Consider the following 57671-nt stretch of genomic DNA (forward strand, 5'->3'; position numbering starts at 1 on the left):
ATGAAGGACCCGAGAGCCCGAGCCCACGAGAGGTACTGGCGGTAGACACGCTGCACCCGACGGAGATCCTCCAATGCCTCGCCGAGGTTCGAGCTCCGGGCAGCCACGAGATCCGCTTGGTACTCAAGATCCTGCAACCTAGAAAAGAGGGCCTGCTGATTGCGATGAAAGATAAAGGTCCCTGAACCGATCCACGTCAGGATGAGAACCACCAGGAGCGCGACTGCTACATCCCAATCGAGGTAGTCCCTCACAGCCAACACAGCGACCAGCACGGCCACCAGGACGAATCCCACCGCGTGCAGAACCAGCGTCTTGGCGAGCCGTTGCTGAGCTGTGTAGAACTCCGGGGCAAGCTGCGAATGAGATCCGACCCCTTTGAGCGCCGAGACGTACTCCCTGACCTCGTGGCGCAGTTTGCCCATCTCAACTGCGAGCTTGACGCCGATCACCCCCACATAGGAGCGCTCGTAATCCTGAGACCACGCGGCGAGGTCCGTCCTTGCCCGGCCCAGGGCCGCCGCCCGCTCGCGCTGCTCGTCCGCCTTCTCCGCGAGCAGTTCATCGGTGCGCTGAACTGCGTCGGCGTCGTAGGGCAACAGTTGCTCGATCTTGGCCACGGCGCGCACCTCGGGCGCGACGTGGAAGACGGCCGACGGCGGCGCCACTACGCGCCGGGGGTTGGTGATCACCGCCGTCCCGGCACCGATCTGCTCGGCATCGAGCCCCTTGGCGCGGCCCCCACCGTCAAGCAGCGTGAACGCACCGTTGACGAGGTCCTTCCAGAGCCTCGAATGGTCGTGATGTTCGCTGATTCGATTGGTCGCGCCTGGCACCTGCACCATGAATGCCTTGAGCTGGGCGTCGTACTCCTCTGGCGTCGCCAGCGTGCCGTCTTCCTTGATGCCCCGGATCCCCTTGACCGACACGACGTGGGTCGTCGGCCCCGAGCCCAAGAACACCGCCTGAGCGGCTGAGGCTAGTCTGCTCTGGGCGTCGGCGAGCATCCATTGGGCGAACTCCCTGGGCGCTCGTCTCAGCGCGGCGCCCAAGAACCTGAAGAACAAGCCGAAGAGCTGGAAGAACCCGACCCCCTGACGAGCTGGAGGCGCCGGGAGCGATCGCCTGCGCGCGCCAACCACATCGGCATGCTGCTCAAGCAGTCTGTGCGCCATGGTCGAGGCAACTCCCACTTCATCCTCCACACGCTGGACAGGTCGACCGTCGAGCGTAGGAAGGGGATACCTGTCTGACACGTCGATGACATTCTCCACCAGGGGGAGCAACACTGCCTCGGTATCAAGATGGCGGGTGAAGGTGCGCAGCGCCGTCACGTTGCCGCCACCGGCGTCCGGCTCACCGTTGAACGGCGTACGCCGGTCGGCGACCCATAACCCCGCCGCAGAGCACAGAGCGCCGGCCTGATGAGTCAATCGAACCGAGGTCACAGGCGAAGCCTCGACCTGCGCTACGCCTGCTGTAGGCGCTCGTGAATCCTCGGGCACCAACACCACGTTGTGACAACCCCTCCACCCCACTTTGTCCGGGGCGACACTCGGCCACGCTGAGGGCTGGGCCACGGCAATGACGTGCAGCCACGTCACCTCAACCGATGGAAGAGCGTCGCGAACCTCTCGGAACACCGCCCCACCTCGCTCGAGCCCTGCGCTGGAGAATTCATCGTCGACCTGGCTCAGGCAAACCACATGAGCTGAGAAGACTCGCGAGTGGTCGGCCAACCGTGCCTGGAGCGACGTGGATGCGACGCGCCCCGCGCTGACCGTCATGCATTGTGCGCCAGCTGGACCGGACTCGGAGTCCGCATCGACGAAGATGAAGTCAGCGACAAGGCCTAGCGCGGACCAGTCGCGCAGGACGTCGAGGAAGGGAGCAGACTCTCGCGACCTCGCGACAAGGACGACCAGCTCAGACTTGTGGAGCTGCACCGCCAACTCCTCCCGTCAGCGCCCTTGCCTTTGCCTTCTCGCCCACTCTGATGAGCTCTCCGAGTGCGTCATAGGTCGGAAGCGCGATCTCTGCGAACAGTGGCAACGTGTGGAGATGTTCGCGAGAGTCGACACGCAGTCGATATGTGGCGTTTGCGTCAAAGCTGCTGGTTCGCTCCAGCCACTGCTCCTCGATCCACTCTCGGACACTCGCGACCCAACCAACAAACGCCTCGGCCCTCGACTCGATGTCAGGGTCTGCCTCGGTCAGTCGTGTGATCTCTGATGGTTGACCTGAGGGCCACGCACCGGTCGTGAACCACGCCTCGAGAAGGTTCACGGCAGCGGACGGACCCGAACCGCCCGAATGGTCAGCACCGCCATCGGCAATGCGTCGCAAGGCTTCGTAGGGTCGCAGGCTGCTCAACTCGGGATCATCCACCGTGTTGGCGAGCGCCAGGGTGTGACCCTCGAGGACGCCAGCCAGCCAATCGAACCCGTGAGGGTTCCGATAGTTGGCGCGTGGAGTCAGCAGTCGTGACTCGAACTTGAGCCAGCTGTTCGTGTCAACGTTCCAGACGTTGACCGGATCATCCGAGCCGTGACTGACCGGTGGGTGAACCAGCCCGAGTGCACGACCGAGGTACCAGCCCGTGATCAGCGCCGCCTGCTCGTGGGGGCTCATGGCGAGCGCTGAGGGGAGAGGGCGAGCTCGCTTGTGCTTCCACAACTCGGTCTTGCCATGCTCGGACTCCCCGAGCCATCGAGCTTGGAGTTGACGCAAGAAGGATGTGAAAACCAAGGGGCTGTAGACGGGGTACCCCGAGAACACTGCGATGCGTGACACGCGAGCGGTTGGCTTCAGCGCTCGATCGAAGCGCTTGGCCGCCTCCTCGTCCAGCAACTGTCGGGCTCGTTGGGCCACAGCTGTCCCCGGGTGCAACGGGATGTCACCGAACGTCAGGTCGATCGACAGCTCGGCCCCGTGGATCGCAGAGATCATCGGCCGACTCACACCTACCAGCGGGCGAGCTTGCTTGGTGGCCTCCTCGAACTTCTGGACAAATGTGTCGCGGCGTCCCTCAAGCTCGACGTCCGACTTCCCGCGTTCGTGCAGATAGTCCTCGAAGGATTGCGAGCTGAACTTCTCGAACGGGTACCCCTTACGAGCCTGATACGCATGTGCACGCTCGAGCAGCTCCTCTGTCGAGAGTGCCAGCGTGTAGATCGGCTTGCTGGGGGGCGTGGGTTTCCCGGACTGATCCAGCCTGAGGGCGGGCGCTCGCCAACTGCGCTCTGCCCCGATGACCGGAAAGTCCGAACGCTCGGCCCCAGCGCTTTCCCAGCGGCCTAGAACCACCTCGTTAACCATGGCTGACAGGTTGTCCTGAAACGCCCCACCGGACCCCGGCTCCATCACGTGCTCAGTGAACTTCGCTGGGAACTCCCCGGATGAGGTGAGCAGCACCTCGTTGACGGCGTGGTCAAACCTCTGGGGCACCACATCGGAGTTCTTCGGCCACTCGCTGTAAACGGTGGTGCGCAGCATGGCCAACCCTGCCTGGTGAGCGGTCGACCCCCGAGCGTGTTCCAGCGCCTCCAATGCTTGGGACACCGCCTTGTGCAGGGCCTCCAGCACGTCGCGCGAGTAGGACGAGAGGACCTCGCCGATCAGTCGCGCCGCTCCGGCACGAAGTCGACGGTCGGCACTGGCCTGCACATCACGGGTCACACGCTGGACCAGTTCCTGGGATGCCGACGCCGTGGCCTTCAACGCTGTCGCCGCGGCTTCGGTCTCTTCTGAGACGAGGAGCGTCGTCAGGTTCGTCGGAGCCCCACGCAGCCCCTCGACCAGCGTGTCGACCTCACCCTGCAGCCGCTCAAGAACCCTGCGTGCGTAGGGCAACCCTTGACGTGGGTGCGACAGCAAGCGCACGACCTCGCTCTTCGTCTTCCCTTCCAACGCACCGGCGTAATCCTCCGCCCAGCGATACGCCTGCGCGTCCAATGTTGCAGCGGCCGCAGCCTCGTGCTTCGCCGCACCATTGCGGACCTCGGTGATCCACTCCGAAGCCGGCATCGCTTCAAGACCTTCGGCCCAGGAGACGAAAGGCGAGGTCGCTGGGGAGACCATGTCCCGGCGACTGGTCGCTGGCAGGGTTGACTCGGAAAGCCAGTCACCGGCCCTCTCACCGGGTCGGGCGAGCCCAATCCCTTCCACGATGCTCAGCCACTGGTTGTCGATCAGTTGGTCAAGTTGCTCGACCGGGAGCAGTTGGCTCGTCGGGTCATGGAAGCCCTCGACGAGTTGATCGACGGCCGTGCGGGCCAGCCGTTGCGCCACGTACTCGGCGTACCGGTCACGCCCTAAACTGAGGCTTGCGTAGCCGAACGAAGCCCAGCCGATGTTCTTGCTCTCGGCTCCCCAGCCGAATCGGGTCCGGTCAACGTCCAGCGGCGCAGGGTTCTCAAAGCGGGTCTTGAGGTAGTCGGTCGACGCAACCTCCGACCTGATGGTTGCGGCCAGGGCGCGCCCGATCCCGCGATAGACGTCCTCGTGTGTCTCGCCGAAGCGCGCACCGTCGCCGCCAATGAACGATCCGATCGGAAACACGCGACCGAACGGAGGCGTCGCAGCCCGGTCTGCGGTGAGCCCGAGCGACTCCAAGAGGTCGCCATCCGCACCAGCCGACGCCCCTACCTGGGCGGCGATCAACTCTCCCAATGCCGCCATGGCATTTCCGTCGATGCCCTTGCGTTTGTCCGGCAACAGCGCCTGGAACACATCTGGGGTGAACAAGAAGGCTCCGAGCAGCGAGCGATCGATCCCGCCGATTCGGCCCATGATGCGGCAGACGTCGAGGAACATCGACGCCCCCGACCCGCCGGCCAGCGACCCGACCACGATCGGCACCACAGAGCCCGAGTGTTCGTAGGGCGCCTGGTCGGGCATCGCCTGAGCCAGGCCACCCCAGGAGGTAGGGCGCTGAAGCGCCTGCCACGCCTGATTGAGCGCGGCTTCGATGTCCTTCACACGGGTGAGGGTGAGCATTCTCCCGATGGCGCGATACTGCCCCGCCCCCGTGCCAACCGGAACGGTGTCAGCGGCCGAGCCCGGCACCCAGGTCGCCAATGAGGCGAGGCCGTTGGAGCCATCGAGGCGTGCCTCCACCGTCCGGCGTACATCAGGGAAGGAGTTCCCCGCTGACCCCACTGCCACATAACGACCGCCGAGCTTTGTGATGTCGCCGAGACCCTCGGTCGTCTCAGGCGTGGTGTTCACGTCGATGTGAAGGAACTGCCACGCGTCGGGTAACTGCTGAACCCCCTGCTCCCGAAGATCGGCGCGAAGCTGGTCCATGAGGTAACGAAGCGTGGCTCCTCCAGAGCCTCCAACACCGACGACGAGAAACTTCTTCACTGCGGTTCTCCTACTTCCCTATCACCACTCATCGTCATCGCCGGACTGCGCATGCGAGCCAGTTCCCTGTCCGCGCGGTGCGCCCCATTCGTCAGACCCTGCTGGCTGGAGAACGGGCGTTCCCAACCGTCGTCGAAGCTCGGCCACTTCCTTGGGGATCCTTGCACGAGCATCCGACACCAACTCGTCAAGGCGTCGCGCACCCGATGACAGGATGAACACGACTTCTACCGGCCCACCGTGTGGGTCAGCCCCGTCCAGAACCGCGATCCAGTGGTCCTGGACAGCCAGCGGCAACCGCGCACCACTCGAGGCCGCGAAATTCGCGTTCTCGACCACGACATCCCCGGGCTCGGTCAACTTGAGCAGGTTCGGGCGCGCCCGCAGAACCGTTCGACCGCCGACGGGAACGCGACGACGATCCGTGGAGCTGAGGGAACGTGGGGTGAGCATTCCAGGTTCGGGTCTCCAGCCATCCAGGAAGGAAGCATTCTCAGAGACCTCCCCGGAGGCAGTCACCGTCGTCAGTGAGACCCCGGGGATCCTCGAGGTCAGCCACTTGACGGCGAGGAGGATGGCCAGCGGGATCAGCAGCCCGAGAAGCATCAGGCCCACCAGCACCAGCCATCGCACCTGCTCGTTGGCCGGTCGCTGCATCTCGTAGGTGTATCCAACCGTGGCAGGCACAGGTTCGGCCGAGGCGTTGTCTGGGAGGGTCATCAAACGTAGGGACCCACTGGCAAGACCAGAGCCAATGTCATCGGGGGTGAGGGTCAGAGTGAGCTCCTCACTACACGAGGCCGCGTCCGACCCGTCGGCGGTGACAGAGGTCTTTGTGACCTGGTCTGGCAACGTCGCCACGTCTGCGCTCTCCAACCAAACACATCCCGGACCGGTAGTGCCGAGCGTCGCTGTCGCCGGATCAGCGCTCTCGCCCGAACCGAAGTCGACCACGGCGGGAACGCTCGGGTAGTCGGGAGGTGCTGCCACGACCACCGGGTAGTCCACAACACTGGGTTCGAGGGGTGTCCCCGGCACGTCACCTGCCGACGCCGTGGTCTGGCGAAGGGTCAGCCTGAGCGTCGACTTCCCGGGCGGAGACTTCGTGAGGTCGAGCTCTACCGGCTCGATGAGCTCGGTCGCGTCCAATGACTCGGCGACCCGAAGGTCGCTTCCATCCGCTTGGACCAGTTCCGCATCCACCTCGACGACACCCCGAAGTGTGTCGGGCCGGACAACGGTGCCGCCCTTCCGGACGAGACCGAGTCGCATTGGCCCGACCTGGCCGGAGGTGAGGACCGCCAGATCCTGGTCGAGCCACGCCGGCCTCAGGTCGCCGTACAAGCGGAGGTTCGTACGGGCGACGCCCTCTCCTGTCGACGCAGGATCGACGAAAATGAGCTTCCAGACACCGGTCCAGCCTCGATCCGCCTGTCGATCGAGCGTCAGGCTGAAGACCGTGTCGGTGACCCACCTCCCCGATGCCCCGTAGCCTCGTCCCGAACTTCGCAGCGAAGCACCCTGATCCAGCCGGGTCTGCTTGCCGTCTGGCGAAACCAGCACCGCGTAGTAGTCCTCCAAGCCGGAGGCGCCTCCAAGGACACGGACGGAGGAGATGGAGGGGTCAAGGACGAACTGGTGAGTGCCCTCGGGACACACGGCGCCTTGGCACAGCGGTGTGCTTCGTTGACTCGGCGCGTTCTCGGGGTCGGAGATGAGATCGAGCCCGAAGATGAGATCGCCAATCGCTTGTGCAAGCACGAAGGTCCCGGCGTGACTGCCGTCCCTCTCTCCGCATGCTGCACCACTAACGTTGCTCCCGGTGGCAATGCCTTTCATCAGGTCGAATGCACCAGCGGGCTGATTGCCCTGCAGTCCGATGGCCAACGTGGTCACGCCTTGCACGCGGAGAGCATCGGCGACGCCACCCTTTCGGCACAGCGCCGCCACGCCAGCTCGTTCGAGACGCTCGGCCGCGTCGTCTGATGTGAGCTCCACCGCCGGGCCGTAGGGCTTGGCTGTCCCGTATGCATCGACTTCCGCGTCGCTGTCCCGCTTGTCGAGGTCGTTCATGCCGTCGCTGAGCCAGACCAGCGCCGAGCAGTCCCCCTCCTCGGCATGGGCCGCGAGTGCACGACGGGCGCCATCCACGCCCATCCAGTAGTCCGTCTCGAACCCGTCGTCCTCGGATCGGTATGCCTCTACTGAGTCGAGGACTTTCTCGACGGTGCGCTCGGAGAGCGCAGTCCAGTCCATCGTCTGACGGTAGTTGTCTGAGAAGCCCGCCACCGCGACATCGAGACCGGCTCCGTACTCGGCGAACGAGCCGAGTTCACGAAGCAAGTAGTTGGCGGCCTCGACTCGACGACCTTGAGCATCGGTACCCCGCAGTGAAGCCGAGGTGTCAAGGAGCAGAACGAGGTTTCCCTGCCCACCGGCGGCCAAGCATGCGCCGAAGCGTTGGATCGCGTCCGAGGACTCTGCCGGCGAAGCCGGCGCGGTCAGCGCTGCGGCACTCGATGGCAACACGAAGGGCAGGAGGGCAAGTGAGGCCCACGCGCGAGTCAGCTTCACCAGTTTCCTCTCGCGACGGCATCCGCGATGGTCCACGAGTTGGCCGCGACGGCAGCGGCGGCGAGCACGACCAAGAGACGGCGGAGCCAAGGCACCAGATCGCTGTCACGAGCCAGCCCTGCACTGCGCCTCTTGAGGTCTACGTGCACAAAGACCGCGAGGAACAAGATCGCGACGGTTCCGCCGAGAAGCCAACCGAGTGCAGCCAAGCCGAGCCCATCTGTTGCGGCCGGGATGAGTACCCCCAGGAGTGCTGCCGCGATGCCCGCGAGGAGCCAGTGGACAGGTGCGTTGGAGACGACCGGGAACGCAGATGCTCTGACGCCCTGACGGGGCTGAGACGGATCACCCCAGCCATCGTCGGGTGAACCCGAGTTAGATCCTGCATCCCACGATCCCGACATCTGTCCTCACCCGTGCTGAAACCATCAACAACCGGGAGTCAGGCTATCGGCGGGGCCGTCAACCTGTGGACGATTGTGGAATCCGGGCTGCCGAGGCTCGTGCCTCCATGGAAAGCCTGGGTCTATCTCTCGAGTGAGCCCCTTGTCCCTCCACGTCGCGAGGCTGTTGTGAGGGGGTAAACAAGAGCGAGGGATCCGGTGGAGGCTCGCACCGCTGCGTCTGCTGGCGGTCAATCTTTGTCCCAGCTTCGCTGGAACTCGGCTAGCTCGAATGCGGCCCTGCCTTCTTCTGCGCTGATGAAATACCTACAGATCACGCACATGCCGCTGTTGGCCTCTTCCTCGGCGACTCCGTCCGGAATGAACGATTCCCGCCAACAGGAGTCGCATTCCTCGACCATCGGCATCAATAGGGCGTCCCCGATCGATGTCATCTCTCGACTCGGGTGCTCTTCGACCCGCTGCTTGAACAGCGTGAGCGCCAGGTGTGTGTCGGGGGATGTGGAGGATGCCTCGTCTGCGACGACTAGGTCGGCCACGTCCAAGACGCCGAGTCCTTCGACGTCGTCGAGTGCTCGGAGCGCTTCCAGGTGGGCCCTTGGCAAGATGACCCACTCATCATCGGCGCGACCGTGTCGCAGTGGCTGGGTCAGCTCCAACGCGTCCCGCAGCACCGGCACGTCGATTATGAGCGGTGCCATCCCGTCTTCTACCGCCGCAGCCTGCATTCCCTCGATCACGCGCAGCAGGGCGCTGGCCGGCAGGGTGCGCGAACCTCGCACGGTCATGTGCGGATCGGCGTGCCCGACGATGGCCAACAGTGCGTTGGTTAGCGCCACATCGAACGGCCCCTCTGGGGGTACGCCCGGGATCCGTAGGGCCCGATAGTTGAGCGCGTACCGGGTTTGGCGCAGCACATGGAGGCGGGTGTTGAGCGGCGTCCACTGCGGTCCGTAGTCCCGGTCGGGAAGCACCTCAAACATCTCCTCGACGCCCCGGGGCCGCTCGGTGGGGTCGACGATGAAGATGTCGTCCTCGTCGTCCTGCGCGCTCACGGGGGCCACGGTACTGGCCCAGCGGCGCAGCACGGGCACCACTTTCCTGGGCTCGTCTCGACGAGCCGGGTGGCTGGTTGCCGCTGCCCCAGGCATGTACCTCGACGCCAGTGGGTGCTGCGGCGGCTTCGTCTAGCTAGGCGCTCGAGGTCGCCTTGATCGTCACGTTCCCCACGGCGGTACCGACCGGAGACCTGGGGGGATAGCGGCGTCCTCGCGAAGATGCCCCTGACCTGCGGAGACCTGCAGTCCGGGGCGGGGAGTCCCCGCGCTAAGGGTGCGGCGCACCAGAATCCCAGGCCATTTCTGGGGGTGAGGTGAGGTCTCGAGGACGAAGCAGTGCGTAGACGCCGAGCTCGTAGTGCCGGCTGGTCGACGGAATGCTCGAAGCCCTCGGTCGGGCGCTCAGGGCTGACTCACCGACGCCCATCCGGTTCCTGTGCTGCCAGCCGACACGCTGGTGTGGATGTTACGCGGCGCAAAGACAGGCTTGGTGGACGGCGTAGCCGCCGGTTAGCCAGTCCAGATCGAGGGCAGCGGCCAACTCGAGCAAGCGCAAGGTCAGAGCGGCTCCCCGCAGCTGGCGCAGGTGTCCTCGCCCTGCTCGTAAATGCCCCCGCAGCAGTATGTGGGGAATCCATCAGCACAGTTGGTGCAGCCAAAGTCGACTGAAATCTCGTCGCTGTCAMCCACCCACCCGCAGAACGGACAGGTCGCGGTGTCGTCGGCGCTTCCGCCGCCGAGGCCCGCCACGGCGCCTAACACCTTGTCGAAGAGTCCCATCGCCAACCTTTCAGCCCGTCACTGCCAAAGCCGACCCTACGGCAGGGAGTCGAGACGCGCGGGGCGAACCTGTGGGTCTCTCAAGACGCTTTCGGCCGATCCGCAGCCGCGACCAAAACACGGCACGAATCAGAGTCAGTAGCGGCAACGACGTGACGCAGATCGGCCGTTCTGGTTGCTGATGGTCTTCCAGGGTGGAGACCCAACTTTCTCCGATCGAGCTGATCCTCTTTGACGAACTCTCGGGCAACGACTCGGCCAGAATCGAGGAGGATCGATGCCGACAGGCCCAAAGCACCAGCGTTTCGTTGATCAAATTGACCAAAAGGGAAACGAGGTCTCCTACGCAGAGGACTGCCGCTGCACGATCGGCGAGGACCACAATGCAGACCCGGACGATCTCTGGGGTGAGTCGTTGAGCTGATGGTCGTACGCGGAAGACATCTGGATGTCGTCTGGCCAAGATGAGGACTACGACCTCCGCTGATATCCACTCCGCGCGCAAGGGCCGCCACCACTGAGAGTCGAGGAGGTCATCGATGGCAATCGAGCATGACGAGCACTACTACCTCTGCCATGTATGCGAGGGCGAGGGCATGGCCGACGTACAAATGTCCGAAGACGGAGACACCGAATGGTCGTGGTGCGCCGAGTGCGGTGATGGCATGAGCAAGGGTACGGGGTACATCGAAGGAGATGACGACGACTGCGAGACCAACCCATGCGACGTGGCATCCGGAGCGATGACGCTTTGACGCTGGGCAGTCCTCAACTAGTTCAGTCGGTCCAAGAGCGGGGCGAATGGGATCGTCGACTGCCGTGGCGTGAGGCTCAGGCGCGGAGCTCATCGGCCCGTGCGGCCCAGACGCGCCTGGCTTCATCACGACGTTGAGTTAGCGCATCATCAACCCGCGCAGCACACGGCTGGAACCCCGGCCCAGGACAACCCACTGAGTAGCGCACGCGAGAGCTATTCGGTCGTCGCGCCAGATCGAATCGGTAACGACGAGTACGGGCGGATGGCAGCACTTGCACTGGAGATCGGGGCAGTGCTGAATGACGCTTGGAGCGGCCTGTTCTCCGCCGCTATCCGCCCCACGCCCTCTGTTCGAGCGAGTCAAGCGCGGCCAACACATCGGCAACCCCTCGGAGATGCAGCACGCCGATGGGCCGAGCACCCTCGAGGTAGGAGTCGTGACCAAACAGCCATTCGTTCACGATCTCCGGGACGTAGATCAGCGACCCGCGCGCCACCACGTGGTCGAGATCGACGAGCAGCTTCGCTTGTGCCGGCGTCGGCATCACCGTGCCAACCCGCCACTTGGACAGCAGTGGACGGGTAACGCCGAGGCACTCCGCCACTCGCGTAGCCGTGCCGAGGGCGTCGATGAGGAGCTCAACGCGAGTTGCCACCGGCGATTCGAAGGTCTGATTGCTCCGTGCCATGGCGCCATCCTCGCCCTCGCGACTGACAGTCCCGGGAGGATGGGTCGACGGTCGCGGGCAGCCCCCTCGCGGACCTGGGTCTGAGGGTGACTTCCACCGGCTGGGCGATCGTCGATCGGGTGCGGAAACGGTTGCAGAAACCGCTCCAGAAGCCTGTTTGATAACGATTTGCCGCACGACCCACCACCAGCCCTCAGACGGCTCTCAATAGGCCTCTGACCTGCGCAAACGCCGAACTGCAGCGTGCAAAGAAGACGGAGCTCGCATTGGCCGGAAGAAGGTTACGCGCCGCTACGGATCAGAGCGTTCGGGTTTGGAAACCCTCGTGGCGCACAGATGGACCCCGACTGACCGCAGGGTCGCTGGGTCCTTGTCACTTCTGGGACGAAGATTCGATGGCATGGACATTTACGAGTCATGTTGGCCCGGCCCGCGCGGGTCGATTCTGGTTGCCTCGGACTGGCGCGGAGCGGTGCAGAACGTCGACATCACAGGAAGAACCAGGCCAGTGGCGCAGGCATCGCTGCGCTCATCGTCTCGTTGCTTCTGATCGACCCGTGCTTCCGCGGTCAATTTCTACTGAGGAGAATGAGCGAGACCGTCGGTTCGGATGCGAAAGCCCGATGTGAGACTGCTCGTATAACGGGTTGTGGATCTCCCGCATCATTCCGACGGCTGGGACGGCCTCCCGGACTTCCTCTCCACCACCACGACTTCCCGTTCCTGTTCATCTGGGACTGACCGGCATCCAGGACCCCGACAACGCCAACGCACAGCGTGGTGCCCGGCGTCATCAACATGCGCCCAGTCGCGTGCTGCGACTAGCACACACACACGTGGGTTCGGCGATGAGCCTCACGCCTTCCCGGCCCCCGGCGTACCTGGAAGCCGCTGTACTCCCCGCGCGGCGTGATGGGCCGAGTGACATCACGGTGTCATGCGCTAGCGGAAAAGTGGATCGACGATCCTGACGATCAATCGAGCGGGAACGCCGGCGTAGGCGTTGAGGGCGCCACTCATCTCGGCGATCCACTGCGGTTGACGTCGGGGAAGACTCCCTGCCTTGCCCACGGCGACATACCCGTAGAAGGTGTGCTCGCGCCTTTCGAGCAGGAATCCGGTCTCGTCCAAGACTTCGATCTCCAGCTCAGGCGCGGCCACTTCGAAGGGAGCCACGGCCTCCAGCGTGGAGTCAGGATCACGATGTGCAGCTTCATCGTCCAAGTAAGTCGCGAGCAGCTCGGCGACGTTGCCGAACTCAGCGGTGCCTTCGACAACCACCCGCAACTCATCGCCGTCGTCTCCCCCGCAGACATGGCCGGTGACGATGCGGGGCCTGAGGCGGATGGCGTCGCGCGAGGTTTCGTCGATGACCTCCACCGGGAGGGTGACGTTGTCCGTCGTGGGCAGTTCCAGGCGAGAATCGATCTCCTGCCAGTCGTATGCGGTGACAAGGAGCGTGAAGTCGGCTGACGTCAATGGCACCCGGCAGTACCAGGGAGTGCTGGCTTCCGACACTCCCCTGGGTCGCTTTCCGGCGTCCAGCGCGGTCTCGATCAACAAGGGCCGATGACTGGATGGCGCGCCAGCAAGGCTCAGCGCCAGGAGCGGTATCGACGCCCACTCGTCGGGGGCGAACCGGTCCGACCACTGCTCGGGCTGGAAGCGCAGCCTGCCAGCGACGACGACCTGCTGCCGGAACTCCCCGTCGCCCCTGGCTTGCGTGACGAGTCGAGCGCGCATCTCCTCCACCTGCCAACCCCGGATGGCCAATGCGAGGCCGTCGACCTCTACACGGACATCCTCGACGGTCTTGTCCCCCACTATTGTCGGCCTCCTACGCGGGACGCGTGGTCCGGGCCGCAACCCAGCTGATTGTCCAGGTGCAGGAAAGCGTTGCCAGTGACCTCCGCGATGATCTTGCCGTGCTGGTCACCGAGCCCTCGGATGTATGGCTGGGTGCCATCCATCTCGTCGTACATCTCGTCCTCCTCGTCCCCGGTCGTGATGTCGTTGTCGTCCGTCATCCAGACGGTGAACGACCGGTCGCTCGTCACCCTGATGAGCCGCGCGGCGAGCAGCCGCGTGAACCTCGACCAGGCAATGTCGGCTCTGACCTCCAACAAGAGTCCTCCTCCGTAAGCTGCGTGCGATGTCGCGGCAGGTTCAGTCGACCTGTACGAGCTTGCGAAGCAATGCCCGGCCGGCCGCTTGCGCCACCTTCGGAACCGGGTCGGTCGCGAGGGTGGTGAGGCACTCGGCCGTGATCGCGCTGTTGCGGGCGACTTGTGCGCGGACGGTCGGATCCGGATCGGCTGCGAGCGTGGCGAGCGTGTGGCCGGAGGCGTTGCCGTTGCGGGCGACGTGTTGCCGCACCCGCTTGTCGGGGTCGTCGACAAGGCACCGGAGGACGTCGTCGCGTGACTTCCGCGCCGCCTGGACCCGCAGCTCGGAGGGAAGGTCTGCGAGGGCGGCGGTGGTGGCTCGCTGGGTGAGCAGCGGGCTTTTTCCGGCCCCTGTGGCGTGCACCAGCCGACGCAGCATCTGCGGGGAGGTCGCGGCTCCGAAGTCAGATGCGCCCCAGGCGGTCAGGTACATCCGATCGGTCGGGGTCCAGCGATGCTCCACGAGCTCGTCGAGCCAGTGTTCGTAGGAGGCGAACTGGTGCGGGGTCATGCCGTCGAGACCGTCGGGGAGGGAGGCGGTAACGGCGAGGCGCCACAGCCAGTGCAGCCGCTGCTCTCGTGACAGCATCCAGCCGCTGACCACCTGGAGTGCGGCCGAGACCTGTTCAGGGGGCAGCCAGCCTCGAGCCTTCATCAGCGCGCTCCACCACGTCTCGATGAGGCCGTAGCCATCGGTCTCGTAGAGGTTGCCGCTGGCGACGAGCGCGTCGGTCTCCTCGATGCCGCGCCTGATCGCCTCGAGTGCGATCTCCGCGGGGCAGGTCGGATTGAGGACGATGGCGAACCGGTGTCGAGGCGCCTTGCAGGTCAAGTGACGCTGAGCGGACCACTCGTCGAGCGGGAACACTCGCAGCGCAACCAGGTATGCCTCGGCCTCGCGACGCCGCCATCGCTGCGCGCCGATCCACCCCTCGACGGGCTCCTTGCGGCACGAGCCCGGCATGGCGAGCAGCGCAGTGCGGTCGGCCTCGGTGAGCAGCGCCATCCAGGTCGGTACGCCGCGATGGCCGACGTCGGCATCCCCCGCGATCGCGCTCTCGAGGACCGCGTGACCCAGCGGTCCGGCGAGCTCGGCACGTTCCGGGTCGAGCCCGAGCGCGGACGAGAAGCTGCTAGTCGCTTCGGCGTGAGTCGTCATCGCGGGCACAGGCGCGTCGAGCGACTCGGTGAAGGGCAGGCACCCGCGAGTCAGGCCCTCGATCTCAGCTTGGGTGAGGCCCACGACGGTCGGGCGCTCCTCTTGGAGGCCGCGGCGCAGGGCGAAGGCGACAAGCTCGTTGCGGACGTCGGAGTGGTTCCAGCCGAGCGCGGCCCGCCAGAGCGCAGGCCATTGCTCCGGGTCGTTGGTCGCGAAGGCGCGGCGCATCAGCCACGACCGGTGGAGTCGCCCGAGCGGGCTCGTTTCCGAGGCGGCGACGGTCTCGGGGTGGAGCGCAAGCCGGAGCCACCAGTCGCCGGCGCGCGGTCCTGGGGCGGTCGCCGGGATCTGAAACTGCGCCTCACTGAGTCTGCGGCCGCCAGGCACGTCGTGCCAGGTGAGCCATTGGTTCAGCGCGTACTTGAGCAGCCGCACGAACTGCTCGTAGGCGAGATGCGGGTTGGCGGCCATCTCGGTGATGGCGGCAGCGGCCGTCCGGGGTGACTCCCGGTTGCTCCATGCCAGGACGACGTCGAGCGATCGCTCGAGCTCAGCTGGCCCGCAGGTGGCCAGCTGGCGGGGAGCGAGATCGGACTCCGTGGTCATCGGGTTCCCCTTCTTCATGCGGAGTGGGCGTACGGCGGCGCGGTCGCTGCGGGGTGGTAGCAGTCGGTGGTCCGGAAGTCGGTGAGGATGCGGGCCATGACCTTGTCGAGCACCTCTGGAGCGGTGCCGCCGTCGAGGTGGCGACGTGCTTGGAGCGCGATGCGGTCGGCGCACTCGTTGAGCGGGTTGCCGGCGTGGCCGCGGACCCAGCAGAAAGTGACAACGCGGTTGCAAAGTGCTGCCTGGAGCCGGCGCAGGAGGGCCCAGCTGGTGTGGGTGCCAGGTACGCGCTGAGCGGTCACAGCCTCGCCGCGCTGCAGGCCGGTCAGGACCCGCAGCGCGTCGCGGGAGTCCACGAGCACGGTCAGGGGGCGACGCTGGGGCGCGTCGGTGAGCAGTGCCTCGACCGCGGCGAGCTCGGTCAGCAGGATCGGTCCGGCAAAGGAGCCGAAGCCGAAATCGCCTTCTGCGGTGACCCAGCCGAATCCGGAGCGGCCCTTGGCTCCCTTCGAGCCGTCGGTCGCCGCGAGGAGAGGAACGGCGGCGACGTAGGCGGGGGCCGGGACCGGCGGCTCGGCGAGGTTGCGCGCCAACTTGCGGGAGGAGGCGACGAGCCAACCGCGCTCCCACCCCTCGGACCAGGGGTGAATGGTCAGCTGAGGCCACGCGGCCGCGTGCGGTGCCACGGCCTCGAGGAATGTCCGATCGCTGCAGAACAGCTCGACACGGATGACGCCAGGGACGTCCGCCAGCGCCACAACCTGCTCGAACGCCTTGAGGAGCGCCTGGGCGTCGCCGCCTTTCACGAGTCCGGAGAACTCCTGGGCGTCGTTGGTCGTCACGCCCCAACCCGTCGACGAGCCGGCCTGCCACGCGGCGATCCCGGCCGCGACGGTCGCCTTCGGAGGCTTGGGCGCCTCGGTCTCGCACGCCGTCTTCGCGGCGTGCTGACAGCCGTAGTCGACGGAGATGTCAGTGGTGTGGTCGGTGGACATCTGAGGTCCCTTCTGCGTTGTTGTCGGGCCAAGAATGACCTGGACCCCGGACACAAATCGGAGCCATCGGAGGGCGTTGTTCACGCTGCGGAGGCGCTTCCTGCTGAGGCGTCAATTGCCCGGATCCACCCCGGAACGCGGTCGATGGCGGTGGGCCGGGTGAGCACCGCCACGACCCGTACGTCGGGGCGGGGTGGGACAGCGGGCCAGCCGGTGAACCCGTCGGTGATGACGACGACCAGGTCCGCGTTCGGTGTCAGTGAGGCGGCGGCTCGGATCCCTTCGCACATGTCGGTGCCACCGCCGCCGACCAGTTCGACCTGCTCGACCGAGCGGACCACGGCCGCCTCGTGAGCGGTGTGGTCGCAGGCGATGGCGCGCAGCGGGCGTCGGCTCCGGCTCACCCGTTGTACTAGGTCGCGAGTCTCCGAGAGAGCGCGCGCCAGGTCACGTTGAGCCATCGAGCCCGAGGTGTCGATCACAACGGCGACGGAGGGCGGGGCGGGGGCGACCACGGCCGGGAGGACCACACCGGGCACCCGCCGCCGACCCGGTCGTGCATAGGTGTAGTCCCGGCGACCGGCATGCTGGGAGAGCTCCTTGCTCAGGACCGTTCGGAGCTCGCGGTTCCAGTCGACGACAGGCTGCAGGCGGGCCTCGGCCCAGCGGCTGAGACCGCCAGGTACGTCACCGACGGCGACGGCACGCGAGCGGACTTCCTGGGCGACAATGTCGCGGACCAGGTCGGCGGTGCCGTCGTCCACCGACCCGTCCCCGTCCGCCTGGGCGTCGGCGCCGGGCAGCTCCCACGGTCGGGAGCCGCCGGCGGCACCCGAGCCGCAGTCCGGCGTAGCCTGCCCCTCGCTGACATGCCGCGCCTCGAGCAGCAGCCGGTAGAGCTCCTCGACACCCATCTCCCGGTGCGTCTCCGGCAGTCCGAGCTTCGACAACAGGACCCGGTCGTCGGGCGGAGACGTGGTGATGTCGTCCAGGTCGGCGTTGATGAGGGCATCGCCGGCGATGTTGAAGACGCCGTGGAGCGTGTCGGGCTGGCCGAGCGACTCCCATCGCACCGGATGGCCGCGCAGGCAGTGGCCGGCCTCGTGCAGCCAGATGTAGGCGAGGTCGTCGACGGTTCGCTCGGCGGCGGACCCCGGGTTGACGTAGACCCGCCACCGTCGGTCGACGCCCAGCGTCGGGACCTGGTCGCTCTCGACCAGCACCATGCGGAGCAGCACCGATGCGAGGTACGGCGCGTTGCGGATCGCCAATACCCGCGCGGCCCGGATCTTCAGCGCAGCGTCCGCCGTCATCAGGCGGCCCTCAGGTCACCGAGCGCGGCGAGGAGGTGCGCGAAGGCGGTGACGAAGGGTAGGCCCGGCGCCCAGCCATTGACCCTGAGCTTGGCAAGGCCGGACGCGGCCGTGAACACCGCGTCGACGTGTCCGGCGCTCGCGAACGCCACCAGGACGTGCTCCATCGCCGCGGCTCGCGCCGTGGTCGGCAGGTCCGTGATCGCGACGAGCAGACTGGATGCGATCGGGTGAACGTAGTCGGGCCGCGAGGGGACCACGAAGGAGGTCGGGTCGCCGAGGATGTCCTCCGGGTCGGGCAGGTCGAGTGCACGCTGCCACTGCAGGAACTCGATCGCGGCCGCGCTCCCGATGGTTCCCGCGAGCAGCGCCCGGTTGACGCCCTCGCCGACCCCGAGCGCCCAAGCGTGCCCCAACAGCCGGGCAACCTTCTCCCAGGTGCGCGGCGTGGGGTATGACCGGCCGGCGTCGGTCTGGGACGCAGGGACGGCCGACACCAGGTCGCGTCGGTGGTGGAGGAAGCCACCGACCAGTACGCGAGCGCGCTGCTCCTCACGCGCCACGGCGGAGGTCTGCACCGTGGGCACCTCGATGGGGGTGAACCCGCGGGCGAGGCCGTCGGCGATGACGTCACCGGGCACCGACCACTCCAGGTGGACCATCCGGTTGGCCAGCGGGGCGGAGAGCTCCCATCCGTCGGTGGCGATCTCGGGCGGGTTGGCGGCGAGGACGAATCGGGTTGCTTCAGGCAGGCGCACGTCGCCCACCCAGCGGTCCGTGAGCGGCCGCAGCAGCGCGGCCTGCACCGACGGAGGTGCGGTGGTGATCTCGTCGAAGAAGACGAGGCCCTCCCCGGCCGTGGCGATCCGCTGGGCCCAGGCCGGCGGCGCCAGCCGCACCGTGCCATCCCCGGCCACGACCGGCAGCCCGGCAAAGTCGCTGGGCTCGCGGACCGAGGCGATCACCGTCTCGCACGGCCACCCCTGGGCGACTGCGAGGGACTCGAGGACAGCGGTCTTGCCGCAGCCGGGGGCGCCCCACAACACGACCGGCTCACCGGCGGAGAGGCAGACGGACAGGGCTGCAATGGTGTCGGTGTACGTCGTCACTGAGGCTCGTTCCTTGGAGGTGTTGGATCGGGGGGCGGTGGGTCAGGCGGCGTAGTCGTGGGCCGCGCTGCGCAGCCGGGACTGTTCCTGGAGCGCAAGGCGTTTGGTCCCTGTCCAAGGCCCGACGTGATTTCGCACGGTCTGCGCGCTGGGCCGGTCGGCGTCGAGGCGGGACCACCGGTCGAAGTCCGCGTAGCTCCCGGTCGCGCCCTTGGACTCCAGGTAGTCGACGACGTGCAGGACCAGGTCTGCGTTGCTCCAGCGGCGGATGTAGCTGGGGCGACCTCGGTTGACCTCCAGGCCCGCGGCCCGGCAGGCCGCGTTCCAGCTGCCGCCAAACCGCTGCAGGATCCGGACACTGGTGATGCCGCCGTTGGCCACGACGTAGGCGTCGTAGTCGTTCTTCGACAGCGGGTTGCCGATCTCGGCCGCGGCCGCTTGGATCTGCCGGGCGATGGCACAGCCGGAGTAGACGCGGTCGCGGCACCTCGGCTCAGTGACGAACACACCGCCGGCCTCGCCACCGATCGCTTCGGAGAGCCGCTGGGACGTCATGCCGAGAGCCTCCGCAGCCTCCCTACGGGTACAACCGGGGTTGGCCTGCGCCCACGCCAGGACCACCTCCCGGTCCGCCTCGCGCAGCAGCTCGGCCCGCCGGCGGCGCATCTGGCGGCGCTCTTCTCCGGATATGCCGGCGTGAGCGAGGATCTGGCGAACCATCTCCCGGGTGAGCCCATAGAGGTCGCCCATCTCCTGGAGGCTCATGCCGGTGCCGGACAGGGCGACGAGGTGGCGGTTGCGCGCCGCGCGGAAGGCGGCTCGCGATGTGTACGAAGTGGGCGGGATCGGGGCACTCTGGTCGAGGTTCATGGCTGCATTCTGTGCCAGACCCCGGACACAAATGCCCGCTCGGAAACCCGCTCTGACCTGCGCAAACGTCCGTTCTACGTAAACGTCAGCAGGCGCTCGCGGAGTGGTGCTCAAGCAACTTGCGAGCGACCGCAGCGGCGGCCCCACTCAGCTCGGCAGGTGCCACCAGTTCGGCCTTTGGGCCAGCGGCGAGCATGAGCTTCCCGGCTCGGTCCAGCAGCGGGGGCAGCAGGTCCACGTCAAGAGTGACGAATTCCTCGTCCTCGGCCACGGCCCGTTCCGTCTCGGCGTAGTGGCCGGCGGCCCAGCGTGACGCGTGCGGGAGCCGGACTCGGACAGTGGTCGTGGCCCGTTGTCGCTCGAGCCGGCCGGGCAGGTCATCGGGTGGGGTAAAGGTCTCGTCGAGGAGGTTCGCCGAACGGATGTTGGTCAGCAAGAAGGTTCGCAGGTCGTCGTTCTCGTCCAGCGGGCCGGCGTCGACCTCCCATGCACCGCGGGCGTGGATCAGCCGGTAGGGCTCGATGATCCGGTCGGTCACTCCTTCCCGCCAGGCACGCGAGTAGCGAATGTGAACCCGTCGGTGTTCGTTCGCCGCCTGCTTGAGTGGGTCGATCACGTCGTCGTAGCGACGGTGTGCCTGGGTGGAGCTCCTGGACTCGCCTCGCATGGTCTCCTCCAGGACACCCAACGCCTCGGCGAGGTGAATGTCGTCGGGGTCGAGGTCGCGCTGCAACAGCCCGGCGGCGTACAGCAGGGCCAGCTCGCCGGCAGTGACGTACTCGACACCGAGCTCCTCGAGCCCGTCGTAACCGCTCAGCCGCACCAGCTCGGCCTCGCTCGCGTCATCAAGGTCGACGCCATCCGCCGAGAGGAACTCCAAGCAGATCATCGGCCGATCCAGCACCGCCACGTCGCCCTGGGCGGTCGTGAACCAGATCAGGTCCTGTCGCACCTCCGCCGAGGGCACCCGCGCCTGCTCGGCCAGGTCGTCGATCGACAGTCCGTCGGGGTAGGCCGCCAGCAGCTCGAGGACCTGGGGCAGTCGCGCGAAGCGGTGTACGTAGTGCGGCGCGGTCATGCCTGTCGCCCGTCGGCGAAGGCGCTGAGCTCGGCGAGGAGCTCGGCACGAAACTCGGGTGGTCCCAGCACCTCGACACGGGTCCCGAGCTCGTAGAGCCGGTGCCGGAACGCCGACCGGTTCGTGACTTGGTAGCGCATCTCCAGCCGACCGTCCTTCTCCTCCTCGCCGGCCGGCTCGCGCATCCAGCGCACTACGTCAGCGCGGTAGCCGGGCGCGGTCCGCAGCACCACCTCAACCGGCGGATCCCGCTCCCATCCGAGTGGATGAAGTGCGACGTGTCGGCGACCCTCGACGCGTCGTCCGTGACCCGGGTCGACCATCCGGGTCTCGCTCATCCGCGAGACGAGGAAGGTCTTGAGGTTCTCGGCGTCTGGCTCCGCGTCGTTCTCCAACACCCGTAGGTACCAATCGCCGTACCTGGGCTCGAGCACCTGCGGATCGACCAGCCGTTCCTTGCCGTTGTAGCGGCAATGCAGGCGTCCGCGGTGCTTCAGCGTGGCCATCACCTCGTCGAGAACCTCGGCGTACTCCGCGACCCGGACCTCGGCGGTAGGCGCTGCGGCCGGTACTTCGTCGGGCAGCCCGAGCCGCTTGACCAGGTCCTCTCTCTGAGCGACGAGGACTGCCCGCTGGAGCGCCGCGGCCTGCGGCACACTCAGCCGCACGGTGAGGCGGTTGTCTCGTGCGCGCAGCTTGTACTGCGCCGACGTGCCGGGGCGGGCGACGTTGTCGATCACCCAACCCTGCGCCGCCAAGTGCTTCAGCTCACGCTGAAGCTGCCGCTTGCCCGAGTCACTCTGGGGGAAGCCGGCCACCCTCAGCAGCTCATCGACGGTGACGCCGAGCTCCGACGCGCTCAACCGGCTGACGATTCGAGCCAGGCGCTCCATCGCCGCGCCCTGATCCCGCCCGCGAGGTCTGGGCATCGCTCTCCTCCCGTCGTCCGGTCTCATCCTCGCGGGTCACGCCGACCACGGTCCAGACGCGCGCGTGGATGGGGAACATGGGGTTGTCTTGCCCACCTACTCGACCGCACAAGCGTCGGTCATGGCCTGGGTCGTTCGCGCTGGACACCGCATCGACTCCACCCCTTCCCTACGGGGAAACAGACCCCTACGGTCGGCTCATGACTGCGCGATCCCCCGCGCTCCGGAAGCGGTTCACCGGGACGGCCACAACGCCCTGATCGCAGGCTCCGTCGCCTCCATGGACCTCACTCCCTACAAGGCCGACGCCGTCGCTGTGGCCGTCGATCATCGGTAGTTCGCTCTTGGTCCTGAACCATCGGTCTGAGGTCGCAGCGTCGCCGGACGCTCCATCGGCTCATGGCGAGTCAGAGCCCTCCGCGGCGTCTGCCCGGGCGCGAGCTCCACCCCAGCCGCGGGTGCACCAGGCGCGGCAGACGCGGCCGACGCGGCAGACGCGCAATTCTTTGCGGATGTGAGCCTCTACGGTGACGCGCTGGGCGTCGTGCGCGTAAGCAGCCCGGGCTGTTCTGCCAGAGCAATCGCGCAGATACTGGTCGAAGCCCAGATCGTGGAGGCCACGATGGCAGACGAGAAGAAGGAATTTCCCAAGGGAGCTGCACAGTGGCATGCGCAGGCAAAGAGGGTCGAGAAGCCGAACCCGGCGTTCAACTCAAAAGGGGCGCCTGGTAGTTCAACCGGGGCGCAGACCACCACGCATCCCACGACGTCACTAAGCACCGTCAATAGCTCGTCGACGCCCCTGTTCGAGCGCGTCTTCCGAGAAGAGCTGCTTGCGGCCGAGCTCATAAGTACCGAGGGACTAGTCCGCCTGATCGGCGAGCTCGAGGGCTCCGACCGTGTCCTCACCAACGACCTCCGGCTGCCGCAGCCGTTCCCGGCCGGACGGGGGGCACCGATCCTGCTGCATGACGCTGTCGACCCTGCTCTGCTGTTGCTCCACTCTGCCCGCGACTCGGACGAGGCACTCCACCGCTGGTCGTCAACGACGGTGGCCTGGGCGCGCGCCCTGCCCAGGGTGCCGCTCGAGGAGCAGACCTGGATGCTCGCCAGCTCCTGCCTCCGCGCGACGGACCTGACGTCGTCTCTCGTGGACACATGGATCCCTCCCGTGCTGCGCCGCTTCGGCTGGGATGGTCGACCGCCTGGCACCCTTGACGAGGCGGCAGCGCTGGTCGGCAAGACCCGCGAGCGGATGCGTCAGATCGCAACCAAGGTCAACGATGCCCTGGCGGACCGCGTTTGGATCCCCGGCGCCGACCGGGTGATGGACTTGGTCCAGGACTCGATACTCCCCGAGACCTACGTCCTCGACACCCTCATCGAGGAGGGGATCACCGCTACCCGGTGGCACATCGACGCCCTGCGCGAGACCCTCGCTCTCGCCGGCCAGGCACTGAGCCACACAGACGGCGTCGTCGGGCTGACAGCAGGAGACCGGCAGCGGGTCCAGAGGCACGCCCGGAGATACATCGGTGTTCCTGGGCTCGGCACGGTCGACGACGTCGTCGAATTGCTAGCCGAGGATGATGGGCACCCCTTCAGCGGGAATGTCGTACGCCTCGTGGTCGACACGAGCGGCTGGCTCGACTGGGCCGATGAGGAGCGCGGTTGGTTCGTCTCGCTCTCCCGCAACCAGGACGACGTGCGTCTGCGCAACATCACCCGCAACATGCTGTCCGTCTCGACCCCTCTTCCGGTGGCGACGGTCGTCGACGCGTTTGAGCGACTCAGTGCGTTCCGGGGCACCGATGCCACAGTCACGGTCGAGCAAGCGAAGGCCTTCTTCCGCATCCATCCCGAGTTCCGTCTCGACGGCACATTGGTGGGGAGCGAGGCCGAGCTCGACTATCGGGACGTTCTCGCGGACTCGAAGCGCCGCCTCGTCGACGCCCTTCTCGCTATGCCCTCGCATGTGGGTTCTCGTGAAGACGTGATCAACGCGGCCGTCGATGCGGGCGTCAATCGCAGCACCGCGGGCATGTGGCTCACCTTCGCCGAGGTCATCGTCGACCACGGCAGGTACGTGTGGGGTCTTCTCGGCTCGAACCCGTCCCCGGAGCGGGTCAAGGAGATCCAAGCCTCTGTGCGTGAGCAACAGGAACCGCTCGAGTTCGAGGACAGCTGGGATGCCGACGGACGCTTCGTCGTGAGCTTTCGAGTCACACGGTCCTTCCTCAACTCGAGGACCGTCGGCCGCAGGTGGCCTCCCGAACTACGTGAAGGCGGCGACTTCGCTGCCAGCACGCAGGGTGACAAGCACTGCGGCATCGTGAAGTTCTCAGCGGAGCACACCTTCTCATGGGGCTGGGGTCCGTCCATCGCGGCCGTCGGCGCCAAGCGCGGCCAGCGCATGCTTGCCACGTTCGACCTGCAAGCGAACAGAGTGACCGTCGCGTCGATCGCCGCCGACGACCCCGCGTCTGCCAAGGCGTCGGAGGTGCGGTTTCCCGAGACGCCCGAGCCACGCACGGATCTTCCGACGCCTCCGGGTTGGAGCGAGAGCGGGTACGCCGAGTATCTCGCGGAGCTCCGGCGCGGTCGCCTGCGCTCTTCCTGGCGTGGCGTAGACGGTGTGCTGCATCTCGCCGACCTGCCCCCGGAGCGGCAGCGGCCGGGTCTCATGGCCACTGGCCGGGCCAGGATCCTGCCCGATGACCCGATCTATGAGAAATACATCAACGACGTTTGCCCTGAGTTCGACTTCTACGCCGACCCCGCTCCGCCGCTCGCGGACGCCGCGCCACCGCCCACGAACGCCGGTTCGCGGGATCCGGCCGTACCGGCAGAACCGGCAGACACCGCGACACCGAGTGAGACCAGGACCGGTGTGCCGCGCATCCAGTCGTTTGCCGACGACCTCGTGGCCGACATCAGGAGCAGCGTCGCTCCGGCTGCGTGGCAACCGTTGCTGGAGGAGATGGCCAGTCAACTGGGCCTGCCGGAGGCAACCCCCAACTACGCACTCGGGCCTGCTCATGGACCACCACCCGCCCGACCAGTTGACGTCGCGGCGCCGAAGGACTCCCTGGATGTGGAGCGTTCAACCTTGCTGGCAGAGTTGAATCATGCGCGCGAGACCGTTCGCTCGTCCATGGCCCGCGGAGACGCCGCCTTCACTGGTGAGACGTTGCATTCCATCCGACAACGCGTCGAGGCCGCACCGCCTGCGCTGATGGACTCACGCTTCGACGAGTTGCTTGCGTGGCTCGCCGAGCAACCCCGGCGCCGTTGACGTTCCGCGACGCACGTTAGTGAAGTTCGTTCCCGAGCGGTTTCCGGGGAYGCCCGCATCAACGGTCACGAATCGCTGGGTCGCCAATCGCCTGTATGCGGATGACTAACAGGCAAGTCCGACCGAGTACGAACTAGTCTCCGAGAACCACCCCATCACCGCTGTCAGATTGCCAGCGGCACTCGAACCAAAACGGTGGGGCAGCCCGAACCACTACTCGTTCGTGCATCAGACCCTCAGCGGAGTGATGTGCCTTTGGTGTCACTGGTTGTCCGTCGCAGCAATCGGTCGCAGCAGCAGCGACTGTGGTCGCTAGAAGACGTTCCACGAGACCGTCGACCCACTACCGGCGGTGCAGGAACGATTGCAGGAACCCCTCCAGAAGCCGTTTGATAACGATTTGCCGAACGGCCCATCACGAGCCCTCACACGGCACCCAGCAGGCCTCTGACCTGCGCAAACGTTGACAAGCGCCTCTCGAGGATGCCGGAACTCGAATGGGCTCGAAGACCGTTACGCGCCGCTACGGATCAGAAGGTTTGGGGTTYGAATCCCTACAGGCGCGCAGATCAGAACGCGAGGGGCCCGCTTCCCGGACAGGGAGGTGGGCCTTCTCCGTCTCAGGGACCGGCCCGGAGACGGTCCGTCCTCCGGCTCGACGGCCTCAGCGGATCCTGCGTGACCGGCGGGCGCGAGGCATGACGAACATCGACATCGCCGCCACACCCGCAAGCACCGCGAACGTGGCGTCGTACGACCCGAGCAGGGCAGCGAACAGCGCGCCCACCCACGGCGCGAACGCCGAGGTGGCCGTGATGGCGCCGGTCAGGATGCCGTTGCGGTGCCCGATGTCGCCCACACCCCACCGGTCCACGACGGCGGTGGCGTGGATGAGGGTGAAGATGCCGCGCACCGTGCCTGAGCCGAACGTCAGCACGCACACCAACAGGAACGGTGATTGCCAGACCGCGAGCGCGCCCGTGGTCACGACAACTCCCGCGACCGTTCCGATCGTGCGGGCAGTCGGTCCCAGCCGACTGAACACCGGGCCGTAGAACAGCCGGCCCACCACCTGCCCGACGCCACCCACGGCMAGGGCGGTGGCAGCCTGGGTGGTCGTGAGCCCGTTGCTGGTCAGCAGTGGCACGAGGTTGATGACGACGGCGTGGACGGCGAAGCCGGCCAGCGCCAGGGCGACGACCAGCAGCGTGAAGGCGCGTGGGTCGAACTCGGCTGATGGCTCGGTCTGGCTGCCCTCGTCGCTCGTCGTGTTCCGTGTGCGGGTCGACGTCCACGGTGGGCGGAGCCCCCACGCGTGCAGCGGCACGGTCATCAGGAGCACGGCTGCGAGCGCCGCGTAGGCACCGCGCCACCCCAGCTCGGACAGCAGCAGGGCGGTCAACGGCGCGAAGACGGTCGACGCCAGCCCTGCGACGAGCGTGATGGCGGTCAGCGACCGGACGCGACGCACCGAGTCGTCGCCGCTCCATCCGGTCACAGCGGCGAACGCGGGGGCGTACAGGGTGGCGGACATCGCAGCGCCGGCGAACACCCATCCGGCGAAGAAGCACAGGAGGCTCGGCGCTGCAGCCAGGGCCGCGATCGACGCGACGGCCACGACCGACCCGGCAGTCATCACGACGCGCGGGCCGACCTGGTCGATGCGGCGGCCCACCCAGATGCCGCAACCGCCGGAGACCACGAGCGCGAGGGTGAAGGCTGCGACCAGCCAGACCATCGGCCAACCCTCGTCCGCGCTGATGCTGCTGGACAGGACCGGGAAGGCGTAGAAGAGCACGCCCCACGACACGATCTCCGTGACGCACAGCACGGCGACAGCACGGGACAGCCCCGGGACCGCAGTCGATGCGGCCCCGGGGCCGGCGAGGCCGGCTCGAACGGCGCCGGCGCCGGTCGCCGGGCGCTGCGTCATCCGCAGCAGCCCGAGCTACTCTCCTCGTTCGCAGCAGAGGTCACACCGGCGCCGGCCGCAACCGGCGCGCCGATGGTCAGCAGCTGGGGCTCGAGCCGGAGCGGCGTGCCGTCCGCCGGGGCGGGGCCGCAGCACCCTCCGCCGACCCCGGCCAGCGCGACGGCGTCGGGGTCGTCGAACGTGCCGGCTCCGTTGCAGACCCCGGTCTCGGGAAGCACCAGGTCGACCCTGTCGGCGGCCTCGAAGTCGCCGTCCAGGGCTGCCACCACCGAGCGGACCTGCTCGTAGCCGGTCATCGCGAGGAACGACGGCGCGCGGCCGTAGGACTTCATCCCCACCAGGAACAGGCCCTGCTCAGGCTGGGCCAGCTCTCGGTGGCCGTGTGGTCGGACGTCGCCACAGCTGTGGTGGTCCGGGTGGATCTGGTCGGCCAGGATGCGCGCGGACCCGAGGGCGGGGTCGAGGTCGAGGCGGACCTCGGACAGGAACGTGAAGTCAGGGCGGAAGCCGGTGACGACGATGACCTCGTCGACGTCGGTGACCTGCTGGCCGTTGACCGAGGCGATGGTGAGGCGGCCGTCGGCCTGGGTGGTCACGGACTCGGTGCGGAACTGGGTCACGTTGGTCACCAGCCCGCTCGCGGCGGCGGCCTTGGCGTCCTGGCCGAGCTTGCCGCGCTGCTCGAGCTGGTCGTTGTCGCCACCTCCGAACGCGTCCCCCACGGACGGGCGGCGCAGCAGCCACGACACGCGGGTGGCGGAGTCGGTCCTGGCAACCTGGGCGAGGCCGATGAGGACGCCCTGGGCCGAGGCGCCCTTGCCGGCGACGGCGACGTGCTTGCCCGCGTACCGGGCGGCGACGGCCGGGTCCCGGAAGTCGGGGATGCCGTAGGTGAAGCGGGCGGCGTCCTCCGTCTCGCCCAGGGCGGGGTAGCCGTCGGCGCCGAGGGGGTTGGGGCTGGTCCAGGTGCCTGACGCGTCCACGACGGCGCTGGCGAGGAGCCGCTCGCGTCCCAGGGGACCTTCGACGTGCACGGCGAACGGGTCGCCCTCGCGCCCGGAGTCGACCATCAGGTCACGACCGGCACGGCTCACACCCACCACGCGGGCGCCGTAGCGCACCGAGCCGCCATCCAGGCCGTCGAGCAGCGCCGCCAACGGGTGCAGATACGCGTCGCGCCATTCCCCGCCGGTCGGGTAGACGTCGTCGTCGGGTGCTGCCCACGTGCCGGCGGCGTCCAGCAGACGGCGTGCGGCGGGGTCGACGAGCTCGGACCAGGCCGAGAACAGCCGGACGTGCGACCACTCGCCCACCGCGGCACCGGCATCCGGGCCGGCCTCGAGGACGACGAAGTCCATGCCGCGCTCGGAGGCGTTCGCGGCAGCTGCGAGGCCGATGGGGCCGGCGCCGATGATGGCAACCGGCAGGGAAGCGGCAGGGGTGGGACTGGCTGAGGTGGTCACAACATCTCCTGGAGCATTGACGGGGATCGATGTAATGAGACAGTATCGACCTGAGTCGATGAACGCAAGGGTCTCATCGACAGTCTTCGATGTAAGGTGTGGACGTGACCACCACGACGCAGGACGAGACCGTCGAGACGCCCGCGGATGCCCTCGACGGCGCGGCATCCCCGTGTGATGACGCCGCGTCCGGGCCGGCGATGGATGCGCCACTGGTGCTGGACCGCGACGAGGCCGAGACGTTCGCCGGCTGGTTCTCGACGCTGTCCGACCCCACGCGCGTGCGACTGCTCCACGCCGTCTCCACCGCACCGGCCGGGCACATCCGCATCGGCGACCTGGCGCTCGAGCTCGGCATCGGCCAGCCCACCGTGACCCACCACGTGCAGAAGCTCGCCGAGGTCGGGTTCCTCAACGTCGACCGCGTCGGCACCAGCAAGCACGTCTCGGTCAACCCGGCCTGCTGCACGGGCCTCCCGCACGCCGCCGACGTCGTCATGGGCACGCTCGCCGCGCGGCCCTGCTGCCCGGAGGACCTGCCCGCTGACGTCACGACCCGTGCGATGACCGACGACGACCTCCCGGTCGTGCGCGACATCTACGCCGAGGGCATCGCCACCCGCAACGCCACCTTCGAGACCGAAGCGCCCGAGGTGAGCACGATGGCGACGAAGTGGCTGCCCGGCCACCGGTGGGTCGCCGAGGCTGACGTCGACGGGGTCACCCGGGTCGTCGGGTGGACGGCGATCTCGCCGGTCTCCGAGCGCGCGTGCTACGCCGGCGTCGGTGAGAGCTCGGTGTACGTCGCCGAGTCGGCCCGCGGTCGCGGCGTGGGCAAGGCGCTGCTCTGGCGCCAGGTCAACGAGGCCGACGCCGGCGGCCTCTGGACGCTGCAGACCTCGGTGTTCCCCGAGAACCGAGCCTCGATCGCGCTGCACCACTCAGCCGGCTACGCCACCCTCGCAGTCCGGTCGCGCATCGCGCAGCTCGACGGAGTGTGGCGGGACACCGTGCTCCTCGAGCGTCGCAAGGACGCCTGACCGGCTCCAACCGCCGGCCCGTGGCTCAGGCCAGGACGGACGGCGGCAGCTGGATGTCCGGGTCGAGCTCGACGAGAAGCTGACGTACGCGACCGTCGATGTCGGCGATGATGCGGCGCACCGTCTCCTCGTCCTGACCGCCCGGGTCCGCGACCGGCCAGTCGACGTACTTCACGCCGGGCACGTAGGGGCACTCCTCGCCGCACCCGAGCGTGATGGCCATGACCGAGGCCTCGATGGTCTCCCGGGTCAGCTTGGTCGGCGTCTCGGCCGAGGTGTCGAGGCCGAGCTTCTCCAGCGCGTCGGCGACCTCGGGGTGGACGTGCTCACCGGGTTGAGTTCCGGCCGAGAGGGCGATGACGCGACCGCCGGCGTAGTGCTCGGTCAGGACGCGGGAGATGACGGAACGGCCGCCGTTGCGGACGCAGGCGAAGACGACCTGCGGGACGTCCGCCGTCTCGACGTGGCTGGCCGGTTCGGAGGCGGCGTGGGTCATCGTCATGCTCCTGCATCTGAGCGTGCGGGTCGGGAAGTGGCGGGGTTGGTGCTGGTGAAGAAACGGCGTGCCCACAGGCTCACGTAGACCAGCGCGACGAGGACCGGCACCTCGATGAGGGGTCCGACGACCCCGGCCAGTGCCTGGCCGGAGGTGACGCCGAAGACCCCGATGGCGACCGCGATGGCGAGCTCGAAGTTGTTGCCCGCTGCGGTGAACGACACGGCGGTGGCGCGTTCGTAGTCGAAGCCGAGGGCCCTGGTGAGCAGCATCGAGCCGCCCCACATGAGCAGGAAGTACACCAGCAGCGGTAGCGCAATGCGGGCGACGTCGAGCGGCTGGTTGGTGATGGTGTCGCCCTGGAGGGCGAACAGCAGCACGATGGTGAACAACAGGCCGTACAGGGCCATGGGGCCGATGCGAGGCAGGAACGTCGACTCGTACCACTCCCGGCCGCGGGCGCGTTCGCCGAGCGTGCGGGTCAGGAAGCCCGCCAACAGCGGGATGCCGAGGAACACCAGCACCGAGACGGCGATGTCCCACATGGACACCTCCAGCGCAGCCTGCTCGAGGCCGAGCCAGCCGGGCAGGACCTCGAGGTAGAAGTAGCCGAGGACGGCGAACGCGACGATCTGGAAGACCGCGTTCAGCGCGACCAGGATGGCCGCCGCCTCCCGGTCCCCGCAGGCCAGGTCGTTCCAGATGAGCACCATCGCGATGCAGCGTGCGAGCCCGACGATGATGAGGCCGGTGCGGTACTCCGGCAGGTCCGGCAGCATCAGCCACGCGAGCGTGAACATCAGGGCCGGCCCGAGCACCCAGTTGAGAACGATGGACGTCCCCAGCATGCGCCGGTCGCCGGTGACGTGGCCGAGCTCGTCGTAGCGGACCTTCGCCAGCACCGGGTACATCATCACCAGCAGGCCGATGGCGATGGGCAGCGACACCGAGCCGACCTCGACGGCCGCCAGGGCGTCGTCCAGTCCCGGGACGAGACGACCGAGCAGCAGCCCGCCGACCATCGCGACACCGATCCACACCGGTAGGAACCGGTCCAGGGTGGAGAGGCCGTGCAGGACGTCGTCGCCTGCCTCCGGCTGCTGGTCGGTGGTCACGGTGTGCTCCTGGGAGTCGTGGCACCAGGGGTGCGGTGGAGGCGGGCGGCGAGGTCGGCCACGCGACCGGCGATGTCGTCGTACGCGGCATCGAAGGCGGCATCGGTGCCGGCGGCCACGGGGTCTGGCACCGACCAGTGGCTCACGCCCGCCAGGTGCAGCCGTGCGTCGGACGTGGAGTCAGCAGGCACGAGCTCTTCATGGGCGGCGTCGCACACCGTCACGACGTAGTCACCGTCGCGCAGCAAGCCGTCGAGCGACTGGGGTCGTTCCTGGACCACGGCCAGTCCATGGCGCCGGGCCGCGGCCAGGGCACCGGGGGCGACGGCCGCACCGGGGTGGGTGCCGCCGGACGTGACCGGGATGGGGCTGGCCTCCCGCCAGAGCGCCGCCGCCAGCTGCGAACGCGCCGAGTTCGCAGTGCACACGAACACCACTCGTTCCGCTGCGGGACCAGCTGTCGACGACGCAGCGGGTAGCAGACCGGCCAACCTGCCGCGGTGCACCCGGAGGTACGTGCGGCGCTTGTCCGCGTGCGAGCGGTGCCGGGACACGATGCCGGCGTCCTCCAGGACCTTCAGGTGGTGGGCCAGCAGGTTCGAGGGCAACCCGAGCTCGGCGCGCAGCTCTCCAGGAGACGCGTCGCCGGCGCCGAGCAGGTCGACGATGCGCAGGCGGGCCGGGTCAGCCAAGGCCGACAAGCCCGCCACCCGTCCGTCGAAGTCCATCGCTCAACCATTCGCTCAACAACTATTGAGTCAATCATGGCTGACTGACCACGCGTCGGCAAGTCCCGTCGCGAGCCGGCCCACGCGCCGAGCCCGTTGCTGTCGACGACTGAGGCTGCGGCGCGCAGGGCACGAAGAAGCCGCAGGTCAGGTGCTGACCTGCGGCTCCTGTCGTCCTCGCTAGCGGCGGACCGGGTTCCCGTGGCCGTGCCACCGGTAGTCACGACCGGTCTTGCCGGCCTTGGCCGTCTTGCGGGCCTTGTGGACCTTCGCGCTGAAGGGGTCCTTCGAGGCTGCGAAGTAGTAGACGCCGTAGCTGGCAGCGGCCGAGAGCTCGGTGAGGCTCTTGATCGCACCACCGGCCATCGCCCGCTGTGCCGCGCGCTTGTCGGCCTCGGTCCCCTCAGGTGCCAGACCCTCGGCGTCGAGCGGCGGCACCCCGGTGAGCACGGTGATCAGGTTGTCGCAGATCTGGTGGTAGCACGGGTCGAGCCACGAGCCTGCCGCACCGCCGTAGACCGCGGCCTCCTCGGCCGTCTTGACCTCCTCGGCGCCGGCGAAGACGCCGCCCGACGGGATCCCGCGGTCGGTGAAGCCCACGTAGTCGGACCGACCGTCGAACGGCCGACGCGCGCTCTCGAGCCCCTGGGCGGTGAACCAGTCGTCGAAGACCTGTTCGACCTTGCCCGAGCCCTCCGGCCCGGCGGGGTTGTCCGGCGCGGCGTTTCCGTCACCGTCGTAGACCCCGCGGATGTAGTTGGCCGAGGCGAGCATGTCGTAGTCGAGCATCACGTCGATCTTGTCGACCTCACGCTGGCTGAGGCTGTGGGCGTAGTAGGTCGATCCGACCAGCCCGTTCTCCTCGGCGCCCCACCACGCGAACCGGATCTTGTTGCGCAGCTTGTAGTGCCCGTCGGCCACTTCCTCGGCCTGGGCGAGCAGCGTCGCCGTGCCGGAGCCGTCGTCGTTGATGCCCGGACCCGCAGGCACGGAGTCGAGGTGCGCGCCGACCACGACGACGTGGTTGGGGTCGCCACCACGCGTCTCCGCGATCACCTGCGGCAGGAAGCGGTCCGTGAAGGTCCCGTAGACCTTGAAGTCGACCGTCGGGTTCTGGCCCTGCTTGTAGGCCTGCAGCAGCTCGTTGCCGAGGGTGTAGCTGGTGATCACCGCGGCGATGGTCGCCGGCGGGTCGGGCTGGTTGTCCACGAAGATCGGGTTCTGCCGCGCGGGCGTGTTGCCCTCGTTGTAGATGATCACGCCCGTGGCCCCGGCCGCCTGAGCCAGCGACCACTTCGTGACGAACGCGCACGTGCCGCGCTGGACGAGCGCGACCTTGCCGGAGACGCCGGCGTAGTCACCCTCCGCGCAGCCGCTGGCCGAGCCGCCCGTGGGCGGGTCGACGATGCCGCCGACCGGGAACACGGGAGCGTTGGTGAGCGCCACGGTCGGCGAGTTGGCCATGGTGATGAAGTCGGCGCTGGGCAGGTCGCTGTCCTCGGCGTCGCCGGGGACGTACGTCTTGGGCGTCGGCGCGACCATGTTGAGGACCGGTGGCTGGGTCTCCGCCCAGAACGGGAAGTTGAACTGGTCGACCTTGGGTTGGTAGCCGGCGGCGCGCAGCGTCGACACGACGTAGTCGAGCGACTCCTGGTAGCCGCTCGAGAACACCTCGCGGGTGTCGTTGTTGAGGGACGCGATCTGCTGCAGGGCGACCTGGTGCTCGGTGATCTCCGGGACGGAGACACCCTTCACGAACTTCTTGGCCCGCGGGTCGCTCGGGGTGACACCGTGGGCCGAGTGGCCCGGATGTGCCTTGGTGGTGGTGACGGTCTGGACGGCCCCGGATCCGGATGAGGCGGCCGCGGTGGCGAGCAGGACGGAGGTCGTGCTCGCGATCAACAGCTTGGACGCAGTCTTCATCGCTCCCTCTCGGGCGGCCGGCGCACGCGTTCGACCCGATGCCGAAGGCGGTCGGCTGCCAACCTCATGAATCTAGTGACGGGCCGCGGACGCGTGGTATCCCCTCGATGAGGCAACTCGGCGCGGGGCCGCCCGTAGGCTCGGCCGCGTGCCGCCCATCGATGACGCCACCCGACCACGCGTCGCGGGCTCGGTCGAGCTGGAGCCGCGCCAGCGCGCGGCCGGCGACCACCTGCGGATGGTCCACGACCACTTCCGCCACCAGCTGGAGACCCTGACCCGGGCCGTCGACGCCCTCCAGGACGCGTCAGGTGCCGGGGCGAGCGACGGGGCGAGCGAGGTCGAGGCCGTCCGTGCGGGGGTCCACGGGCTGGCGCCGTCGCTGACGGCCCAGCAGGTCGCCGGGCTCTGCGGGCAGGTCTGCCGCTTCCTGACGATGCACCACACCATCGAGGACCAGAACATGTTCCCGGCCGTCGCGACGATGGAGGCGTACGCGCCCGTCGCGGCCCGCCTGGCCGAGGAGCACCTGGTCGTCCACGACCACCTCGAGCGGGTCGACGACCTGGCGGTCGCCGTGCGGACCGACCCCGGTCGGATCGGCGAGCTGGTCACTGCCGTCGCGGATCTCCGGGCCGACCTCGAGTCGCACTTCGCCTACGAGGAGAGCGAGATGTCCGAGCCGCTGGGGCTGCTCGGGCTCGGCATCTAGGTGTACCTGGCCCGGGCCCCGACGTGCCTGCCTACGACGGCCGGATGACCGTCCCACGCCAGCGCTGCACCCCGAGGTAGGTCGCCACCGCGAGCAGTCCGACGTAGACATCGTTCTCGAACCACCCGAACACCGTCTGCTGCTCGGGTCCGAACGTCGTCGGGTAGTAGAACAACGCGATGACGAGGATGGCCGCGAGGAACGCGAGCACCGTGGCCTGCGCGGCGCGCCCGGGCCTCCGGGCCAGCGCCGACACGGCGAACGCCGTGGCGTAGAAGCCCCACGCCAGCGGCGTCGTGACCGTGAAGGTGGGGTCCTCGATGCCTGCCACCGCGGCATACACGGTGTGGACGACGGACAGCGCGAACGCGGCGAGCATCACCCCGGACATCTGCCGGCCGTACGTCGCGGTCCGCACCCTCGACGTGCCCGATGGAGCGACTACCGATTGCGTCGTGGTCATGGGGGTTCCTTCCCTCGTGGACGGCCTCATGCCGCCACGTCCCACCTTCCGGCGGCCGCCGGCGCCACCCCACCCACAGGGCACCCACACCGCTCCCACACCACTGTCGTGCCGGCACAGGCCCTGCCGACAGGGCCGTCCGAGCCACTAGCGTCTGCCCCGTGGAGGCCGACACGGGACCGGGTGCGTTCGCTGGTGCGCTCCGGGGCCTGCGCGAGTCGCGGTCGCTGACCCAGGAGGAGCTCGCCGAGCGGTCCGGGGTCACGGCCAAGGCGATCGGCGCCCTCGAGCGCGGCGAGCGGCGGCGCCCCTACCCTCACACGGTCCGCTCGCTCGCGGACGGGCTCGGTCTTGATGACGGCGAGCGCGCCGGGCTCCTGTCTGCGGTCCCGCGCCGCTCGCCCACGTCGTCGTCCATGCAGGTCGACGGCTCGTCACCGCAGGCGGAGCGGCCCGCCTCTGTCGTGCCGTCACCGACCGGCCGGACTATCGGGCGCAGCGAGGAGCTCCGTCGACTCCTCGACCTCGTCGCCGAGACCACCGAGACCACCGAGACCACCGAGACCACCGGACGACTCGTCACGCTGACCGGGCCGGGCGGGGTGGGCAAGACCCGGCTGGCGACCGAGGTGCTGGCGCGGGCCGGAAGCTCCTTCCCCGACGGCACGACGTTCGTCGACCTGTCGGCCGTGCGCGACCCCGCCGTCGTCCTGCCCCGCGTCGCGACGGCACTGGGGGTCGTGGAGGGTGTCCACTCCGCCGGGCTCGCCGACCGACTGGCCGCGCACCTCGCGGGGCGGCGCGTCCTCGTCGTCCTCGACAACGTCGAGCAGGTCCTGGCCGCTGCTCCGGCGGTCGCCGACCTCCTGGCGCGCGCCACCGGGCTCACCGTGGTCGCGACGAGCCGCGCCCCGTTGCGGGTCCGCGCCGAGCGCGAGGTCCCGGTCGGCCCGCTCGCACTCCCCGAGGGCGACGATCCCGCCTCCGTCGCCGCGTCGCCAGCGGTCTCGGTGTTCCTCGACCGTGCGGCGGCCACCGGCGTCCAGTGGACCGTGACTCCGGAGACCGCGGCCACCCTGGCCGGAATCGCCCGGCGCCTCGACGGCCTCCCCCTGGCACTCGAGCTCGCCGCCGCCGGAGCCCGGGTCCTGCCGCCGGAGGCCCTGCTCGCCCGACTCGAGAAGCGGGGGCTCGACCCCGGCCTCGGTCACGGACCCCGCGACCTCCCGGACCGGCAGCGGACGATGACGACCGTCCTCGACTGGAGCGCCGACCTCCTCGAGCCCGAGGAGTGGGACCTCCTGATGCGCCTGTCGGTCTTCTCCGGCGGATTCTCGCTCGATTCGATCGAGGCCGTCGTCGGCGGTTCCGGTGGCGCGCAGGGCTCGGACGACGTCCTCCCCGCCCTGACGTCGCTCGTCGAGCAGTCGCTCGTCGTGCCGGTGCTGGCACCGGACCCGATCGCGCGCTTCCGGCTGCTCGAGCCGGTGCGGCAGTACGCCGCCGTGCAGGCGCAGGCAGCGGGCGTCGCCCTCCCCACGGCCGAGGCGCACGCCGCGCACTTCCGCGCGCTGGCCTGCGAGGCCCACCGTCGGCTGCGGTCCAGCGGGATCGGCCTCGTCCTCGACCGCCTCGAGGCCGACCACGCCAACCTGCGCTCCGCCTACCTCCGCCTGCTCGAGCTCGACCGTCACGCCGACGCCGCCGAGCTCGTCATGTCCCTGTGGTTGCACCTCGGCCTGCGCGGGTACGCGCGCGAGGGTCTGGGATGGCTCGACCGCCTCAACGGCGCCGGCTCGGACGCCGCTGTCGTGCGCGCCGCGGTCGCCCGCATGGGACTGATGCTCGTCGTCGGAGACGTCGCCGGCATGAGGCGGGAGGCCGCCGTTGCCCTGCCGCTGGCGCGCCGGGTCGGGGACCCGACCGTCGAGGGCGAGGCCATGGTGCTCGCGGGTCTGGCCGCCGTGTTCGCGGGGGACCTCGACGCAGCGTCGTACCTGCTGCGGCCGGACCTGCAGCTGCCGGACGGTGACGCGGAGCGGTGGATCTCCCTCCACCTCCTCATCGGACTCGGTCAGGCGGCGCTCGTCGGAGGTGCCGTCGACGACGCCCGGGCTCTGCTCGAGGAGGCGCTCGGCGCCGCTCGAGCGCTCGGCAACGAGTTCACCCTGGCGACCACCCTCAACACCGCGGCGACGCTGCGCGAGGTGCTCGGCGACGACACGGGCGCGGCGGTGCTCCTCGGGGAGTCCCTCCGCACTGCGTGGCCGCTGCGACTCACCTGGACGATCGGGTACGCAGTGCCGGCCCTCGCCGGCGTGGCGGCGCGGTCCGGGGACCTCCTGGCCGCCGCCACGCTCTTCGGCGCTGCGGCGACCCTCGGCGCCGCCACCGCGGTCGACCCGCTCTTCCCGCCGTCCCGCGAGACCGCCGACGCCGGGCTGGTCGCTGCGCGGGACGCGCTGGGCGAGCGCGACTTCCTCGCTGCGTGGGAGGTCGGACGCTCCATGACGACCGTCCAGGTGGCAGGGCTCGCGGAGACCGTCGTCGCCGGGATCACCGACCCCGGACGCGGGTGACGTAGCGCCGGTACTGCCGCGCGCCGACGGTCCGGAGGACGAGGCGGACCGGCAACGGGACCTTCGCAAGCATCGCGCGGCGCTCGTCGGGGGTGCACTCCTCGAGGATGGCGCCGAAGATGATGGGCAGCTGCTTCTGGTCCATCTCGTCGATGCCTTGCTCGCCGAGGCTGTTCCACTCTGCGACGGTGACGTGGCGCTCCGCGAGCGGCAGGATCTCGCGCTCCTCGAGGTCGAGGTGCTCGACGAGGGCAGCAGCGAGACTATCGAGGAGATCGGCGAGCTCGGCCCCGCGGGCCGTCGTCGGCGACGTCTCCCATGCCTGGAGGAGCGGCTCGACGTGCTCCATGTGACCCTCGACGGCCTCGTGCTGCGCCTGCATCGTCTCGACGAGCCCGGTGGACGGCGCCGCTCGCTCGAGGAGAGCCGGCCACAGGACCACGTCCTCGCCGGTGTGGTGGTGGTGCAGGCCGCCGAGGACCAGCCGCACCGCGCCGGCGAGCGTGGCCGCTCGATGCGTGTCGCCGTCGCTGACCTCGCGGACCAGCCGCGGCAGGATCCTGAGCTCACGCCGGAATGCGCGGTGGATGATGACCATCTCGTGCACCCACGGTCGGTCGGTGGTCGGGGTGGTGCTGAACGCGCTGGTGCTCATGGCTGGCCCTCTCGGCTCGATTGCTGTCGCCGACCAGCCTTCGACCCCACGACCATCCGTCCCACCCACGCCGGCCCCACACGACCCCCACAGTCGGGGACGGACGGCCGGCTCCGGTCACTCCCCCCAGCGCAGCTGGTAGGCCATCAGGGGCTGGAGCGCGGCGAGCAGGTCGCGCCCGCGCGCCGTGAGCCGGTAGCGCACCTGGACGGGTGTGGTGGGGACGACCTCGCGCTCGACGATGTCGTGCGCCTCGAGCTCGCGGAGCCGGGCGGTGAGCAGCCGGGCCGAGAGTCCGTCGACGGCCGCCTCGACCTCGCCGAACCGTGTCGCGCCCCGCCCGAGGGCCAGCATGATCGCGCCGGTCCAGCGACGGCCGACGAACTCCAGGATCGGGGTCGCCTCGCGGCACGTCGCGTCGTCGATGAGGTCGCGGCGGTGCTCGTGCCGGGGAGCGGTGCGGGTCGAGGTCACTTACCCATCGTAAGTCACTTACCCACACTTGTCCGTCGCGCGAGCGCGGCAGATCCTTGGTCCATGCCCGACTACGGCCATCCTCTGCGCTTCGGCTCGTTCCTCACCCCCACGGCCGCGACTCCGCTCCGGCCCGTGCAGCTCACCCTGCTGAGCGAGGAGCTCGGCTACGACCTCGCGACCTTCCAGGACCACCCCTACCAGCCGTCGTTCCTCGACACGTGGACGCTGATGTCGTTCGCGGCGGCGCGCACGGAGAGGATCCACCTCTCCGGCAACGTGCTGAACCTGCCGCTCCGCCAGCCGGCCGTGCTCGCCAAGTCGGTGGCCAGCCTCGACCTGCTCAGCGGCGGCCGCGTCGCCCTCGGGCTCGGCGCAGGCGGCTTCTGGGACGCGATCGAGGCGTACGGCGGCACGCGGCTCACGCCCGGCCAGGCGGTCGACGCCCTGACCGAGGGCATCGAGGTCATCCGCGGCATCTGGGACACCGGCGATCGGTCCGTGCTCGCCGTGGACGGCACCCACCACCACGTGCGAGGTGCGAAGCGGGGGCCGGCGCCCTCCAGGCAGGTGCCGATCTGGCTCGGCGCCCTCAAGCCCCGGATGCTGCGGCTCATCGGTCGCGTCGCCGACGGTTGGCTGCCCTCACTCCCCTACCTCCAGCCCGGCGATCTCCAGCGCGGGATGACGACCATCGACGAGGCAGCCCGCGCCGCCGGCCGGGATCCGGCCGAGGTGACCCGGCTGCTCAACGTCGGCGGCGAGGCGACGGCCGACGACCTGGTCCGGCTCGCGGTCGAGGACGGCGTCAGCACCTTCATCGTGATGGGCGACGACGAGGGCGGGCTGCGCCGCTTCGCCGGCCTCTTCGACGAGGTGCGCGAGCGGGTCGCGGAGGCCCGCAGCACCAGCGGCACGAAGGAGAGGTCCCGCGTCCGCGGTCCGGCAGCGCTGGCGAGGCGACTGCCCGGCATCGCGTACGACGACCTCCCGGCCGCGCTGGCCGAGCGCGCCGTCGAGCCCGGTGATGCGGCGTACGCCCGCTACCGGTCCGGCTACCTGCGCGGCGGCGCACCCGGCCTGGCCCTGCGGCCGCGGACCGTGCCGGAGGTCCAGGGAGCAGTGGCGTTCGCGCGGGAGCACCGCGAGCTTCCGCTCGGCATCCTCAGCGCCGGTCACGGCATCTCCGGGCGGTCCCTCAACCACGGCGGGCTGGTCATCGACGTCAGCGCGCTGAGCTCGATCGAGGTCCTCGACGTCGAGGCCGGCACGGTCCGCATCGGACCCGGTGCGCGGTGGGCCGACGTCGCCAGGACGCTGGCGCCGCACGGCCTGGCGATCAGCAGCGGCGACTACGGCGGCGTGGGGGTCGGTGGGCTGGCGACCGCGGGCGGGGTGGGCTGGTTCGCTCGCTCGCACGGGCTGACCATCGACCACCTCACCGCGGTCGAGCTCGTGCTCGCCGACGGACGTGTCGTGCGTGCCACTCCCGACGACGAGCCCGACCTCTTCTGGGCCGTGCGCGGGGCGGGGTCGAACTTCGGCATCGCCACGTCCTTCGACTTCACCGCGGCGCGCGTCGGCACGATCGCGTTCGCCCAGTCGCCTTCGACGCCAGCGACACCGCCACCTTCCTCGAGCGGTGGGGTCGCGCGATCGAGGAGGCCGACCGCACGCTCACCGGCCAGGTCATCCTGGGCCAGCGGCGCGGCGGTCGGCGGATCGCGCAGGCGATGCTCGTCGTCGACGCCGCCGACCCCGAGGCCGTCGTGGAGCGGTTGCAGCCGGTCGCCGAGGTGGCGCCACTCGTGCAGCAGGACGTCGTGCTGACGACGTACGACCAGGTGATGGGGCTGTTCAGCAGCGACGAGCCGCAGCAGGGACAGGGCGAGCCGCACACCCACTCGGGACTGGCGGACCACCTCACGCCCGAGCTGTCCGCGGAGGTGGCCGACCTGCTCGACGCGGGGGCGTCGTACTTCTTCTCGATCCGGGCGGTGGGTGGCGCGGTCAGCGACGTGCCGAGCGACGCGACGGCGTACGCCGGTCGCAGCGCAGCCTTCTCGCTGTCGGGCTTCGGTGCGAGCAGTCGCTTCGACGACGCCTGGGAGCGGCTCGTGCCGCACCTGTCCGGCAGCTACCTCAGCTTCGAGACCGGGATCGGGCCGGTCTGGCTGGAGCGCGCGTTCCCGCCCGCCCACCTCGCACGACTGCGCGAGCTCAAGCGGAGGTGGGACCCCACCGGGCTCTTCCGCGACAACTTCTACATCTCGCCGGCCGTCGCCGCGGAGGGACCGGCCGCCTGAGGCGCACGACCGCGGCTGCCCCCTACTCGGACCGCTCCGGGTCGTAGAGCGCGGTCATCCGCCCGTCGGGGTCGAGCCGGGACAGGAGCGCGTCACCGATCTCCTTGAGCTGGCCGAGCTGCTCACGGGTGAGCGGGTCCAGGACGTGGTGCCGCACGGTGTCGACGTGCCCCGGCGCAGCGGCGACCACCGCGTCCCACCCGGCCTCGGTGAGGCGGGCGTTGGTGGCGCGGCCGTCCTCCGGACAGGGGAACCGCTCGACGAGCGCGCGGTCCTCGAGGCGTCGTACGACGTGGGACAGGCGCGGCAGGGTGGCGTTGGTCCGCTGGGCGAGGGCCGTCATGCGCAGGGTCCGGTCGGGAGCCTCCGAGAGCATCGCGAGCACGAGGTACTCGAAGTGGGTCGCCCCTGACGAGCTGCGCAGCTGGGTGTCGAGCACCCCCGGGAGCAGCTCGACCACTGCGATCAGGCGCAGCCAGGCCTCGCGCTCGGTCTGGTCGAGCCACTGGGTCTCCATGGGACAAGGGTAGCGTTTACTTGACGGAACAACCAATGCGTGTAGAGTGTTACTTGAAGTGACAACCAAATGGTTGCCACACCACCCCCCAGGAGCGCACCATGACGAACCTCAGCATCATCGGCACCGGCAACATGAGCCAGGCCATCGCGTCGATCGCGGCCAAGGGCGGCCACAGCGTCCAGCAGCTCGGCCAGAGCGACGTCGACACCGCCATCTCCGGTGACGTCGTCGTCCTCGCCGTCCCCTACCCGGCCGTCGCCGAGGTCATCGCCAAGCGCGGCGAGCAGCTCGCCGGCAAGGTCGTCGTCGACATCACCAACCCGCTCGACTTCGAGACCTTCGACGACCTCGTCGTCCCGGCCGACGGCTCCGCCGCCGCCGAGATCGCCGCCGCCCTGCCGGACTCCACGGTCCTCAAGGCCTTCAACACCACCTTCGCGGGCACCCTCGCCTCCAGCACCGTGGGCCCGCTGACCACCACGGTCCTGATCGCGGGTGACAACGCCGACGCCAAGGCCACCCTCGCCGGGATCGTCACCTCCGGTGGCGTCAACGCCATCGACGCCGGATCGCTCAAGCGGGCCCGTGAGCTCGAGGCCCTCGGCTTCCTGCAGCTCACCCTCGCCGCGAACGAGAAGGTCTCCTGGACCGGCGGCTTCGGCGTCGCCGCCTGACCGGCACGCCCCACCCCCACCGAGAACCCACCGACCCACCGCACCACCAGAGGAAGCGCACCATGACCGTCAACGCCGTCCGCCTCAACCACGCCGTCCTGTACGTGTCGGACCTGGAGCAGAGCATCTCCTTCTACTCCCGGGCGTTCGGCATGACGGTGATGGCGCGCGAGCCCCGCGCGAACGCCGCCTTCCTGAGGCTCCCCCGCTCGGGCAACCACCACGACCTCGGCCTGTTCGGGGTCGGCGCCCAGCCGCCACGGCCCCGCGGCGGGCTGGGGCTCTACCACCTCGCCTGGCAGGTCGACACGATCGACGAGCTCGAGCAGGCCCGCCTCACGCTGGCCGAGCTCGACGCCTACACCGGCGAGTCGAGCCACGGTGCCACCAAGAGCATCTACGGCAAGGACCCGGACGGCAACGAGTTCGAGGTGATGTGGATGCTGCCCCGCGCCGAGTGGGGCGCCTTCGCCGACGCGGCGCCCGTCGAGCGCCTCGACCTCCCCGGCGACGTACGCCGTTGGGGCGGGGTCCGCACCGCCGGCGAGCTGGTCCCGCTGGCCGAGGAAGACGTGCGATGAGCTCGGCTCCCTTCGCCCCACCGGTGGTCGCGGTGCACGGCTCCACCGACCCGACGGCGCCGCTGGTCGTGCTGCTGCACGGCCGCGGCTCCGACGAGGCCCAGATCCTCGGCCTCGCCGCGCACCTGCCGGCCGGGCCGGCGTACGCCGCGGTGCGGGCGCCGATCGCCGAGGGCGGCGGCTACGCGTGGTTCGCCAACCGCGGCATCGGGCGCCCGGTCGAGGAATCGCTGCGCAGCACGATGGACTGGTTCCGCAGCTGGCTCGACGAGGTCGCGCCCGCGGGACGTCCCGTGCTCCTCGTGGGCTTCAGCGGGGGCGCGGCCTTCGCCGGCGGCCTCGTGCTCGACGACCCGGCCCGGTTCGCCGGGGCCGCGATCCTCTACGGCACCCTCCCCTTCGAGGCGGGCCTCGCGACCGACCCCGGACGACTGGCCCACCTGCCGGTCTTCGTCGCCCAGGGCGAGGGTGACCACGTCATCCCGCGCGACCTCCTCGACCGGACCTGGCTCTACCTGCTGTCCGAGTCGGGCGCCCCGACCCTCGCCCACCGCGGGCGGGGCGGCCACCAGCTCACCGCCGACGCCGTCCACCAGCTCGGCGACTGGATCTCCCACCGCCTGACCCACGTGACCGAGCTCGGCGCCACCCCGGCCGGCCTGCGGTCGGACGTCCGCTGGGCCACGCTGCCCGACGGCGAGCTGCCGCAGCGGGCGGGCACCCGCCCCGAGGTGAGCTGGACCATCCCGCAGCAGCAGGAGTCCCAGAACGCCCCGGCGCACCTGCAGGAGCGGCTCTTCGACGAGCTCCGCACCCTGGCCGGTGTGGAGGTCGGTCCGTCCCGCATCTCCGTGCCCGGCGCGCGAGGGCTCACCCTCCGCGAGGGCTCGCCCGACCCGCAGGCGTGGCTGGTGCCGGAGGTCGGCGAGTTCGCGCACCTGCACCCGGAGCACGACGGGTCGATGCACCTCGTCCTGCCGCCCGACCTGGCCGCCGACCTCGTCACCCAGGGCTGGGGCCGGCCGCACATGTGGGCGGGATCGCGCCTCTCCCCCGGCTTCGTGATGGTCTTCGGACCGCGCGACGAAGCCGAGCTCGCCATCGTCCTCGGCGTCGTGGCTGCCAGCCACGCCTACGCGACCGCCGCGTGACGTACGTCGAGGGGCTCGTGGCCCACTGACGTAGGCAGTTCGCCGGGCGCGACCCCGCCGCCCCGCTCAGTCCCGCCTGGCTGGCGTCGAACTGCCTACGTTGGTCAGTGCGGCAGTGGGCCGTGCGCCTTCCCGCCATGCGCGTGGCGGGCGGTGGTGCCGCGCTGCTCGCGGTTCGCCCCGATCAGGAAGATGCCCATGCCGACCAGGAAGAGCGCTGCCATGGCGAAGAACACGAGCGCGATCGACGTGGGCGACCAGTCGTGCTGGGCGTACTGGTGGGTGAGCATCGGGACCTCCAGGGCTCGTCGGACCTCCAGCGTGCGCCGACCGGCCCGGTCGACGTCAGGCCCGAAGGACCCGCTCGACGGGGCCGGACGACCCGGGCCTCCCTAGCGGTCGAGCAGCGGACGGCCCGGGTCCCAGGTCGTCCCGTCGCGCTCGTCGCGCCGCTTGCGGGCGATCGCCGAGAGGGCCTCGAGGACCACACGGTTGGCCAGGGCGGCGGTGATGTCGGCGTGGTCGTAGGGCGGGCTGACCTCCACCACGTCGATCCCGACGACGGGCAGCTCGAGGCAGATCCGTCGTACGGAGTCGAGCAGCTCGCGCGCCGTCAGCCCACCGGGCTCCGGCGTGCCGGTCCCGGGCGCGTGGCCGGGGTCGCAGACGTCGATGTCGACGGAGAGGAAGACCCCTTCGCACTCGTCGGTCGCGATGCCGAAGGCCTCGGTCAGGCACTCCGTGAGCCCGCGGTGCACGATCTCGGTCATCTCGTAGGACCGCATGCGCTCCGCGGCCATCCAGTCGAGGGTCTCCGGACCGGGCCAGTAGCCGCGGAGCCCCACCTGGAGGAACCGGTCGCCGCGCAGCGCTCCCGACTCGATGAGCCGGCGCATCGGCTGGCCGTGCCCCCACAGCGAGCCGAACTCGATGTCGCCGGTGTCGGCGTGCGCGTCGAAGTGGATCATCGACACGCGGCCGTGGCCGAGCACGTTGGCCACGCCCTTGGCGTCGGGGTAGGCGATCGAGTGGTCGCCGCCGAGCACGACCGGGATCGCGCCTGCGCGGGTCACCTTCTCGACGGCCGCCTCGAGCCGGCCGAGGGTGGTCTCGATGTCGCCGGGCGGCAGCTCGACGTCGCCGGCGTCGACGACCTCGAGGTCCTGCAGCGCGTCGGTGCGCAGCGCCAGCGAGGGCCGCGAGCCGTCGTGCGGCAGGTAGTCGGTCATCCGGATGGCCTGCGGGCCGAAGCGCGTGCCCGGCCGGTGCGACGTGCCACCGTCGAACGGCGCCCCGACGACCACGACGTCCGCGCCGGCGTACGTCGCCTCGTCGTCGAGGTCGCACGCCGGGACGCCGAGGAAGGTGATGTCGGGGCCGAACTGAGCGCCGTAGCGTGCCATGGGCCGACTCTAGGGTCTGACGTGCACGACGGGCCCGGACGCACGCGTCCGGGCCCGTCGGGTGGTGGCTGCTACGGCCGGGGCAGCACGAACGGGACCGGCTGGCCCGCGGTGACGGTGATCGTCTCGCCGCGGCGTCGGGTGATCGTGCCGTTGGCGTAGGTCTCGCCCCTGACGTCCTCGATCACGCGCGGCGGCTGCCCTGCCCGCAGCGTCGCGAGCGGCGCGTCGGTCTCGTCGAGCCAGGCGATCAGCTTCTGGCCGAGGCGGTGCACCTGGCCCGGCCGGTCGGCCGCGAGGTCGGTGGTCTCGCCGATGTCGGTCGTCAGGTCGTAGAGCTCGAAGGAGCCGTCGGTGTACTCGTAGTAGAGCTTCCAGCGGCCGTCGCGGACGCTCGAGAACGGTCGCGACTGCACCTGGCCGCCGAACCGGACGTAGCCGGGGACGTGGTGGAAGTGGTCGCGGTTGATCTTCGTGCCCTTGCTGAAGGCCGGCTTCAGGTCGACGCCGTCGAGCGGGACACCAGCGGGCAGCTCGGCCTGCGCGTAGGACGCGAGCGTCGTGTAGAGGTCGGTGCTGTTGACGATCGTGTCGTTGGTGCGCCCGCCGCCGCGGACGAGGTCGGAGCCACCGCTCCACACGATCCACGGCACGCGCACGCCACCCTCGTACATGAACCCCTTGTCCTCACGGAGCGGGCCGTTCCAGGCGCCCGCCTCGATCGGGTCCTCCTCGCCGCCGTTGTCGGAGGTGAAGATGACGAGCGTGTTGTCGGCGAGCGGCTTGCCGCCGTTGCGCGGGTCGGGGGTGGTCTCGAGGTGGTCGACGATGCGGGCCACCGACTGGTCGACAGCCTCGGTCAGCGCGGCGTACGACGGCTTCGCGGGGGCCGAGCCCGGCGCCTTCGCGCGGTACTTCGCGAGCAGGTCGGAACGGGCCTGGGCGTCGTTGACCGGGAAGTGCGGCGCGAACTCGCTGACGAAGGCGAAGAAGGGCTCGTCCTTGCTGCGGTCGATGAAGTCGATGGCCGCATCGGTCTGCGCGTCGGTCACGTGCTTGTCGGTGCCGACCAGGGCGTCGAGCTGGGCGTCACTCACACCGTGGCTGTAGGGCGCGATGTTCGCGTCGACGTAGTCCTGGGTGTAGTCCGCCGCGAACTGGTCGAGGCTCGGCGAGACCGAGTCGTTGAACTGGTCGTTCGTCGCGAAGTAGTAGGTGGCGTGCGAGTTCTGGCTTCCCCCCCAGTTCTCGTCGAAGCCGTGGCTCGCGACGATCTCGTCCGCGGACCCGGCCACGTGGAACTTGCCGGAGTAGCCGGTGGCGTAGCCGGCGCCCTGCAGGGTCTCGCCGATGGTCGGGTAGCCGACCGGGACCGCCGAGCGGCCGTCCTCGGGCCGACCGTGCGGCGCGCCGAGCAGGGGGTCGCCCGCCTGGCCGGCGATCCCGCTCACCGCGTAGGTGTTGTTGGTCGGGCGGGTGGCGTACTGGCCGGTGTGGAGCGCGGTGCGGGTGGGGCTGCACTGCACGGAGGCGTACGCCTCGGTGAAGCTCTGCCCCTCCGCCGCGAGCCGGTCGAGCTGCGGGGTCTCGTTGAAGTCGTTGGCGTAGCCGCCGTTGGGCAGGCCGCTGCTGAGGTCGGCCCAGCCGAGGTCGTCGGCCATGACGAAGACGAGGTTGGGGCGCGGCGCCTGCGACGAGGCCGGCTTGGCGGGCGCGGCGCTGGCGGTGCCGGCCTGCGTGCCGCCGAGGGCGGGGGCGACGCTGGCCAGGGTGAGGACGGCTGGCGCGGCGATCGCCGTGAGCAGCTTCCGAGATGGCATGTGGTTCCTTCCGGGGTGAGTAAGTCAACTGACCCTATCGACTTACTCTGGCCCGTCCTGTGTAGCGTCCGTCCCATGACCACCGAACCGGCCTCCTGCTGCGCGCCGACGGCCGGCCGCACCGACCCCGGTGCCGCGTCGTCGCAGGTCCGGAGCGGCGGGCGGAGCACCCGCGGCCAGGTCCGGATCCCGGGATCGACGTTCTGGATGGGCGACAGCCACGGTGACGGCTACGTCGCCGACGGGGAGGGCCCCGTGCACGCGGTCCGCGTCTCGCCTTACCTCATCGACACCAAGGCCGTGACCAACGCGCAGTTCGCCTCCTTCGTGAAGGCCACGGGCCACGTGACCGAGGCGGAGCGCGACGGCGTGTCCGCGGTGTTCCACCTCGCCGTGCAGGCCGCACCGGCCGACGTCCTGCAGCGGGCCGCCGGCGTGCCGTGGTGGCTGGCCGTACGGGGTGCCGACTGGCGCCACCCGGCCGGGCCGCTCTCGGACATCGGCGACCTGCAGAACCACCCGGTCGTGCACGTCTCCTGGCGTGACGCCCAGGCCTACTGCCGCTGGGCCGGCAAGCGGCTGCCGACCGAGGCCGAGTGGGAGCACGCCGCCCGCGGCGGCCTCGACCGCGCGCGCTACCCCTGGGGCGACGAGCTCACCCACGGCGGCCGCTGGCGCTGCAACATCTGGCAGGGCGACTTCCCCCGGCACAACACGCTCGAGGACGGGCACCTCACGACCGCGCCAGCGACCGCGTTCCAGCCCAACGGCTACGGGCTGCACAACACCGTCGGCAACGTGTGGGAGTGGTGCCAGGACGCGTTCCGCCCGACGGAGTACGCCGACCGCGCCGGGGAGGTCCCGGTCGCCGACCCGATCGCGGCGGAGCCGGACGACACGGCCGACGGCCTCGTCAGCCGGGTCATGCGCGGCGGGTCCTACCTCTGCCACGACAGCTACTGCAACCGCTACCGCGTCGCGGCGCGCTCCTCGAACACCGCCGAGTCCTCCTCGGGCAACATCGGCTTCCGCTGCGCCAACGACGCCTGACCGCGCCGGCTACCAGTCCCCGAGGGCCGCGAACCGCTCGCCGATGAGCCGGTGGGTGGCGGAGTCCGGGTGGAGGTTGTCGGGCAGCGGCAGCCGCTCGGCGTCCGCCGGGCCGTAGAGCGCGAGCCCGTCGACGTACGACAGGTGGGGGTCGTCGCGCCGCTCGACGACCTGGGCGAGCACCTCGCGCACCACCTCGAGGGTCAGCGCTCCTCGAGCCACCGCCTCCGGGTCGCCGGTGGCGACGAAGGCGACCCGGCCCTCGGCGAGCGCCTGCATGTCGGGTCCGGTCGGTCCGGGCACGCTCTCGTGGATGCCGCAGAAGACGGACGAGACGAGACGGATCGGCGTGGTGGGGTGGCCGTCGCGGATCGTGTCGAGCCAGCCGTGAAGGGCCGGCCCCAGGGCGCGACGGCGCAGCAGGTCCTGGTTGACCAGGTTGATCCCGAGCTTGAGGCTGATCACGTCGGCCGGGGTGTCGCGGATGATGCGGGCGACGAACGGGTCCAGCAGGGCGCTGCCGCCGAGGCCGAGGTTGACCAGGTCGAGCCCCGCCAGCCGGGCGGCGACGACCGGCCACGGCTCGGTCGGGTGGACCGCGACGGAGCCGTGGCTGACGGAGCTGCCGTGGTGCACCCAGCGGCGACGGTCGTCCACGACCGGGGCCACCGGGGCGTCCGCCCGGAGGGCGATCAGCTCGGTCTGCTCGTCGTGGGGCAGCCAGACCTCGACGTCCGCCTCGCCCGCGGGCAGCGCGATGACGAGGGTCGTCGGCTCTCCGGCGGTGAAGGTGCTGGCACCGGTCATCATGTCGACGTCGAGCACGTTGCCGCCGGGCGCCTGCTGACGGTCGACGAGCTCGCCGCCGACCAGCACGTCGTACCAGCCGGCGGGCCGCGCCGGGGCGCCGACGTAGCGCCGCTTGGTGGGCAGCACGTCGAGCTCGAGGCGGGTGGCCGCGGTGCGCAGCGCGAGGCGTACGCCGGCGGGCTGGGCCTCGACGAGGTGGAGCTGCGGGTCGTCGGACTGGCGCCGCGCCCACGCGGGCAGCCGGTGGGGCAGCAGGCCGCGGCCGGTGCGCTCGAGCTCGAGGGCCCCCTTCACGAGGGCAGCCAGGGCGTCGAGGGACAGGTCGGTCATCGGGTCTCCCAGGAGCGGAGCAGGGTGTCGAGGCCGTCGATCACGCGCTCCCACGTGTCGTCGGACGCAGGCGCGGACGGCCCGCCGTGGCTGAAGGCGCCGGCCGCGTCGAGCGCGGCGTAGCCGTGGAACGTGGCGCCGAGCAGGCGCACGGCGTGCGTCTCGTCGTCGCCGGACAGGGCGTAGCCCCGCAGCGCCGCGCGCGACAGCTCGGCGTGGCGCGGGCCGGCACTGGCGGCGGCGGTCGACGCGTCGAGCGGCAGCCGGGTGGCGGCGTAGCGGCCGGGGTGTCGGCGGGCGTAGCCGCGCCAGACGCCGCCGACGGCCGCCAGCGCGGAGCGTCCGCTGACCCCGGCAAGGGCGTCGGCGACCAGGCCGGCGGTCTCGTCCAGGGCCAGCAGCGCGACCCGGGTGCGGACGTCGGCGCCGCTGCGCACGTGGGTGTAGAGGCTGGGGGTCGCGACCCCGAAGTGCTTGCCGAGCGCGGTCAGCGTCACCCCGTCGAGCCCGACGTCGTCGGCGAGGTCGGCGGCGGCCTCCGCCACCCGGGCGCTCGTGAGTCCTGCGCGTGGCACGGCGACTCCTTCCTGATGACCTGAGGCTTGAACCTTAGGTCATTAGGTTGGGGTGACCAAACCGTCAGTGGTGGGCGTCGTCCAGGGTGAGGTCGGCCGGCACCAGCCGCCAGACGGCGTACGCCGACACTCCGGCGAGCACGGCCCCGACCGCCCCGACCGAGGCGAAGGCGCTGACGAACGCGTCGGCGGCCTCGGCGAACCACGGTCCGCCGACGGCGCCCGCGACGGACTCGCGCGCGGCGCCGTCCGCGCCGGTGGGCAGCCCGGCTCGGTAGACCGCGCCGACGAGGCTGCCCAGGAAGGTGATGCCGAGGACGGCGCCGAGCTCGTAGGTGATCTCCTCGATCGCCGCGGCGGAGCCGGCCTGGTCGTCGGTGGCCGCGCCCATGATGAGGGCGGAGCCGAGGCCCAGGGACGAGGTGCCGAGCCCGACGATGCCGAACGCCACCGCGACCCAGACGTACGTCGTCGGCACGACCGCGAGCAGCCCGAGCCCGACCGCGAGCACGAGCAGGCCACCGGACAGCACGATGCGGGGGCTGGTCCGCTCCGCCAGCGCGGGCGCGAAGGGAGACGCGACCATCGCGCCGACCGCGAGCGGCAGCAGCGCGAGGCCTGCCTCCAGCGGGCTCCAGCCCTCGACGAGCTGGAGCCACTGGCTGCCCACGAAGAGCACCGCCGCCATCGCGGCACTGCTGGCCAGCGCCGCCACGACGCCGGCCCGGAGCACCGGCTCGGCGAACAGGCGGACGTCGAGCATCGGACGGTCGGAGGTGAGCGCCTTGCGGGCGAAGGCGGCCAGCATCCCGACGCCCAGCGCGAGCAGCACGAGGGTGGGGAGCTCGGGGCCGTGCTTGCCCAGCAGCTTGGCGGCGTAGACGAACGCCGTCATGCCGCCGGCCGACAGGAGCACCCCGACGAGGTCGATGCGGCCGGGGCGGGCCGACCGGTTCTCCCGCAGCAGCCAGGCGGCGGCCACGATCGCGACCACCATCAGCGGCACGTTGACCAGGAACGCGGCGTGCCAGCTGAACCGCTCCAGCAGGGCACCGCCGACCACGGGTCCGACGGCCGCGCCGAGGGCGGCCGTGGCACCCMAGATGCTGAGGGCGAGCGTGCGCTCGCGGGCGTCGGCGAAGACGGCGCGGATCAGCGACAGCGTCGAGGGCATCACCATCGCGCCCCCGACGCCGAGCAGGGCACGGATCGCGATGACGGCGGCGGCGCTGTCCGCCCAGAGGATGGCGATCGAGCCGACGGCGAAGGCGGCGTAGCCGGTGAGCAGCATCCGCTTGCGTCCCCAGCGGTCGCCGAGCGCGGTGACCGGGATGAGCAGGCCGGCCAGCGCGAGGGCGTACGCGTCGACGACCCACAGCTGGGAGACCGAGGTGAGGTGCAGCTCGGCGGCCATCTCGGGCAGGGCGACGTTGAGGATGGTCATGTCCATCACGACCACCAGCAGGCTGGCGGCCAGGACGGCGAGCGCCCACCAGCGCCGGGGGTCGAGCTCCACCCGTGGCGGGTCGAGGCGCGCGTGCCGGTGCGTGGTCATCGCGTGGCCACGCCGGCGAGCAGGGACGACAGCACGAGCTGCCCGGCGTCGCGCCGGGCGATGTCACCGATGCGGACGGCCTCGCGCGCTGCGACCAGGAGGCCGTAGGTGACGTGGCCGAACCAGCGCAGGGGCAGGTCGCGCCGCAGCACCCCGGCCTCCTGCGCCGCCGCGACCAGCACCGCCTCGCGATCGGCGAGGACCTGCGTCCGCTCCTCGAGCGCCGCGTTCGCGAGGATGACGTGGTCGGTCAGCGCGAAGCCGAACGCGTCGGAGTCGTCGACGTAGGCGAGCACGAGCACCTCGAGCGCCTCGCGCAGGCGGACCGGGTCGCCCTCGGCCGCGAGCGCCTCCACACCGGCCTCGTCGAGACGCTGCTCCCACCGGTCGAGCGAGCGCGTGCCCAGCTCGACGAGCAGGGCCTCACGGGAGTCGAAGTGCCGGTGCATCGTGGCGCGGCTGATGCCGACGGCCTCGGCGATCCCGGCCATCGACGCCGCAGGGTCGGCGTTGAGCAGGCGCTGGGCGGCGCCCAGCACGTCGTCGCGGTTCGGCATGGCGGCCCCTCTCGATGTGAGACATCAGTGTCTCACATGAGACACCAGTGTCTCAACCTCGATCGGGACTCGCGTCGAGCACCGCGTCGTCAGCTGTCGCTCGCGACCCGCTTCGGCAGCACGAGCAGCAGGCCCGCGAGCACGACCACGGCGCCCACCGCACCCGCTGCGGCCGCCTTCCGGTCGAAGACCATGTCGACGACGAGGAAGAAGATCCCGCCCATCAGCACGGCGATCATCCCGAGGGCCACGCTGGTCAGCCGGTGGCCCGCCTGGACGAGCTCCGGCTTGGCGTCGGACTGGAACACGCGCCGGTGGATGGCCACGGGGGCGAGCATCACGCCGACGGTGCTCAACGCGAGTGCCAACAGGCAGACGTACCAGGCCCGCTGGAAGGAGTCGAGCTCCTCGAACCGCGACTGGAACGGGAGCGTGACCAGGAAGCCGGCGAGCACCTGGACGCCGGTCTGGCTCACGCGGAGCTCCTGCAGCAGCTCGTTCCAGTTGCGGTCCGCCCGCTCCTGCGGGGTCTCGTCACGTGCCTGGTCAGCCACCTCTCGACGCTACTCCCGGCGCGGCGCACGCCCACCCCCTGACGGGTGAGCAGGGGTGCGCCGCAGCCCGCTCAGCGCGGGTCGAGCTCGGCGAGGGCGCGCAGCCAGGTGCGGTCGGCGTCGACCGCGGACGTCGTCCGCACCGGAGCGGTCACGTCGAGGAGCCGCGCCGCCGCCGGGGGTACGTCGCCCCCCGCCGCGCGCACGGCCCCGGCGAGCACCCGACCCGCCGCCGTCGCGGCTCCGCGGTGGGTGCTGATGACCGCCTCGTAGGTCGGCGGACCCTGAGCCGCCGGCACCTCCCACGCGGCAACGAGGGCGGCGTACGACTCGCCCAGGCAGACCACGGCCCACTCCCGGCGCAGCGGGGAGTCGCCCGGCAGCTGGCAGCGCACCGGGGAGGCCTCGAGGTCGGCGCCCGGGTCGGTGTCGGCGTCGAAGTCCGCCACGACCGCGGCCCACGCCGCGGTGCGGCCGAGCTCCTCCCAACGGTGCCGCGAGGACGCGTAGCGGTGACCGAGCTGGAAGGCACCCAGCACGACCGACCGGTCGCCGCGGGCGAGGCACTCGTCCTCGACCGCGTGGGAGGCGGCGATCAGTGCGCGCCGGTGCAGGCGGAGCGGACGTGCGCCGGGGACGGCCTCGGCGGCTGCGGCGAACGCCGATCGCTCCTCGCCCACGTCCTGCGCCCGCACCACGGAGTCGATCGCCACCTGCAGGGGGAGGCCGGAGTCGCGGACCTCCAGCACCTGTCGCACCAGCGCCACGTCGACGTCGGTGAAGCGGCGGTGCCCCGAGGCCGAACGCTCGCCGCGGGGAAACCCGAACCTGTTCTCCCAGGTGCGCAGCACCCCCGGCGTCACGCCCGCGCGCGCCGCCAGCACGCCGATGCTGAACCCTTCCGTGACCCCGTCCGCCACGTGCCCTCCTCAGAAAGTTCATCGCCTGACCTTGTCAGACGTGTCTGGATAACTTATACAGATGTGTAGAGGTTTTGTCGCATCCAGCCGACTGCCACCCACCGGACGTCAGGAGACTCCCATGGTCACCGTGATCCTCATCAGCACCGCCGCCATCCTCGTCGCGATCGTCGGCTGCGCCGTCATCTGGCGGATGGACGCGCTCCGGGCGGACGAGATCGAGCACACCCCGCCCCCCCGAGCGCCTCCGCCCGCAGCTCGGCGGCACGAACGAGTCCCTCCCCGCGTCACTGCGGTCGACTTGACCGCGACCCGGTCCACCCGCACGGGTGTGGTGTGCACCCACCCCCGTGGCAGGTTGGATGTCAGGACCACCTGGTCCGCACCGACGACACACCAGGAGGAACGACGATGGGTCTGGACGACAAGTTCGACAACAAGACCGACGAGCTCAAGGGCAAGGCGAAGGAAGCCACCGGCAAGGCGACCGACGACGAGAAGCTCGAGGCCGAGGGCCGGGGCGACCAGGCCGGGGCCAACGTCAAGCAGGCCGGCGAGAAGATCAAGGACGCCTTCAAGAGCTGACGGGCGATCCTGCCCACACGTGCCCGCCGTCGCCCGCATCGGCGACGACCAGCACCTCACCGCCGGCGGCCACCATCAACGTGTGGTCGCCGGCGGTCTGTGGTTCGAGGGGGACCTCCACCCGCTGCCACTCCCTGCCGTCGCCGGTGTGCCACAGCTCGTAGTGGTCGCCGGTGCTGACGGTCGCCATCACCCCGATCGGCGTGGTCGCCAGCGAGGCGACGTACGGCGCCCCGCGCCACGACTCCGCGATCCGGCCGAACTCCACCGGGTCCTGCCACCCGTCGTCGTCGCGCACCCAGGCGGCGTACGTGTCGTCGCTGCGGCCCACGGCCAGCAGCCGCCCGTCGTCGAGCCGCGTCACGCGGTGCGCGTCCTGAGCCCCAGGGGTCGCCGGCATGTCCTCGGGCGTCCACGACAGGCCGTCGGGCGAGGTCCAGGCGAGCGGGTCCGGTTCGAGGTGACGGCCCGTGCGGGCGCCCGCACCCACCACGAGCCACTCCTCGCCGGTCCAGCCCGCGCCCTGCGCGAGCGACTCCAGGTCGCCGTCGTCGGTCAGGCCGGGCTCGGCCTCGACCAGGGTGAACTCGCGCGGGTCGTCGGTGACCCACACCCCGGGCCCCGAGGTCCGGTTGCCCGTGATCAGCCAGCCGGCCGGGCCGCCTGCGATCGGTCCGACGTTGGTCGCGCTGACGCCGCCGTACTGCGTGAACACGGTGCGTACGTCGACGAGGGTCTCGCCGTCCAGCCAGAAGGTCGTCACCCGCGGGTTGCCGTGGGCGCCGCCGGACCGGGCTCCCACCACGGCGATCCGGTCGCGTGAGCAGGCGATCGAGTTGAGGATCGCCCGGCGGCCCCAGTAGGTGTGCGCCTCGATCGGCACCGGCTCCCACCGCTCCCGGTCGGCGGAGAACCACAGCGCCGGGCGGGTGTCGCGGGTCTCGGTCGGCCGGTCGAGGAACACCGCCCCGGCGACCCACCACCCCTCGCCGCACTCCACGGCGTCGCGCACGACCGTACGACCGGGCGGGCCGGGGTGGGCTGGCAGCGGGTGCTCGGCCCAGGTCATCTCCAGGCGCTCCGGCGGGGGCGGCTCGTCCTCGCAGGCCACGAGCGGCAGCGCGCCGAGCAGCGCCACCGCGACGAGGGCCAGGCTCCGCACCCACCGATCATGGCGCATCGGGGCGCCGGACCGGGGTAGGTGCCGGACACGACCCGAGGCCGCGACCCCGACCGCGTCGACCCCTCGAAGCAGAGCGGTCCCGTCCACAGCCGACCGCGCCGCCCGCGCGGGTGTCGGTCACCGCTCATAGGGTGGCGCCGTGACCCTGCACCTCCACGCCGCCGAGCGCACCGACGCGCTCGCCGACGGCCTCGCGGACCTGCTGGTCACCCCGCTCCCCGACCCGTTCGCGCGCGAGGTCGTCGTCGTGCCCGCGCGCGGGGTGGAGCGGTGGCTCACCCAGCGGCTCTCGCACCGGCTCGGTGTGGGCACCCGCGGCGGCGACGGCGTGTGCGCCGGCGTCGACTTCGTGACGCCCCACTCGCTGGTGTCGATGCTGCTCGATCGCGACGCCGAGGACCCCTGGAGCCCCGACCGGCTGGCGTGGCCGCTGCTCGAGGTGGTCGACGAGGCGATGGGCGCGCCGGGCTTCGAGGACCTCACCACCCACCTCGGCGGCGGCGACCCGGCCGACGAGCGGTCGGCCCGCCGCTACGCCGTGGCTCGCCGGCTCGCCGGCCTGTTCTCCTCCTACGCCGTCCAGCGCCCGCAGCTCGTCCGCGACTGGCGGGCGGGCGACGACACCGACGGGGCCGGCGGCCCGCTCGATCCCGACCTGCAGTGGCAGGCCGAGCTGTGGCGCCGGCTCGTCGCCCGCGTCGAGGCGCCCGCACCCGACCTGCGCCACGCCACGACGCTCGCGCAGCTGCGCGACGGTGGCGACGGCCTCGACCTCCCCGCCCGGCTCTCGCTGTTCGGGCACACCCGCCTGCCCGTGACCGAGGTCGAGCTGCTGCGTGCCCTCGGTGAGCACCGCGACGTCCACCTGTGGCTGCCCCAGCCGTCCCCCGCGCTGTGGGAGGCGCTGGCGCCGGCGGCCGCCGCGGGGCCGGTGGCGCGCGCCGACGACCGGTCCGCCGACGTGGTCGGGCACCCCCTGCTCGCCTCGCTGGGTCGCGACTCCCGCGAGCTGCGCCGCACGCTCGGCGACCTGACGGCCGAGCAGCACCCCGCGGGCCACGCCGACCCGGCCACCCTGCTCGGCTGGCTGCAGGCCGACCTCCGCGCCAACCGGGTGCCCGACCCGAGCGAGGCCGCCACGCGGGTGCGCGCGGGCGTCGACCTCTCGGTGCAGGTGCACGCCTGCCACGGGACTGCGCGACAGGTCGACGTGCTCCGCGAGGTGCTGGTCGGGCTCCTCGAGGACGACCCGACGCTCGAGCCTCGCGACATCCTCGTCATGTGCCCCGACATCGAGACCTACGCGCCGCTCATCTCGGCCGGCTTCGGCCTGGCCGACGTGACCCGTGAGGACGTCGGGCACCCGGCCCACCGGCTCCGCGTCCGCCTGGCCGACCGGTCGCCCGGCGCCACCAACCCGCTCCTCGGCGTCGCCGCCGACCTCGTCGAGCTGGCGGCCGGCCGGATGACCGCCACCTCCGTCCTCGACCTCGCCGCGTCCGAGCCGGTGCGGGCCCGCTTCGGCTTCACCGACGACCACCTCGAGCGGATGGCCAGGTGGGTCGACCAGGCGGCCATCCGCTGGGGCTACGACCGCGACCACCGGGCCGCGTTCGGGCTCGACCTCGACGCCAACACGTGGCTCTCGGGCCTGCAGCGCGTCCTCCTGGGTGCGGCGATGTCCGGCGAGGGACACCGGTTCGTCGGCAGCACGCTCCCGCTCGACGACGTCGGCGACGGCCACCTCGACCTCGTCGGGAGCTTCGCGGAGATGGTCGACCGCCTCCACACCTTCGTGCGGGCGGCCTCGTCCGCGACGTCCGTCGCCGACTGGACGACCGCCCTCGGCCGGGCGGTGCACGGGCTCACCCTCAGCGGGTCAGACGACGCGTGGCGGGTCGCGCAGTTCGACCGCGAGCTGGTCCGCATCTCGGCCGGGGTCGGCGACCACGAGACCCGCCTGCGCCACGCCGACGTACGCGCCCTGCTGCGCCACCGGCTGCGCGGACGGCCGACGCGGAGCAACTTCCGCACCGGCACCCTCACCGTGTGCACGATGGTGCCGATGCGCTCGGTCCCGCACCGCGTGGTGTGCCTCGTCGGGCTCGACGACGGCGTCTTCCCGCGCCTCGAGGCCGTCGACGGCGACGACGTCCTGGCCCGGCGGCCGATGACCGGTGAGCGCGACATCCGCTCCGAGGACCGGCAGCTGCTCCTCGACGCGATCGGTGCGGCGACCGAGACGCTGGTCGTGACCTACGCCGGCCGCGGCGAGCACACCAACGACGACAAGCCGCCCGCGGTGCCGCTCGGGGAGCTCCTCGACGCGCTCGACCGCACGAGCAGCGCGCCCGTGCGCGACGACGTG

Annotated in this window: 47 protein-coding genes (1 of these 47 running past the window's edge); 13 read left to right on the forward strand and 34 right to left on the reverse strand. The window is 70.2% G+C overall.

The features are described 5' to 3' along the window. From ACXJKB_RS18405 to ACXJKB_RS18420, 4 genes are all read right to left on the reverse strand, one after another. Positions 1 to 1946 (reverse strand): hypothetical protein (locus tag ACXJKB_RS18405; RefSeq protein WP_457190920.1); only part of this gene is annotated, 1946 nt, incomplete at its 3' end. Continuing rightward, positions 1927 to 5367: a tubulin-like doman-containing protein gene (locus ACXJKB_RS18410; protein WP_457190922.1), complete on the reverse strand. Its 3441-nt coding sequence runs from the start codon at positions 5365 to 5367 to the stop codon at positions 1927 to 1929. The genes ACXJKB_RS18410 and ACXJKB_RS18405, both read right to left, overlap by 20 nt. A 21-nt stretch (positions 5368 to 5388) precedes the next feature. Continuing rightward, the gene (locus tag ACXJKB_RS18415) at positions 5389 to 7941 is read right to left on the reverse strand and encodes a vWA domain-containing protein (RefSeq protein WP_457190924.1); all 2553 of its coding nucleotides are present in this window, start codon (positions 7939 to 7941) and stop codon (positions 5389 to 5391) included. Positions 7942 to 8575: 634 nt separating this feature from the next. Beyond that, complete coding sequence (locus ACXJKB_RS18420) at positions 8576 to 9400, reverse strand: hypothetical protein (RefSeq protein ID WP_457190926.1); 825 nt, start codon at positions 9398 to 9400, stop codon at positions 8576 to 8578. A gap of 1322 nt (positions 9401 to 10722) precedes the next feature. On the opposite strand from ACXJKB_RS18420, the gene ACXJKB_RS18425 reads away from it, so the two are divergent. Beyond that, positions 10723 to 10938: a hypothetical protein gene (locus ACXJKB_RS18425; RefSeq protein WP_457190928.1), complete on the forward strand. Its 216-nt coding sequence runs from the start codon at positions 10723 to 10725 to the stop codon at positions 10936 to 10938. Between the two features lie 331 nt (positions 10939 to 11269). On the opposite strand, the gene ACXJKB_RS18430 is transcribed toward ACXJKB_RS18425, so the two are convergent. The 10 genes from ACXJKB_RS18430 to ACXJKB_RS18475 form a co-directional block, all read right to left on the reverse strand. Further along, complete coding sequence (locus tag ACXJKB_RS18430; RefSeq protein ID WP_457190929.1) at positions 11270 to 11629, reverse strand: hypothetical protein; 360 nt, start codon at positions 11627 to 11629, stop codon at positions 11270 to 11272. 942 nt (positions 11630 to 12571) lie between these two features. Continuing rightward, complete coding sequence (locus ACXJKB_RS18435; RefSeq protein ID WP_457190931.1) at positions 12572 to 13453, reverse strand: hypothetical protein; 882 nt, start codon at positions 13451 to 13453, stop codon at positions 12572 to 12574. Continuing rightward, positions 13453 to 13752 (reverse strand): hypothetical protein, encoded by a 300-nt coding sequence (locus ACXJKB_RS18440; RefSeq protein WP_457190933.1) that lies wholly within the window; start codon positions 13750 to 13752, stop codon positions 13453 to 13455. The genes ACXJKB_RS18435 and ACXJKB_RS18440 overlap by 1 nt, the downstream gene beginning before the upstream one ends. Before the next feature lie 43 nt (positions 13753 to 13795). Beyond that, entirely contained in the window at positions 13796 to 15559 is a 1764-nt protein-coding gene (locus ACXJKB_RS18445; RefSeq protein ID WP_457190935.1) for a hypothetical protein, read from the reverse strand. A 14-nt stretch (positions 15560 to 15573) separates the two neighbouring features. Then, positions 15574 to 16554, reverse strand: coding sequence for an RNase H family protein (locus tag ACXJKB_RS18450; RefSeq protein ID WP_457190937.1), 981 nt, complete (start codon positions 16552 to 16554; stop codon positions 15574 to 15576). An 80-nt stretch (positions 16555 to 16634) separates the two neighbouring features. Beyond that, on the reverse strand, positions 16635 to 17867 hold the full coding sequence (locus ACXJKB_RS18455; RefSeq protein ID WP_457190939.1) for a vWA domain-containing protein: 1233 nt from the start codon (positions 17865 to 17867) through the stop codon (positions 16635 to 16637). Continuing rightward, complete coding sequence (locus ACXJKB_RS18460) at positions 17867 to 18976, reverse strand: AAA family ATPase (protein WP_457190941.1); 1110 nt, start codon at positions 18974 to 18976, stop codon at positions 17867 to 17869. The genes ACXJKB_RS18455 and ACXJKB_RS18460 overlap by 1 nt, the downstream gene beginning before the upstream one ends. A gap of 42 nt (positions 18977 to 19018) precedes the next feature. Next, complete coding sequence (locus ACXJKB_RS18465; protein WP_457190943.1) at positions 19019 to 19846, reverse strand: homing endonuclease associated repeat-containing protein; 828 nt, start codon at positions 19844 to 19846, stop codon at positions 19019 to 19021. An 85-nt stretch (positions 19847 to 19931) separates the two neighbouring features. Then, entirely contained in the window at positions 19932 to 20924 is a 993-nt protein-coding gene (locus ACXJKB_RS18470; protein ID WP_457190945.1) for a WYL domain-containing protein, read from the reverse strand. Further along, entirely contained in the window at positions 20921 to 21853 is a 933-nt protein-coding gene (locus ACXJKB_RS18475; protein ID WP_457190947.1) for a helix-turn-helix transcriptional regulator, read from the reverse strand. The genes ACXJKB_RS18470 and ACXJKB_RS18475 overlap by 4 nt, the downstream gene beginning before the upstream one ends. Before the next feature lie 514 nt (positions 21854 to 22367). On the opposite strand from ACXJKB_RS18475, the gene ACXJKB_RS18480 reads away from it, so the two are divergent. Next, complete coding sequence (locus ACXJKB_RS18480; RefSeq protein ID WP_457190949.1) at positions 22368 to 25148, forward strand: hypothetical protein; 2781 nt, start codon at positions 22368 to 22370, stop codon at positions 25146 to 25148. Positions 25149 to 25812: 664 nt separating this feature from the next. Here the strand turns inward: ACXJKB_RS18480 and ACXJKB_RS18485 are convergent. Continuing rightward, entirely contained in the window at positions 25813 to 27081 is a 1269-nt protein-coding gene (locus ACXJKB_RS18485; protein ID WP_457190951.1) for an MFS transporter, read from the reverse strand. Beyond that, positions 27078 to 28544 carry an NAD(P)-binding protein gene (locus ACXJKB_RS18490; protein WP_457190953.1) on the reverse strand — a complete coding sequence of 489 codons (1467 nt, stop codon included), beginning with the start codon at positions 28542 to 28544 and terminating at the stop codon, positions 27078 to 27080. Before ACXJKB_RS18490 ends, ACXJKB_RS18485 begins: the two co-directional genes overlap by 4 nt. A gap of 104 nt (positions 28545 to 28648) precedes the next feature. Here ACXJKB_RS18490 and ACXJKB_RS18495 point away from each other — a divergent pair, with 104 nt between their 5' ends. Further along, positions 28649 to 29584 carry a helix-turn-helix domain-containing GNAT family N-acetyltransferase gene (locus ACXJKB_RS18495; protein ID WP_457190955.1) on the forward strand — a complete coding sequence of 312 codons (936 nt, stop codon included), beginning with the start codon at positions 28649 to 28651 and terminating at the stop codon, positions 29582 to 29584. Positions 29585 to 29609: 25 nt separating this feature from the next. On the opposite strand, the gene ACXJKB_RS18500 is transcribed toward ACXJKB_RS18495, so the two are convergent. The 4 genes from ACXJKB_RS18500 to ACXJKB_RS18515 form a co-directional block, all read right to left on the reverse strand. After that, positions 29610 to 30080, reverse strand: coding sequence for an arsenate-mycothiol transferase ArsC (locus ACXJKB_RS18500; RefSeq protein WP_457190957.1), 471 nt, complete (start codon positions 30078 to 30080; stop codon positions 29610 to 29612). Positions 30081 to 30082: 2 nt separating this feature from the next. Beyond that, a complete protein-coding gene (arsB, locus tag ACXJKB_RS18505; protein WP_457190959.1) occupies positions 30083 to 31195 on the reverse strand; it encodes an ACR3 family arsenite efflux transporter in 1113 nt (370 codons plus the stop codon). Beyond that, on the reverse strand, positions 31192 to 31923 hold the full coding sequence (locus ACXJKB_RS18510) for an arsenate reductase/protein-tyrosine-phosphatase family protein (protein WP_457190961.1): 732 nt from the start codon (positions 31921 to 31923) through the stop codon (positions 31192 to 31194). Before ACXJKB_RS18510 ends, arsB begins: the two co-directional genes overlap by 4 nt. Positions 31924 to 32103: 180 nt before the next feature. Next, entirely contained in the window at positions 32104 to 33846 is a 1743-nt protein-coding gene (locus tag ACXJKB_RS18515; protein WP_457190963.1) for a M28 family metallopeptidase, read from the reverse strand. Positions 33847 to 33994: 148 nt separating this feature from the next. Here ACXJKB_RS18515 and ACXJKB_RS18520 point away from each other — a divergent pair, with 148 nt between their 5' ends. Further along, positions 33995 to 34558: a hemerythrin domain-containing protein gene (locus ACXJKB_RS18520; RefSeq protein ID WP_457190965.1), complete on the forward strand. Its 564-nt coding sequence runs from the start codon at positions 33995 to 33997 to the stop codon at positions 34556 to 34558. Positions 34559 to 34589: 31 nt separating this feature from the next. On the opposite strand, the gene ACXJKB_RS18525 is transcribed toward ACXJKB_RS18520, so the two are convergent. Then, positions 34590 to 35021: a hypothetical protein gene (locus tag ACXJKB_RS18525; protein ID WP_457190967.1), complete on the reverse strand. Its 432-nt coding sequence runs from the start codon at positions 35019 to 35021 to the stop codon at positions 34590 to 34592. A 161-nt stretch (positions 35022 to 35182) separates the two neighbouring features. On the opposite strand from ACXJKB_RS18525, the gene ACXJKB_RS18530 reads away from it, so the two are divergent. Then, positions 35183 to 37600 (forward strand): ATP-binding protein, encoded by a 2418-nt coding sequence (locus tag ACXJKB_RS18530; RefSeq protein ID WP_457190969.1) that lies wholly within the window; start codon positions 35183 to 35185, stop codon positions 37598 to 37600. Here ACXJKB_RS18530 and ACXJKB_RS18535 read toward each other — a convergent pair. Beyond that, positions 37578 to 38255, reverse strand: coding sequence for a hemerythrin domain-containing protein (locus ACXJKB_RS18535; RefSeq protein ID WP_457190971.1), 678 nt, complete (start codon positions 38253 to 38255; stop codon positions 37578 to 37580). The genes ACXJKB_RS18530 and ACXJKB_RS18535 overlap by 23 nt on opposite strands. 117 nt (positions 38256 to 38372) lie before the next feature. After that, entirely contained in the window at positions 38373 to 38729 is a 357-nt protein-coding gene (locus ACXJKB_RS18540) for a winged helix-turn-helix transcriptional regulator (protein ID WP_457190973.1), read from the reverse strand. Between the two features lie 63 nt (positions 38730 to 38792). Here ACXJKB_RS18540 and ACXJKB_RS18545 point away from each other — a divergent pair, with 63 nt between their 5' ends. Both ACXJKB_RS18545 and ACXJKB_RS18550 read left to right on the forward strand, forming a co-directional pair. Beyond that, the gene (locus ACXJKB_RS18545; RefSeq protein ID WP_457190975.1) at positions 38793 to 40559 is read left to right on the forward strand and encodes an LLM class flavin-dependent oxidoreductase; all 1767 of its coding nucleotides are present in this window, start codon (positions 38793 to 38795) and stop codon (positions 40557 to 40559) included. Further along, positions 40463 to 41035 (forward strand): BBE domain-containing protein, encoded by a 573-nt coding sequence (locus ACXJKB_RS18550; RefSeq protein WP_457190977.1) that lies wholly within the window; start codon positions 40463 to 40465, stop codon positions 41033 to 41035. The genes ACXJKB_RS18545 and ACXJKB_RS18550 overlap by 97 nt, the downstream gene beginning before the upstream one ends. A gap of 22 nt (positions 41036 to 41057) precedes the next feature. On the opposite strand, the gene ACXJKB_RS18555 is transcribed toward ACXJKB_RS18550, so the two are convergent. Further along, entirely contained in the window at positions 41058 to 41552 is a 495-nt protein-coding gene (locus ACXJKB_RS18555) for a MarR family winged helix-turn-helix transcriptional regulator (protein ID WP_457190979.1), read from the reverse strand. Positions 41553 to 41653: 101 nt separating this feature from the next. Here ACXJKB_RS18555 and ACXJKB_RS18560 point away from each other — a divergent pair, with 101 nt between their 5' ends. From ACXJKB_RS18560 to ACXJKB_RS18570, 3 genes are all read left to right on the forward strand, one after another. Then, positions 41654 to 42229: an NADPH-dependent F420 reductase gene (locus ACXJKB_RS18560; RefSeq protein ID WP_457190981.1), complete on the forward strand. Its 576-nt coding sequence runs from the start codon at positions 41654 to 41656 to the stop codon at positions 42227 to 42229. Between the two features lie 62 nt (positions 42230 to 42291). Continuing rightward, complete coding sequence (locus ACXJKB_RS18565) at positions 42292 to 42810, forward strand: VOC family protein (RefSeq protein ID WP_457190983.1); 519 nt, start codon at positions 42292 to 42294, stop codon at positions 42808 to 42810. Then, on the forward strand, positions 42807 to 43961 hold the full coding sequence (locus ACXJKB_RS18570) for a luciferase domain-containing protein (protein WP_457190985.1): 1155 nt from the start codon (positions 42807 to 42809) through the stop codon (positions 43959 to 43961). The genes ACXJKB_RS18565 and ACXJKB_RS18570 overlap by 4 nt, the downstream gene beginning before the upstream one ends. A gap of 104 nt (positions 43962 to 44065) precedes the next feature. Here the strand turns inward: ACXJKB_RS18570 and ACXJKB_RS18575 are convergent, their stop codons facing one another. From ACXJKB_RS18575 to ACXJKB_RS18585, 3 genes are all read right to left on the reverse strand, one after another. Then, positions 44066 to 44251 (reverse strand): hypothetical protein, encoded by a 186-nt coding sequence (locus ACXJKB_RS18575; RefSeq protein WP_457190987.1) that lies wholly within the window; start codon positions 44249 to 44251, stop codon positions 44066 to 44068. A 102-nt stretch (positions 44252 to 44353) separates the two neighbouring features. After that, entirely contained in the window at positions 44354 to 45364 is a 1011-nt protein-coding gene (gene speB, locus ACXJKB_RS18580; RefSeq protein WP_457190989.1) for an agmatinase, read from the reverse strand. A 71-nt stretch (positions 45365 to 45435) separates the two neighbouring features. Then, on the reverse strand, positions 45436 to 47184 hold the full coding sequence (locus ACXJKB_RS18585; protein ID WP_457190991.1) for a sulfatase: 1749 nt from the start codon (positions 47182 to 47184) through the stop codon (positions 45436 to 45438). A gap of 75 nt (positions 47185 to 47259) precedes the next feature. Here ACXJKB_RS18585 and ACXJKB_RS18590 point away from each other — a divergent pair, with 75 nt between their 5' ends. Further along, positions 47260 to 48234: a formylglycine-generating enzyme family protein gene (locus ACXJKB_RS18590; protein WP_457190993.1), complete on the forward strand. Its 975-nt coding sequence runs from the start codon at positions 47260 to 47262 to the stop codon at positions 48232 to 48234. Between the two features lie 9 nt (positions 48235 to 48243). On the opposite strand, the gene ACXJKB_RS18595 is transcribed toward ACXJKB_RS18590, so the two are convergent. The 6 genes from ACXJKB_RS18595 to ACXJKB_RS18620 all read right to left on the reverse strand — a co-directional run bounded on the left by ACXJKB_RS18595 (position 48244) and on the right by ACXJKB_RS18620 (position 53535). After that, the gene (locus ACXJKB_RS18595; RefSeq protein WP_457190995.1) at positions 48244 to 49374 is read right to left on the reverse strand and encodes an SGNH/GDSL hydrolase family protein; all 1131 of its coding nucleotides are present in this window, start codon (positions 49372 to 49374) and stop codon (positions 48244 to 48246) included. Further along, positions 49371 to 49949, reverse strand: coding sequence for a TetR-like C-terminal domain-containing protein (locus ACXJKB_RS18600; RefSeq protein WP_457190997.1), 579 nt, complete (start codon positions 49947 to 49949; stop codon positions 49371 to 49373). Before ACXJKB_RS18600 ends, ACXJKB_RS18595 begins: the two co-directional genes overlap by 4 nt. 64 nt (positions 49950 to 50013) lie before the next feature. Then, positions 50014 to 51504, reverse strand: coding sequence for an MFS transporter (locus ACXJKB_RS18605; protein ID WP_457190999.1), 1491 nt, complete (start codon positions 51502 to 51504; stop codon positions 50014 to 50016). Further along, complete coding sequence (locus ACXJKB_RS18610; RefSeq protein ID WP_457191001.1) at positions 51501 to 52061, reverse strand: TetR/AcrR family transcriptional regulator; 561 nt, start codon at positions 52059 to 52061, stop codon at positions 51501 to 51503. The genes ACXJKB_RS18605 and ACXJKB_RS18610 overlap by 4 nt, the downstream gene beginning before the upstream one ends. Before the next feature lie 89 nt (positions 52062 to 52150). Continuing rightward, the gene (locus tag ACXJKB_RS18615) at positions 52151 to 52615 is read right to left on the reverse strand and encodes a DUF6328 family protein (protein ID WP_457191003.1); all 465 of its coding nucleotides are present in this window, start codon (positions 52613 to 52615) and stop codon (positions 52151 to 52153) included. Between the two features lie 71 nt (positions 52616 to 52686). Continuing rightward, the gene (locus tag ACXJKB_RS18620; protein WP_457191005.1) at positions 52687 to 53535 is read right to left on the reverse strand and encodes a DICT sensory domain-containing protein; all 849 of its coding nucleotides are present in this window, start codon (positions 53533 to 53535) and stop codon (positions 52687 to 52689) included. Positions 53536 to 53946: 411 nt separating this feature from the next. On the opposite strand from ACXJKB_RS18620, the gene ACXJKB_RS18625 reads away from it, so the two are divergent. Further along, on the forward strand, positions 53947 to 54120 hold the full coding sequence (locus ACXJKB_RS18625; protein WP_316376736.1) for a CsbD family protein: 174 nt from the start codon (positions 53947 to 53949) through the stop codon (positions 54118 to 54120). Here ACXJKB_RS18625 and ACXJKB_RS18630 read toward each other — a convergent pair. Next, a complete protein-coding gene (locus ACXJKB_RS18630) occupies positions 54110 to 55282 on the reverse strand; it encodes a hypothetical protein (protein WP_457191008.1) in 1173 nt (390 codons plus the stop codon). The two genes, ACXJKB_RS18625 and ACXJKB_RS18630, sit on opposite strands and share 11 nt — an antisense overlap. A 160-nt stretch (positions 55283 to 55442) precedes the next feature. Here ACXJKB_RS18630 and recC point away from each other — a divergent pair. After that, the coding region annotated (gene recC / locus ACXJKB_RS18635; protein ID WP_457191010.1) for an exodeoxyribonuclease V subunit gamma crosses the window boundary (this coding region is incomplete at its 3' end): on the forward strand, positions 55443 to 57671 show 2229 of its 2368 nt. The annotated region continues 139 nt past the right edge of the window.

It is taken from the genome of Nocardioides sp. P5_E3, assembly GCF_054049275.1.

Coding starts and splice junctions, on each gene's coding strand:
- ACXJKB_RS18560 (WP_457190981.1), top strand. CDS start 41,654: ATGACGAACCTCAGCATCATCGGCACCGGCAACATGAGCCAGGCCATC.
- ACXJKB_RS18550 (WP_457190977.1), top strand. CDS start 40,463: ATGCTCGTCGTCGACGCCGCCGACCCCGAGGCCGTCGTGGAGCGGTTG.
- ACXJKB_RS18465 (WP_457190943.1), bottom strand. CDS start 19,846: ATGAACCTCGACCAGAGTGCCCCGATCCCGCCCACTTCGTACACATCG.
- ACXJKB_RS18610 (WP_457191001.1), bottom strand. CDS start 52,061: ATGCCGAACCGCGACGACGTGCTGGGCGCCGCCCAGCGCCTGCTCAAC.
- speB (WP_457190989.1), bottom strand. CDS start 45,364: ATGGCACGCTACGGCGCTCAGTTCGGCCCCGACATCACCTTCCTCGGC.
- ACXJKB_RS18500 (WP_457190957.1), bottom strand. CDS start 30,080: ATGACCCACGCCGCCTCCGAACCGGCCAGCCACGTCGAGACGGCGGAC.
- ACXJKB_RS18555 (WP_457190979.1), bottom strand. CDS start 41,552: ATGGAGACCCAGTGGCTCGACCAGACCGAGCGCGAGGCCTGGCTGCGC.
- ACXJKB_RS18450 (WP_457190937.1), bottom strand. CDS start 16,554: ATGTCCACCGACCACACCACTGACATCTCCGTCGACTACGGCTGTCAG.
- ACXJKB_RS18525 (WP_457190967.1), bottom strand. CDS start 35,021: ATGACCACGACGCAATCGGTAGTCGCTCCATCGGGCACGTCGAGGGTG.
- ACXJKB_RS18585 (WP_457190991.1), bottom strand. CDS start 47,184: ATGCCATCTCGGAAGCTGCTCACGGCGATCGCCGCGCCAGCCGTCCTC.
- ACXJKB_RS18535 (WP_457190971.1), bottom strand. CDS start 38,255: ATGAGCACCAGCGCGTTCAGCACCACCCCGACCACCGACCGACCGTGG.
- ACXJKB_RS18575 (WP_457190987.1), bottom strand. CDS start 44,251: ATGCTCACCCACCAGTACGCCCAGCACGACTGGTCGCCCACGTCGATC.
- ACXJKB_RS18475 (WP_457190947.1), bottom strand. CDS start 21,853: ATGCCCAGACCTCGCGGGCGGGATCAGGGCGCGGCGATGGAGCGCCTG.
- ACXJKB_RS18590 (WP_457190993.1), top strand. CDS start 47,260: ATGACCACCGAACCGGCCTCCTGCTGCGCGCCGACGGCCGGCCGCACC.
- ACXJKB_RS18455 (WP_457190939.1), bottom strand. CDS start 17,867: ATGACGGCGGACGCTGCGCTGAAGATCCGGGCCGCGCGGGTATTGGCG.
- ACXJKB_RS18425 (WP_457190928.1), top strand. CDS start 10,723: ATGGCAATCGAGCATGACGAGCACTACTACCTCTGCCATGTATGCGAG.
- ACXJKB_RS18625 (WP_316376736.1), top strand. CDS start 53,947: ATGGGTCTGGACGACAAGTTCGACAACAAGACCGACGAGCTCAAGGGC.
- ACXJKB_RS18430 (WP_457190929.1), bottom strand. CDS start 11,629: ATGGCACGGAGCAATCAGACCTTCGAATCGCCGGTGGCAACTCGCGTT.
- ACXJKB_RS18595 (WP_457190995.1), bottom strand. CDS start 49,374: ATGACCGACCTGTCCCTCGACGCCCTGGCTGCCCTCGTGAAGGGGGCC.
- ACXJKB_RS18565 (WP_457190983.1), top strand. CDS start 42,292: ATGACCGTCAACGCCGTCCGCCTCAACCACGCCGTCCTGTACGTGTCG.
- ACXJKB_RS18515 (WP_457190963.1), bottom strand. CDS start 33,846: ATGAAGACTGCGTCCAAGCTGTTGATCGCGAGCACGACCTCCGTCCTG.
- ACXJKB_RS18445 (WP_457190935.1), bottom strand. CDS start 15,559: ATGACCACGGAGTCCGATCTCGCTCCCCGCCAGCTGGCCACCTGCGGG.
- ACXJKB_RS18545 (WP_457190975.1), top strand. CDS start 38,793: ATGCCCGACTACGGCCATCCTCTGCGCTTCGGCTCGTTCCTCACCCCC.
- ACXJKB_RS18510 (WP_457190961.1), bottom strand. CDS start 31,923: ATGGACTTCGACGGACGGGTGGCGGGCTTGTCGGCCTTGGCTGACCCG.
- ACXJKB_RS18470 (WP_457190945.1), bottom strand. CDS start 20,924: ATGACCGCGCCGCACTACGTACACCGCTTCGCGCGACTGCCCCAGGTC.
- ACXJKB_RS18570 (WP_457190985.1), top strand. CDS start 42,807: ATGAGCTCGGCTCCCTTCGCCCCACCGGTGGTCGCGGTGCACGGCTCC.